Raw genomic sequence first — 57,671 nt, forward strand, 5'->3', positions numbered from 1 at the left:
AATTCATGTGAGTCCTCCTTGGTTATTATTAGGGGTCAAGTAGTCGATGCCTTGACACCCCCGAATCATACCAAGGGGACTTTTCTATTTCAATAGGGCTCCACTAACCAAACAGGAATGCTCCGGGAGGATCAGGGGGACAGGTGAAACACCTAGCGAGCGAAGCGAGGAGTGTGGTTCACCGCCCGACCTCCGGAAAGCGTCCCCTCCGAAGCACCACTCCCTACCCCAACAGCCTCTCTTCACTCAAACCTCTTGCATACGAAACGCTTTCCGAACCACTGTAAAGAAAATCACCAAGGCCCCAGTGCTGCATGTCAATACTATAATACTAAGCGGCCAAGCCGAGCTGTCTCCCGCTAGTCCTACTAGCGGCGAAACCGTTGCACCGCCGATGAATGGCATCAGCCCGAGAAACGCCGCTGCGCTTCCTGCTGACTTGCCCTGACTCTGCATCGCAAGCGAAAACGACGCTGGCGACACCAAACCAACGCTCGACACCATAAAGAACAACGCCGTCGCAATTACGGCAAGTGGCCATTCATTCCAGACAGTCAACAAGAGTAAAATACTCGCCGCGAATGAAAGCAACACGCCTGCGCGCAAGAACTTCACCTCGTGAATTCTACCCGAAAGTCGACCTGTCAGTTGCGCCGCCGTGATAATCCCGACACCGTTCAGCGCGAAGAACAAGGAAAACTGTTGCGCCGTGACACCATAAATATTTTGTAAAACGAACGGAGATCCCGCAATGTACGCAAACATGCTCGACATGATCAAGCCTTGCGTCAACGCGATACCTATGAACCACTTATCTTTCAGTAGACCACTAAACGTCTTGACTACTGCGAGCATTCCACTCTCTGCACGTTCTTCAACCGGCAATGTATCTGGCAAGAAAAATGCCGTGGATAAAAACATCAACAAACCGATGATTCCGAGTAATAAGAACACCGCTGGCCACGAAGCAAAGTTCAGCACGACACCACCTACAATTGGTGAAAGAATCGGTGCTGCTCCACTGACGATCGACAGCATCGCCATGAATTTAGTTAATTCATTTCCTACATATAAGTCACGCGCGCAAGCTCTCGCGATCACAATTCCCGCAGCCCCTGTCATTCCTTGAACGAAACGTAATGCAACGAAAATCCAGATGTTCGGACTAAACGCACATAAGACGGAAGCGATGGCATACACGCTGAGTGTAATGACGAGAGGTGTCCGTCTGCCGTAAATATCACTTAACGGCCCGAAAATGAGCTGGCCTGCGCCTAAACCGATTAAGCAGGCTGTCAGACTTAATTGGACAAGTGATGTTGAAGCGTTTAAGTCATCCGCGACAATGGGCAATCCCGGCAAATACATATCCATTGATAGTGGGCCGAATGCTGACAGCGAGCCGAGTAATATTACAAGCCATACAGTTGGCAACGGTATTCTTTTTTGCAATGAAGTATTCATATATACAAAATCCTTTTCATCTATAGAGTTCATTCAGTATAGCAAAAAAGCAACCGCATTGGGTTGCCTTTTTACCATATGGACAATATAGTTCCGCCTAACGCACCGACTAGCACGACGATCCATGGAGGCATCTTCCAAAAGGTTAGCATGCTGAATAAAATCGCCGCCAATGCGAAGTCTTCTGGCCGCAAAATCGAGCTTGTCCAAATTGGATTATATAACGCCGAGAGTAAAATTCCGATGACCGCGGCATTGACTCCCATGACTGCTCCTTTGATTTTCGGATGATTGCGTAAAACGTCCCAAAAAGGCAGAGCTCCGACGATCAATAGAAAGGCAGGCAAGAAAATTGCAACCGTCGCGAATAACCCGCCTTGCCAACCGTTCATCACGGCTCCTAAATAGGCAGCGAACGTAAACAATGGTCCCGGAACCGCTTGCGTCGCACCGTAACCCGCTAGAAATGACTCATTTCCAATCCACCCCACCGGTACCAATTCCTGTTCCAATAAAGGCAAGACGACGTGTCCTCCACCAAATACGAGTGCGCCTGAACGATAAAAACTATCGAATACTGCAACCCAGTAAGACCCCGTCAGTTCCCGAAGCAACGGCAACATCCCGAGCAAAGTGAAAAACAGTGTTAAACAAATGATTCCCATTTTCTTTGATACGAGGAATTTGGACGAAACAGCATCTGACGTGTCATGAACTTTGAACAGCCATAATCCCACGAGTCCCGCTAGTATAATCACACCGACTTGCGTAAAAGCCGCTTGCCATAAAAGTGTAACGACGAGCGCTAGTAATGCGATGGCTTTTCGCTTAACATCCGGTGTCAAATTCTTCGACATCCCTACTATCGCATGTGCAACAATCGCCACAGCCACGATCTTCAACCCATGCAGCCAACCTGCTTCACTAATATCTGAACCAGCTAGAAGCGTGGCAAACAAGATCAACGCCACTACGGACGGCATCGTGAAACCTAGAAAGGAAACTAGCCCACCGACTACCCCTGCCCGTGCCACGCCGATTCCTATCCCTACCTGACTACTTGCCGGACCTGGAAGGAATTGCGCCAACGCTACTAAATCCGCATACCCTTTTTCATCCATCCACTTACGTTTTCGTACATACTCCTCATGGAAGTAACCTAAATGCGCAGTTGGTCCGCCAAATGAGGTCAGTCCTAGTTTAAGAGATACGATAAATAGTTCTACTAGTCTCTTTACAGAAGAAGCCGTATTATTCTTCATTTTGATCTCCTTTCATCTTATGTAATACTTTACTGCCGATCATCTCATGTCTACATTAATTTTCAATGGATTTAGTAGAATTTAACGATAACTTAACAATAGATGGACAAACAAAGGACTAATTGAAATTCTGATCAAATTCTACACCGTTCGCTATCTTTTTTCGCACAGTTTTTGTATGATGTACTCACTATCGATGTCAACAATAGATGGAGGAATTGAGATGCTAGGTCCACGTAAACCCGATCCGTTTTTCACAGCTTTATTGGACATCGCCAAGCACGTGCAGGAATCTATGCACTATGCGAACGATTTTCAGATCGATTCTGTCTCAGACCTGAAAGGTGTCAGCATTCGAATGAAGGAATATGAAACAGCTGGTGATACGTTAATTCATGAATTAATCACGAAACTGAATACCTCGTTCATGACGCCAATCGAACGGGAAGATATTTTGAATATCGCGATTGCAATGGATGATATCCTCGATGGCATGGAGCATTTTCTGGCTAACTTGGAGATGTTCTCTCTCATTGAAATCGATGAATACATGCAGAAGTTCATGGTCAATATTATGAAAAGTACCGATGAAATCGTTTTGGCGATGGAATTGCTGACGAAGAAAAAGCTAGTGGAAATGCGTACGCATGCTGTGCAGATTAAAGAGTACGAACGGATTTGCGACGAAGTGTTGCGAACTTCCATTAAGCAAATGTTCATTCGCGAAAAAGATCCTATCCGCATCATTCAATTGAAAGATCTGTATGAACTGCTTGAAGATACTGCAGACTTTTGTCAAGACGTGGCAAATAATATTGAAACAATCATTATGCGCAACGCGTAAGGAGTCCTAACCGATGGATACGATTCTCATACTCACCATTCTCGTCGTGGTATTTGCCTTGGCGTTCGACTTCATTAACGGTTTCCACGATACAGCCAACGCGATCGCTACTTCGGTATCGACACGCGCACTGAAACCCCGAACTGCGATTATGCTCGCCGCCACGATGAACTTCGTCGGTGCACTGACATTCACGGGCGTAGCGAAAACCATTACGAAAGATATCGTCGATCCGTTCTTATTAGAAAATGGTTCTCTCGTAATTTTGGCTGCACTCGTTTCCGCGATCATCTGGAACTTGGTCACGTGGTATTTCGGAATCCCTTCCAGCTCCTCGCATGCATTGATCGGATCTATTGCCGGCTCAGCGATTGCGGCGGCTGGATTTGGCATTCTGAATTACAGCGGCTTCATTAAAATCATTCAGGCACTGTTATTATCTCCTATCATTGCATTGGTCGGTGGATTTATTGTCATGACCATATTACGTACAGTATTAAAGAATCGGAATTTATTTAAAGCCAATCGTCGTATCCGCTACATGCAAATCGGCACGGCTGCGATTCAATCGTTCACACATGGTACGAATGACGCGCAAAAGGCTATGGGGATTATTACGATGGCCTTGATAGCAGCAGAATTACAGACAACCGATGATATCCAGCTATGGGTACGGATTGCGGCGGCTACTGCGATGGGAATTGGTACGTCGATCGGCGGTTATAAGATTATCAAGACCGTCGGCGGCAAGATTATGAAGATCCGACCGATTCACGGGATTGCATCAGATTTGAACTCCGCAGTCATTATTTTCGGTGCTACCCTTCTTCATTTACCTGTCAGCACGACACACGTAATCTCATCTTCTATTATGGGTGTTGGTTCAGCGCAGCGCTTGAAAGGTGTGAAATGGGGAGTCGCACAGAAGATTGTTTTGACGTGGATTATCACGATGCCGATCTCCGCTTTAATGGCTGCAGTCGCCTATAAAATATTCGCACTTTTCCTATAACTACCTAAGAATCCAAGCGACCATTCTCTTGAACTAATCTTTCGACTTGCTTTATCTGCCTTTTCTTGTTATGATAAAGAAGAATTATTTTTGTTCGACGTTGGTCTACGAGTTATCTCGACCGTTTTTTAGAAATTGAGCAAGGATAGTAATACAATGTGTACACGAGTGTGCACGAGGAGGAAACAAACATGGAACAAGGTAAAGTAAAATGGTTTAACGCAGAAAAAGGTTATGGCTTCATCGAACGTGAAGATGGCGACGACGTATTCGTACACTTCTCAGCTATCCAAGGTGATGGCTTCAAAACTCTTGAAGAAGGTCAAGACGTGTCTTTCGAAATCGAACAAGGACAACGCGGACTTCAAGCAACTAACGTTACTAAAAACTAATTTGCCTATACAAACCACTTCCTTTTAGGAAGTGGTTTTTTTGTGCATTTCTTTCCATATTTCTGTAACACTTCGCTATAGTTCCTTGTTATGATAAGCATAGACAAGAAAATAATGGATTTTTTGCATAGAGTGAGGAGGAATAAGGTTGCAACGTTTCGGGAAGTGGGTAACTCGATCATATAAATGGATTTTCACGTTTTGGATTTTGCTATTTGGTATGATGACGTATTTCGCCATCCAATTGCCCGGTCTACTGGCAGGAGACGGCTTCCGCGTGGACGGCGAGCATGAACAAGTGATGAAGATCGTCTCGGAAGACTTTGGCTTACCTGCAGAATCTTTGTTTTTAGTGTTTGACGGAAAAACTGACGCAGAAATCGATACTTCACTTGATCAGCTAGAAGAGCTCGGTGTCATGTCGGATATCGTATCCCCTCTAGCTGAAAAAGCGCAATATACGAAAGACTTATCCTATGCTTTGTTGCAATTTGATAAGGCGCCTGACGATATGCCGCAAGTCGTGGAAGATATTCGCGACGAAATTGATGGTCAAACAGGCGTGACACTCACTGGTGGAGGGGCATTTGAACACGATGTCAATCAGGCCAGTCAACGCGACTTGATGACAGCTGAAGCGATCGGTTTACCAATTGCGATTATCGTACTACTGTTTGCGTTTGGTACAATCGTCGCTTCCTTCGTTCCATTGATTGTCGGCATCGGCACAGTCGTCTCTACTCTCGGAATTCTAGCATTGCTCGGCAATACGGTGAACCTTTCCATTTTCGTGCTGAATATCGTACCGATGCTCGGTTTAGCCCTCTCTATCGATTTTGCGTTATTATTCATTAGTCGTTATCGGGAAGAACTGACCAAACGTAGCGTGACAGATTCTCTCGTTATGACGATCCGTACTGCTGGTCGCTCGATTATTTTCTCCGCGGTATGCGTGTTCATTGGACTCGGTGCGATGCTTCTCATCCAAGTAGATATTTTCATGAATATTGCACTCGGAGGTATGATTGTCGTCGGGATGGCGGTCATCTCTTCCCTTACTCTATTGCCTGCCGTTTTGCTAATGCTAGGCGATCGCATCCATACAGGACGTTTGCTGAAAGAGCGTGGCGAAGAGGCGAACGGTTGGAGAAAGTTTGCGCGTTATGTGATCAAGCGCCCCGTTACGATTGCGATCGTGGCGTTTGTGTTACTCGCCATTGCCGTAATTCCAGTGAAAAATATGGAATTGACGATCCCGCAGATTGATTCTTTGCCGGAAAACTTCGATACGCGTGTAGCTTTTGAACAGATGCAAGATACATTTGGTTTAGGCGACGAGAGTACAGTGTTCTTGATCGCAGAGCGTGACGGTAGTTGGAAGACGACGGAAGGTCTTCACGATATGTTAGCGTTACAAGATCAATTGGTGGATGATTCATTGGTCAAAGAAATTTCGACTATCTTTACAATCAGCGGAATCGATAACGTGGCGGAATGGGAGCAAACACTACGTATTCCGCAACTGTACGACCAGCTCAATCCGGTGTTGAAGAATTTCACCGACAGCGGTAACCGTTTATTCATTCCTGTAACATTACAGGCTTCCGGCAGTTCGAATGAAGCACAAGACTGGATCCGCGATTGGTCAGAGAAAGATACTGGCTTTAACATTTTGCTTGGTGGCGAACCGCGCTTCAACCAGGAAATCTTCGATGAAATAGCGGATCACATCGTCCACGTATTGCTCATTATCATTGTCTCTACCTTCTTCATCCTGATGTTCGCGTTCCGTTCATTGATCATTCCGGTGAAGGCGATTCTGATGAATATTCTCGGATTGTCCGCGACATTCGGCATTCTCGTCTACATATTCCAGTATGGCCACTTCGGATTAAATCCAGGTACCGTAGCGCTCATCATTCCAGTCATCGTCTTCAGTCTCGTATTCGGCTTGAGCATGGACTATGAAGTATTCCTCATCTCGCGCATGCAAGAAGAGTTTGCACAGTCATTCGATAATGATAAATCCACAGTCGAAGGATTGGCCACGACGAGTAAAGTTATCACGTCTGCTGCGCTGATTATGATCGTTCTAACAGGCGCCTTCGCGTTTACAGACGTCATGCCCGTGAAGCAAATCGGCGTCGGAATTGCAGTCGCAGTGGCGATCGATGCGACAATCATTAGACTATTGCTCGTTCCAAGCTTAATGAAACTGTTCGGCAAATGGAACTGGTGGCTACCGTTTGGCAAAGGCCTGTACCGTTCAAATAGCCAGAAATATAGTGTGAAAAAATGACATGGTGCGGTTGCGACGCATACAAAAAACTGTCGGGAATAGTACATTCCCGACAGTTTTTCTTATCTTTATTGCCAGCCAAACGTACCGATTTCGGTATACGACTGGGTGTCCATTGATTGATGATTCTTTTGTGTAGGATTGTTTTTGAAGGTAGCCTGAACCATTAACACGATGCCTACTACCGCCACAATCAACACCACGACCAGCCAAATCGCAACTGTTTTACCCTTCATTCGATATCACCTCTGTAGCTGTTATTTCGTTTTGACGGAGAATCCTTCTTCTTTTAAATAACTTGCCGCCTCTTGGTAATCTCCAAAGCCCTCTTCCAAGTTTACTTCATGATAAATATTAAAGAATCCATCTTCTTCAAGAAGTGTCAGCATCTGACCATTGGAATTCTGCCACGTTTCGGCGATTGTTGCAGGTTCCTCGACCTCTGTCGCCAACCCTTCAATTGCCGCACGGATCACTGCACGGAATTCATCCGCAGAGTATTCGCGTACATTGACTAAACCGCGGTCATCCGCTTCATAGCCTTCAACGTCTGCCACGTACACAAATGCATTACCGTTCGGGTGCAAATGCTGCACGACTACCGTTTTATCGTACAAAGACTCTTCATAATGATAGTTCAAGCGCTTCATCGACACTTCTTTCTTCACTAACTCCGGAAACTCTTCTATAATCTGTTGTTTTTCTTCAAATGTTAACATATTTATTCCTTCTTTCTAATGAAATTCGATCCTCATCTTGTCCGCCATTCCGTAATGAGGACAAGCAATATAACGACTGCAAATGCGACTATATAAAACCAGGAAGGTACACTGCTCACACCACCGAACATGCCATCCACTCCTTCCAAACTTTCCATTCTTTTTTTAGTATACCCTTTTTCCCGCTACTATTGAGGATAATTTTCAACATTTCATAGTTCCTGCTGTATTGCCAAGGTACAAACAGAGTATAATGTAATGGAGGAGTGGGTTTCTTATGATAAAACGCCTGTTTCAGTTACTCTTTCTCGCTGTACTACTCTACGCTTTCAAGCCCTTATGGGAAGGTCCTGTATCGCAATATGTGGACTTATCGTTTCTCGACCCGCTTGATGCCAAAGTAGAAACCGTGCTGAACGAGGAAGTAGTTGGATCTGCGCTTGACTATACAAAAGAATCGATTGTCGATTTAATTACATTTGTTTCCGATAAAGCAAACGGAAGCAGTCCCCCAGATGAAGTCGCTCAACCCGTGCTCGATGCACCGGCAACAGGCATTATTTCTATTCACAATATTGAAATTGGTACAACCGAAGCGCAAGTGAAGGAAAAGCTAGGCGACCCTATGCGGAAGTCCGTCAATGAATATGGTACGGAATGGCTGACGTTCCATGACAACTATCAGAACTTTGTCATGCTGTCATACGATATCAAACGTCGTGTCAATGCGATCTATACAAATGATCGTCTGATCGCTTCATCCATCGGCATCGAATACGGTGTGCCAAAATCGGAAGTACGTGAAGAGCTCGGTGAACCGATTTCCGAAATACGTAAAGGTACGAACATTTATAAGTTGCAAAACGATGAAGGCATGGACATCTTTCATTCGGATGGTCTCTATATGTATGTCTTTTATGATTTGCATAAAGAGAATACCGTAACTGCAGTACAATTGATTTCGGATTCGCTAGAGCAAAAAAAATCCGCGCTCTATGCTCCTCAAAACGATGCGATGCGCAAAGGCTTTGAGATGCAACTATTTGATTTGACGAACGCAGCAAGAGTTCGACACGGTCGCTCCATTTTAACATGGGATGAACTCGCATCTGAAACGGCACGTCTGCATAGTACCGATATGGCAGTGCAAGATTACTTCAGTCATGAAAACTTACAAGGCGAGTCCCCTTTCGACCGCATGAAAAAACAAGGCGTCCAATTCGTCAGTGCCGGTGAAAACCTAGCTTACGGTCAGTCTAGCAGTATTTTTGCGCATGAAGGGCTAATGAATTCGAAAGGCCACCGAGAAAACATATTAATCCGTGACTACCAGTTCCTTGGGATCGGTGTAGATTTTAACGACAAAGAACAGCCATTTTATACGGAAAACTTCTTCGCCAAATAAGGGAATTTCCTTTCATTACGGACAGTTATCCAGTAAAATAAAGAGAAGGACTTTGGTAGATCGAAGACCTTCATTACAGCATTAAAGGAGATTATCAATTGAAAAAATTTGCTGCATTTTTCTTGGCCGCGACGTTGATTTTGTCACCACTTGGAAACATCATCTTCCAAGATGAAATTACTGCCGAAGCACGTGGCTATAAGTCTGGTAAGAAGAGCTTCAGTACACCTAATCGTGTGCAACCGAATAAAGCTGAAAAGAAACAAGATACTAATCAAAGTAATGATAAAGCAACAGCAGGTAACACAGCGAAGAAGCCAGGCGGTATGGGTGGCGGCTTGATGAAAGGTCTACTCGTTGGTGGACTGGCAGGTCTATTATTCGGCAGCTTGTTTGCGAATATGGGTATGCTTGGATCCATTATGGGCTTGCTGATTAACGTGTTAGCGATTGTCTTCATCATTTACATGGTTCGGAAGATTTTCGCGATCTTCAAAGAGAAAGAGCGTAAACGCAATGAGGATATGAATCAATGGAACAACAGATAATCTACGAACAAGACGTAGTAAATGCAGTATGTGTATTGATTGCAAAAGAGTCACGTGCAATGCCAGACGACGTGGAAGTCGAACTTGCTTACGATGATGACACTGGGTTTTCAGCAGATGCCGAGCTTCATGGCAAGATGCATCACTTGGATACCTCCCGTCTCGTCGAAGCGCTTCGCCTTTGGATCGAGCAGTATCTCGATCAGGATCCGATGGCAGCAGGCATTCAGCTGAAGCTGGATGATGAAGAAGGGATTATCGCGATCGTTCGATAATCAACAGGACGCCCCTTTCCGGGAGGGCGTTCTTTTTTGTGTTCAATTTATTGAATTGGAGAGGCTAGGGTTGGGGTTGGGATTTGCGCTTCGGAGGGGACGCTTTCTGGAGGGTGGGCGGTGAACCACACCCCTTCGCTTCGCTCGCTGGGTGTTTCACCTGTCCCACTGATCCTCCCAGAGTCGCCCCTCCTACGCTCCAATCCCTTGCAATGCGAGTGGGTTATACTTTTTGTCGTGCATTAAAGTAAGTGTTGTAATCCACTTTTGAACTTCTGCACTTGAATTAAAATAAGTTAAGACAAAACAATAATTCTCACAATACCTACAGTGAGTGATCTAAGTACCCGCACTATCAACGTAGGATGGAAGTGGAAGATGGCGGCGAAGTGCAAAGATGTGCTCCTAACGCTTCGCTTTTACTCGCAAAAGCCGTTCTTCGTTACGGCTCTTCCCGCAGGATCAGCTTGATCAGGTGAGACAACCAAAAAGAGCGCAGCGAACTGGTCGGCTCACCGCGAGCCCATGGGAAAGCGTCCGTCAACTGGAGCTTCCATCCCTTCGCACTTACTAATTAACTTACTCTTCCCAAGCACTTGCTCTAGAACTTGAACAAATTCAAACACTACACAAAAAGGATGCCCCAAAACTCCAGGACATCCTACTTTATTTATTACTTCATTTTCTCAGATGTAATCTCTGCACAAGCAAATGGTGTTCCTGAATCGCCTGCTGGATCTGTGATGTTATCATCCGCACCTTCATGGATAATCAACGCGGATCCGTCTTCATCAAGTAATGAATTATCTTTTCCAGACTCAAGTGTGACCGCATCTGTCGTCACAGTAACTTTTGCGTTTCCATCTTCATCCGCCACAAGATTTTCCAAGTCCCCTGCATGGTGTCCTTCTGGATTTTCTAATCCGTGCTTTTTATCCGTTGGGTTGAAGTGACCGCCAGCAGACTCTTTAAAGTCCGGTGCTGTACAGACGCCCGTTTCATGGAAGTGCATGCCATGTTCACCCGGCTCAAGGCCCGTTACGTCAACGTCCATCGCTACACCAGACGGTCCTTGCGTAAGCGTTACGGAACCGATTTCTTCCCCGTCAACATTCATGACTGGTGCCATTACTTCAGGCTCGGCTGTTCCTTCTTCTTCCACAACCGGATCACCGCTACCGTTCACCGGTTCTTTTTCTTCATCCGCCGTGCCTCCACAAGCCGCCATCAGTAATGCTGATCCCAATACAATACTCGGTAGTTTCCACATAATTAAATTCCTCCTTGTGTAAGTTATGTACATTGTAGTTCATTACCGCTTGGATAATGAACTCATAGTGTGTAGTGTACCCACTTTTATAATTTTCTAACATGCTGCTGAAGTTTTAAGAGCGGATTTCAAGTTGAATAGAGCGGTTGTAGGGTTGCATTGAGCGCTTAACGTCTGACTTTGAGCGGATTCAGCGTTGTATTGAGCGCTTTACGACTGACTTTGAGCGGATTCAGCGTGGCATTGAGCGCTTATCCACTGACTTTGAGCGGATTCAGCGTGGCATTGAGCGCTTACCCACTGACTTTGAGAGGATGCAACGTCACATTGAGCACTTATCCACTGACTTTGAGCGGTGCCAAGGCTTCATTGAGCCCTTAACGCCTAACATAGAGCACTCAACCAGAAACTATGAGCGCACACGCCAAAACATAGAGCACCCGGCCAATTTAACGAGCGTCCACCTTCACCGCCCCCCTCCCAACCATAAAAAACACTCCAAGGAACCACCCTCAGAGCGTTCTCTACCCACATTACATTCCACAACACTCAATCTTCAATCAGCGGGTACACACCATTCTCATCATGCGTCTCCGTCCCGACGACTGGCGGATTAAAGACGCAAATCAAGCGCATGTCATCTTTTCCACCGCGTAAATAGTGCTCGTCGTGTTCATTTAACGCATACATCGTGCCATCTTTGATTGGGTAGACTTTGCCGTCCGCGATCGTTTCGATTTCACCATCGCCCGCCACACAGTATACAGCTTCTAGGTGGTTTTGGTAATGGATATGCGTTTCCGTTCCAGCGTAAATAATCGTTTCGTGGAACGAGAAGCCCATATTGTCTTTCTTCAGTAAGAAACGTCGGCTTGCCCACGTTTCTGCCTTCGTTTCATTTTCGCTACCAATAATTTCATCTACTGTACGTACTATCACTGAACATTCTCTCCCTTAGTTTTTTACGATTTCTTCAATCGCTTCTTCTAGAATATCGAATCCTTGATCAATGCCTTTTTCATCTATAATCAATGAACCGAGGAATTTGACAACTTCGCCTTCAGGTCCAGACGTTTCAATGATCAAGCCTTTTTCGAATGCTTTTGCACAGATTTTATCTGCATAGTCTTCCTTGCCTTCACCACAGACGATTCCTTGCATGAAGCCGCGGCCACGAGTTGTAGCTTTCAACTGTGGATAGTCTTCGACGATTGTTTCCATGCGCTTCGTGATGAGCTTGGATTTTTCTTGTACCGATTTAGCGAATTCATCTGTTTCCCAGTACGATAAAGCTTCAGTCGCTGTTAAGATGGCCATGTTGTTACCGCGAAATGTTCCGTTATGCTCAGCTGGACCGAATGTATCGTATTCTGGTTTGATCAGCGTGAGTGCTAATGGTAATCCGTAGCCACCAATGGATTTTGACATGCAAATGATGTCAGGTTTAATGCCAGCTGGTTCAAAACTAAAGAATGTTCCAGTTCGACCGCAACCTGCTTGAACATCATCGACAATTAGTAAGATATCGTAATTTCTGCAGAGACGTTCTACTTCACGCAACCAGTTAAAGCTTGCGGGATTGATGCCGCCTTCCCCTTGTACCGTTTCGAGAATCATAGCTGCTGGCAAATCTAAACCACTGCTGGCATTAGCTAAATATTTTTTGAGGAAGGTCAAGGATTGATCTTCTTCTAAAAACGTATCGAATGGCATAGACGTCGTATTGTTAAGCGGCACTCCGGCTCCACCGCGGTTGTATGCGTTGCCTGTTACAGACAATGCGCCAAGCGTCATGCCGTGGAAACCGTTCGTAAAGCTTACAATATTTTGTCGTCCCGTTACTTTGCGGGCAATTTTCAGTGCACTTTCGACTGTATTCGTCCCAGTAGGACCAGGAAACATTACTTTATAGTCCATGTTTCTCGGCTGCAAGATCACTTCGTTAAATCGTTCAAGAAATTCTTTACGAACCGTTGTGCCCATATCCAAACTATGTGAAATTCCATCATCTTGAATATATTCAATCAGCTTTTCTTTCATTTTTTCGTTGTTGTGGCCGTAGTTCAAAGCACCTGCGCCGGCGAAGAAATCGATATATTCTTTACCTTCCGTGTCCCACATCTTATAGCCTTTTGCTTTGTTGAAAACTGTTGGGAAACTTCTGCTGTAACTTCTCACTTGCGACTCGCGATTCTCGAATACTTCCATTACTTTCTGACTTTTTGTCAGTACCATGTGTAATTAATTCCTCCGTTAGATTCTGTATTTTTCCAGTGTCAAGTTGCGACAATCGGCCAGTTTCTCAGAATGGTCCAATGCGGAACAGTTTTTCTGATTCGTGCCCGCAACCCGGGAATTGATCTTTCGTATAACCATCTGTGATCGTGCATTCCGTCCCTAAGTCACGTGCTAAGCCTTTAAATAGATTTGTTGACGGAATATTAGATGGCGTAACTGTTGTTTCTAGATACCGAATATTCCGACATGCATCACTTTGCAAAATCGTATGCAACATACGCGAAGCCAAACGCTTACCTCGTACAGATTCATCGACTGCCACTTGCCAGATAAACAAGGTATCTTGCGCTTTTGGTTGAATAAAGCCTGAAATGAAGCCTACAAGCTTTCCGTGATCTTCTACTACGATACTCGTGTCGCTGAATTGATCTGCCCACAGCAAATAACTGTAGGAGGAATTCAAATCGAGTATTTTCGTATCCTTAATGAGCTGCCAGATGAACTTTCCATCTTCTACAGTCGGAATACGAAATGAATACGGATCGTTCGGATCTAGTCCTGCAATCGAAACTTTGTGTTTAATCTGCAAACAGTTTCTCCTCCAAGTTCTCTTACATGTAGTTTTACAAATTTTCATCATCTGAAATTCTCTAAGATGTGTGCTTCTTTATCCGAGAACACGATCTAACTGAAATACGTTCGTCGAATAGTCATCAATGTGAGGTTTTAAGGACCGAGCAAACACGCTCGGCAGATTCTTCTTATGAATCTAGCGGATATAGCAAGGGTACTTACGTAGAAAAGCCAAAATGGAGATTCGTGCTGGCTACTATGGGTGCTATCTTTCTGCCTTGCGGTATGAAGTGCAAAAAAGAGCGCCTTTACAAAAGCGGGGAGCTTTTGTTCATGGAAACAGCAGATATATTAAAGATTCGCTGATATGAAAGACACTTTCAATATCTTGAATTTACTACCATACGCATTCATCCAACCAACGTTCACACACTGTTGAAGAAGCAAACTATGTGTCTCCTCTGACACTGGTTGTAATTATAGGAAACTCTGAAAACGTTGTCAACAGTAAATATATTATTTTATTTATTTGATTAAAAAGTAAAAAGCTGCTAAGTCAGACAGCGTATAGCCTAAGAGCGAATATAAAAAACCGGAAACATTTTTCGTTTCCGGTTGAATTTTATGAAAACAATATCTTTTCTAATTCCATTGGTGCAATATATGTATCCCCTTGATAAACACGCATATTACCACCTGAAATTTCATCGATCAACATGATGTTTCGCTCAGGATCGCGACCAAATTCCAATTTGATATCATATAGCTCTAACCCTTTTTCCGCCATCTCTGATCGAACGACTTCAGAAATTTGTTGAGTTAATTCTTTAAGCGTTGCGTATTCTTCATGCGTTAAAATATGAAGTTGCGCCAAAGCATCTTCTGAAATAGGTGGATCTTGACGTTCATCGTCTTTTAGCGTCACTTCCACGAAAGCATCCAATACTTGCCCTTCTTCAGCATACGCACCGAATCTGCGCAAGAAACTTCCGACCGCACGGTATCGACAAATCACTTCTAATCCTTTACCAAAGACCGTAGCAGGTTTCACCGTCATCGTTACTTCATCCAGATCAGCATCGATATAATGTGTTGGTACGTTTTGCTCCTCCAATTTCTCGAAAAAGTATTTCGTCATGCGAAGTCCAGACTTCCCAGCACCATCAATCGTCAGGCCTACTGTGTTAGCACCTGGATCGAATACACCATCTTCCCCTGTTACATCATCCTTGAATTTCAATAGCACGTGGCCATCTTCCAAGCGGTAGACGTCTTTCGTTTTACCAGAATAGGTTAATTTCATCCGTACGATTCTCCTCTATTCATAAATGTGTACTACCTATTCAGTATAAAGCACTTTGACGAGAAGAAAAAGTATTGTTTGACGAAAGTTGATAGGCATCACGGCAGATTTCACAAAATACTCTTATACTTAGGATCACACATACACTTTAAAGAGGAGGAAATGAATCATATACTTTCATACAGTTACCTTCTATCTTTTATTCGGAGCGCTTTTTGAAATATGTACTAAGTAGCATACGTACTCTTCCATCAAGGCAAGTATGGAACCGACTCTACAAGAAGCAAGCATCCTTTGAAACAACAAAATTATGGAAATCACTGTAAATAGTGTAGAAATCGGTATCGCTAATCAAATCGCTGAATGAGTACATATGTAAAAGAAACTCTTTTCATTCCGCCATACACATGATATGCTAGATATGAAAACTAAATATTTTGACCATTAGGGGAATCCTTCACAAGGACTGAGAAAAGAGTGTGGCTCTGAAACCCTTATCACCTGAACAGATTAGCACCTGCGGAGGGAAGTGGCGAGTCGTTCCGGATATATTTCTGTCGACATTTCTACCACTTTCCGATTCGGGAAGTGGTTTTTTCTATTGGAGGGGAATGAATGAAATTACTTGGCGTGACCGACGACCGCCTTTCAATTGATGAACTGACGCTACACTTGCAGCAGACTGCACCGTTTCTTGACGCCATCATTTTGCGGGAAAAGTCCAAGACAGATGAACAGCTTGTAAATATAGTCACGCGCCTTGCATGTGCTGGATTTCCACTCAACAAGCTCATTCTACATGCCAGACCTCACCTAGCTAGCAGGCTGAACCTATCAAAAGTACAGCTGACCGGTTATGGCATGTCTTTACCAGATGCACATCAAGAATTTCCTGAGCTGGCATTCGGTTGCTCGATTCATTCGTTGGCAGAAGCAAAGGAAGCTGTGAAAGAAGGAGCAGACTGGCTTTTGTACGGGCATGTTTTCGAGACGAAATCGAAGCCCGGACTGCCAGCGCGCGGAACGGAGGAATTGTTTTCTATTGCAGAGTGTAGTTCGATTCCCGTGTATGCAATCGGCGGAATTCAGCCGCATCACTTGCCCAATTTACAGCGAAACAATGTAGCAGGTGCTGCCGTATTATCCCCTATGCATTCACTAAAAGTCTTACAAAGTTATAGAAATGGAGTGTCGTCTGATGGAGAAAATGATTGATTTGAACGGAAAATCGTATTCGGTCGTTCCGGAAGTAGGGACGATTCAGCAGTTACTTGAGCATTTAGGACTTGGCGATCGTATTTTGATTGTGGAGAAAAACAAAGAGATTTTGCAGAAAGATTACTATGACGCACCAATTATGGACCGAGACCAAATTGAAATCATACATTTTGTAGGAGGCGGATGAAAATGTTAAAAATAGCAGATAAAAAATTCTCTTCACGGTTATTACTAGGTACGGGGAAATATCCTTCATTTAAAATACAAAAGCAAGCAGTTGAGGTATCAGAAGCAGAGATCCTGACGTTCGCGGTACGACGCATGGATATTTTTGAGAAGTCACAGCCCAATTTCCTCGAACAACTAGATTTAACACGCTATACATTGCTACCGAATACGGCAGGAGCAAGCACAGCAGAAGAAGCTGTACATATCGCACGTCTCGCAAAAGCATCCGGACTTTGCGACATGGTAAAGGTGGAAATCATCGGGTGTAGCCGTTCATTGCTCCCCGATCCCGTGGAAACATTACGCGCGTCGGAAATGCTGTTAGAGGAAGGCTTCATTGTATTACCCTATACGTCAGACGACGTAGTGCTTGCAAGAAAACTATGTGAATTAGGTGTTCACGCTATCATGCCAGGTGCTGCGCCGATCGGTTCGGGCAGAGGCATTCTGAACCCACTGAATTTATCCTTTATTATTGAGCAATCCAATGTACCTGTCATCATTGACGCAGGCGTCGGCTCGCCAAAAGACGCGGCTTTTGCGATGGAACTCGGAGCAGACGGCGTTTTACTGAATACCGCAGTATCCGAAGCTGCAAATCCTGTCATGATGGCAGAGGCAATGAAGTTGGCGATTGAAGCGGGACGCCTCGGCTATAAGGCAGGACGTATGCCAGTACGCGATTATGGCGTAGCTAGCAGTCCGACTGAAGGGCTCGTGACAAATTGAGCAGTAAATATTCTCGGCAAGAGCTGTTTGCACCTATCGGACTAGTTGGGCAACAACGTATCCGCGAGGCAAAAGTTTTCGTCTTAGGAGCTGGTGCACTCGGCTCTTCCGGAGCGGAGATGCTGGTGCGTGCAGGTGTCGGCGAACTGACGATTGTCGATCGCGATATTTTGGAGTGGACTAATCTTCATAGACAACAATTATACACAGAGCAAGATGTGATCAATCAATTGCCGAAAGCGATCGCAGCGGAAAGTAGATTGCGTGCTATCAATAGCGATGTGAAAGTTCGCGGGATTGTGGCGGATGTAACGCCTGAAAACGTCCTCGAGTTATTCGAAGGACATCAGTTCATTCTCGACGGCACAGATAATATAGAAACTCGGTTATTAGCAAACGACGCTGCATTACAACTCGGCATACCATTCTTCATGGGTGCTTGCGTCGGTAGCTACGGGCTGACGTTTCCTATCGGTGTAAAAGAAGGATCACCTTGCCTCCATTGTCTGCTCGAAGCTTTGCCGCCACAGTCTTTGACTTGCGATACAGTCGGCGTCATCTCGCCAATCGTTGTCACAACTGCCGCCCGTCAAACCGCCGAACTGCTGAAGTGTATAACGGGCGCGACGGTGGAACCCCGCCTCGAATCCGTTGATCTATGGACAGGCGAACGCGCCGCAATGAACGTGCAAAGCATGAAGAAGCCCGGTTGTCCAAGTTGCTCAGACACCCCTGTCTATCCTTACCTGTCTGCCAACGAAGTCATGCGGACCGCTGTACTGTGCGGACGTGATACCGTGCAACTGACATGGCCGAAAAACCGACAAGTAGAACTAATACCATTCGCCGAATCCATCCGCGATATCGTTTCTAATTTAAAACAAAACCCTTATTTAGTTTCCTGTGAATATAACGACCATCGCCTCGTGTTATTCCGCGATGGCCGGATGTTGGTGCATGGAACGAAGGATATCACGGCTGCTCGGAAGATTGTGGCTGGTTTGCTCGGGTGATGGTTGGAGAATAGAGCAGTCGTGCGTGGTTTCATGAGCGGATAACGTGTCTGATAGAGCGGGTAGCTGGCGGCATTGAGCGCTCGTGCAATTTTATGAGCGGTTCACTCGCTGGATTGAGCGGATAGCGTGTCGCATAGAGCGGGTAGCCCGTTACATTGAGCGCTCCCACAGTTTTATGAGCGCTTAACTCGCTGGATTGAGCGGGTAGCCCGCAGCATTGAGCGCTGCCACGATTTTATGAGCGGCTCCACGAGTAAACTCTGGATTGAGCGGGTAACATGTCACATAGAGCGGGTAGCCCGTTACATTGAGCGCTCCCACAGTTTTATGAGCGCTTAACACGCTATATAGAGCAGTTAACACAACGCATAGAGCGCTCCACATCGAACATAGAGCGCGCCCCCACAATCCCACAAATATAAAAACGCTTCAGAAAGCCATAAAACGGCCGTCTGAAGCGTTTATTTCATTACTTATTCAACATCCCACTCACTCAGTCAAACCCAAATCCTTCTCAGCCGTACTCTCCAACTTCAACACACCATCCGTCATTTTGTATACCTTATCCACGTACTTAATCAACCGTACATCATGTGTCACAACAATGGTCGCCGTCTGATTAGACTTCGTTTCATTACGCAACAACTCCATCACTTCAAACGCTCGATCAGAGTCGAGTGAAGCGGTAGGCTCATCTGCTAAAAGAATTGATGGCTTACTGAATAACGCTTTGGCAATCGCCACACGCTGCCGCTCGCCGCCCGATAAATCAGAAGGGTAATTCTTGTGTAACTTAGTAATACCTAAATCCTCGTATAGCTTACGTTGCTCGTCTTTTGACATATTATCTTTCTTCACTTTATTCAGCAATTCCAGCTGCTCATCGACAGTTAAAAACGGCACGAGGTTGGAAGCTTGCAAAATAAAACCAATTTCCTGTAATCGGACTTTAGAACGCTGCTTTTCATTCAGCTGCGATAACTCTTTGTCATTAATGATGACTTGCCCTTCGCTTGGAGATTGTAGACCGCCAGCCACCGTCAGGAACGTACTTTTACCTGAACCCGATGGACCGATGACTGCGACCAATTCGCCACGTTCGACTATGAAATTGGTCTCCTTCATCGCTTCAACGAGCGTATTGCCTTCACCGAACGTCTTTTTCGCGTTTCGTAATTCCAGTACCATCGTCTTACCCCCCTATCGCTTCGAGCGGATCAATTCGGATAATCGTCCAAACCGAAATGACAGCTCCGAGAATCGCCACTACTATTAAAATCAAACCATAAAGTATCATGGTAGGTATATCGAACATGATAGGAACTGCATTCGGCAGAAAGCTTCCCGCAAGTAAGGTCAGACCAAATGCGAGGACAACCCCGATTAGCGCAAGAATGAATGTCTGTGCGACAACCGATCTTGCCAAATAAGCACTGGAAATCCCCTGCGCTTTCATCAGACCAAACATGCTGATTTTCTGTACTGTCAATACGTACAAGAAAATCGCAACGATTGCAGCTGAAATAACAAATAGGAAGTAAATCATATACGTTAACGTCAAATTCTGCTCTGTATAACCTGGCAGATTCTCGATAAACGTTTCTGTTTCAATGATTTCCGTATTGTCGGGCAAGGATAGTGTATCCCAGTCTTTATCTTTGACGACAACCGCATTGACTACGTCTTTATTCATTGCATAGGCGTCACCGAATTTAATTTTTTGCATATCATTTAACTTCATGTAGAGAATAGGCGATGCATTAAAACGCGCTTTTTCCGTGAAGCCGACAATCGTCAGTTCCGTATCAGATGATGACAACTCGAGCGTATCTCCGATCTTAAAGCCTTCATCTTTCAACACGTCGGATGCCACGACGCCGTTTTGAACGTAAAACGTTGGGTCCCCTTCACTAACTTCCGGCTTAATGAACTCTTCCCTATCAATACCGAAGAGCATAACATTTTGCTTGGTATCACCATTGTTCGCTATGGCACCCATTTGGCTAACAACAGCCGTTTCTTTCGCATCCAGCTCATCGGCTGCTTCCTTGTTGAGTGCCGATTCGTATAAACTCTTATCCGATTCCTCTGTCAGTAAAACCGCATCGACTTTCCAAGTGTCAATTGCTTCCCTGTTCATGCTGGCTAATCCATTTGCCAGTCCGGATAGGAAAAACACGAGGAACGACACCAATAGCAAAATCGATGTAATGAGTAAAAACCGTAATTTATTCTTCTTGATTTCGCTCCAGGCTAAAAACATTCATTCTCACTCCTTTTAATCGGACATTTATAGCTACTTCTTTCGATATGCCATGAATCAATATAATTCATAGTCTGATCTTCCGTTTTATTCTACCGACACGAACAAACTGCTATTTTCTTAGTTGTTTACACTTTGTATAATGTTTGTATAAGTTAATTATACATAGTTCTAACTATAAATACTAGAATAATTGACTGCATAGACCTATTTCATACTTTTTGATTTCCTGCTGATCAAAAAACCTACGATGAAACCATATACAGCGTGTCCGGCAATCCACCAGAACAAGGAAACCATGTTCGTGACATTTGGTGTTCTGTCAGAAAATGAAGTCGTCGGATATAGTACTAAACCGATGGCGACATTCACTAAAAAAGGGAACATAATCGCATGATTGCGGATGAAACCACTACTTTTATCGTACAACATCGCCAGTATAATACAGAGCACCACCGAAACAATCAGATGAAAAAACACCTCAATTACTTCTGGAAATGCATACTCTTTTATAATAGGTATGTAATCTACATTCAACAACAACGTATATACTTTGTGCCCTGTAAGCGACTGCACTGATTTTAAAAAAGCAGCGAGAAAAATACCCGTTACGATACCGATCCACGTACCTTGTACAATATATGTAGTTTTCATTTTGACACCTTCCTAGAATGTAAAAATAACAAATTTGACTTGTCTCGTCAAATCTATGTATAATGTTAGACATGAAGAACAGAGCGATAATTGATCGCTAATTCTAGTACACAGAAAGGTTGATTGCTTTGAAGCCGTCGCCTGAAACCCCTACGTATACAATTAAACAGGTTGCAGATCAAACAGGCTTGTCGAGGCAAGTCTTGAGGAAGTGGGAAGAGCGCTATGATATCGTGATTCCACAGCGTCTCGATAATGGCTATCGAATCTATCATGATGAGGACATTCGATTATTTTTGCTAATGAAGCGCTATGCAGAAGATGGCTTTGCGCTATCACAAGCAGCTGAAATGGCAAAGTCCAAGAAAAACTCCACTATTCCATCGAATCCTGAAAATCCCTATTTAGAAGATACACTGAGCGATTTACTGCGTCACGGTACAAATTGTGATGAGCTAGAATTAAACTTCTCCTTACAAGCGGCCTATCATCGATTAGGACTTGAACACCATCTGCAGCAAATCGTTATTCCATTCTTACAGCAAGTAGGCGATCACTGGGCAAGTGGTGATTGGGACGAATATCAGGAAGCCTTGTCGAGTCTCGTCGTACGGGATCAACTCGTCCAGCTACGGCGCAACTTTCACTATCGGGAAGACTCACCCATATTGCTAGGCGCTTGCCTTCCACATGAATCACATGAAATTCCGGTGCATATTTTTTTACTGCAACTCATGCTCAAAGGTTGGCGTACAGCGATGATTGGATCTACACCAGCTCCTGGCGCTATCCAGTCTCTTGTAGAAAAGATCCAGCCTGCCAAAGTGTTGTTGTCGGCATCCACTACGTTTCCGTTTGAGAAGGATCCGCAGATGATAAAGGAGTTGGACGAGTTTGCAGGCCAACATCCTAGTACCGAATTTTATCTGGGCGGATACGGAGCGTTCATTTGGGCGGATCGGCTGCATCTACAACATATTCATCTACTTGAATCGATTGACGAGATTTAAGAGTTTTTACATGTATCATACGCTGCCAATGCACGTGCACGGGCAGCTTGGTGGTCAACAATCGGAGCGGGATAAGTTATACCAATCGTAACTCCTGCTGATTCCAATACATCATTTGGTGCTTTTGCCGGTTGAAATACATACTTTATTGGCATATCCGTTAACTCGGGTAGCCACTTTTTTATATACTGCGCTTCTCCGTCAAATTTCTCCGCCTGAAGAATCGGATTAAACACTCTAAAATATGGTGTGGCATCAAAGCCACTGCCCGCCACCCATTGCCATCCCAACGCATTGTTCGCCAAATCCAAGTCCACGAGCGTCTCTTCAAACCACGCCATGCCCTCCCGCCAATTGATCAATAAATGTTTGATCAAAAAAGAAGCTACGACCATCCGCACACGGTTATGCATATAGCCGGTTTCCCATAATTCCCGCATTCCCGCATCGACTAACGGATAGCCGGTATGCCCAGTTTTCCATGCCTCCAGCTGACCATCATTAGGTTGCCACGGAAACTTTTCAAACTCCGGTCGCACAGGTTTCGTCAACATCTCTGGAAAGTACAGTAGCTGGTACTTATCGAAATCCCGCCACGCCAATTGCCGAATAAAAGCTTCGACTTGCTGATCACCGACGTCCTCCGCCGCAGCTACCGCGCCATGCCATAGTGAACGTACGCTAACATTTCCCCATGCCAAGTAAGGCGACATTCGTGAAACACTAGCTTTTGCAGGAAGGTCCCGTTCCACTAAATAATCGTATAATCCACTATCTCGGAACGTTTCCCAGCATTCTATTGCGGCTTTTTCTCCAGGTTGCCAATGATTGGCGAGCTTGTCATACCAAGGTTTATCCGATAACAGGCCCCATTGATCTGAAGACAATGACTGTAGTGTAGCAGTAGACGGCACGAGTTCAGGCGCCGCAAGCGGTGTCGCGATCGGTTCTTGGCGCAGTCGCCTCCAAAACGGCGTAAATACTTTATATGGCTGATTCGTTTTATTAAAAATCGCATCAGGCGCAACGAGTAGTGTCCCTTGGAATGAACGCACTTGAACACGCCTTTTCTCACAAGCCTCTGCTACTTTACGTTCTGCTACACGGCTTTCCGGATCGTACAATTCATTGAAAACAAGCTGATCAGCCCCGCTTTCATCTATCAACTTCATCAACTGTTCAACAGGTTGTCCTTGCCTGACCACGAACTGGGTCTGCTGCTCCGCAAAACGCTCGATTATTTCCAGCAAACTATGATGCAACCACCAATCGGATGCTGCATACCGCGTTTCTGGCAAAATGAAAACGGGCAACACTTCACCATGTGCCGCCGCCTCCACCAATGCTGGATGATCGTGCAAACGCAGATCGTTTCGGAACCAAACTATTGTTTTACTCACTCTGTTCACTCCTTTTACTTCCCTTAAAACGCACCCGATCCACCGCCTCCACCACCGGTTCCTCCGCCTCCACTGCTACTATCACTACTTGGAGCGTTGTTTGATACATTGGATGACGCTTGGTTGAAAGAACCTGCGAGGAATACCGGATTATAGACCGCGCCTCCGTAATAAGAGTTTTCATACTGCGCGTCTCCTGTACCCTGTCGATATCTATCTTCATTACGCGTACGATTTTGATCAAGTTGCTTCTGGGCACTGACGAAATCCTTATAATACGAATCCAGTTCAGGGTGCTTCACACCTACTCCGTAAATCAGCACACGGAATCGATCATCAAGCGATAGTCCTTCCCATTTCTTCGTATCTAGTTCCTTCATCCATTGACCTACTCGCTCCCACTCGAGCTTGAGCAAAATCCCTTCATAATTATACGGACTGTAAAACAAGGCGAATCCAAATGCAACCAAAGTCAAAATCCCGACTATGACTAGCTGTACATACAATTCATAATTGATAAAGGAGATCGCGAATCCGATCCCAAGCACACCGATTAGACTTAAGATTACACGTTCTTTCGTAGTCTTGACCTTCAGATCATATTCATTCAATTCTGCTTTTAAAAGATCTTTCCACATGACAAATTTCTTATCAAATGCTTCATAATTCTTCTGTTCTTTTGTGTAACTTTTCAACTCGCTTAATGTAAACTTTTGATCATGGCCGATTTGGAAAAATAACAACTGAATCAGTTGCTTCTCGTGTTCTAATCTGACATTCGCATCGACCAACTCAAATTCCTCATCAGATAGTTGTTTCACATTCCCTTTACGGACGAGATCAAGCAGCGCCGCGGACATCAGCTCGACGGAAGCTACTCCATTCTTGAAAAGAAGTACGGCCGGTAAGCTCATATCATTTGCAGGAACGTAGAAACCATTCGATTCCATCTGATAGTGCGCTTCCCTAACGTATCTTTTCCTCCTAGTATTCGCAATGAATCCAATAAAACCGACTCCAAGAATACCCGCCACTGTACTAACACCACCCACAGTGCCGATCATCTTTTGATTCTGTATGAACTTCTGACGTGACATAGCTGCCATTTCTTGATCCTTTTTCAACGTCGGACGGATGTCACTATCTACTGCAGTCATTTCCGGAAATAAAGACGACTCATAAACTACACGAATATCTCCATCATCACCTGCACGGACTTCTCCTAATGAAAATACGACCGTTCCATCCGGTTGTACCTTCCCTGTATTTTCCGCACTATCATAGCCGATGAACATCACATCAGACGCTTGACTAGGAGGCACGATTTTAATCGTCATATTGCCATAATCGGTTTCATTACGACGGTCAAAAAATGGCCAGTAAAACTGCGCACCATCATTATATTTTTCCATTCCGTTCCTAATGGTGTACTGCAAATCGAAGATCACGACTTCACTGTCTCCTTTGCGGTGTACACGATATTCAGTATCGCGCTTCTCGATTTCTAACTCTTTACCCTTTTCAAAGGCAGTAAAGTCTTTAATTGAAGCCCCTCTTTTCGGTTGAATTTCTCGAATGATCCCGTTAAATTCACTGTCAAAATCATACGTATGCTGCTCCTTAACCTGAACAGTGCCATCCGGTTCCAACTGCGCGTTGATTTTTACATCCGAAATGCTGAAATCTACAGCTCCAGCTGTCGTCGGCAGAACAAGGAAAGCGAGTAAAGCGACAAGTAACAGTTTCCATTTCATAAAAAATCACCTCTTATCAGGAGTATACGATAAGAGGTGATCAATAGATTCATTTATTGGCAGAATCTTAGGAATACAATACAGCTATTCTCTACAATTTCATTACTTTATAAAAATAGACACCCATCGAACCAAATAGTAGTACGAGTATCGTGATGAAGATGGGCATGTTTAATGAATCGATTCGAGACAAAGCGATATCGGTCGTCTGCCATATTAAAAAGACAAATAATAGTGTCGAAATGTTTTTAGTGACGTTCATAAATAGTACACCATAGCGGTATTGGATTTCTACGTTATCAGGACGCAAATTCAAGTAATTATACGCATGCGGATACTTCTCCAGCATCCACATCCCTACCCACATGACCACACCTATGATTGGCAACAGCAGTAATTCCATTCTTGAACCATAACGGTCCACTTCCCCACCCGCACCAAAATGCGCAGGAATACGGTCCGGCAATTGATCCCACTGCAGCACTAAATAGACGAGAGCAGCAGCAAATAAAGCGATAACCAACACATCGAACGCTTTTGCAACAACAGGTTTCTCTATGTCCAGCTTCGGTTTTTTCGTCTCCATACCCTCGCCACCTCACTTATGATTCCGTTGCACTCGTCATTTCAAATACATCAAAGACGTTCTCTTTAATATTAAGCGAGATGATCTTGCCTTGTTTCTCATAGAAATGAATGGATCCTCTGCGGTCTTCCATCATTTCCGTCCAGCCCCATTCCTCAATCGTACGCAAATAATGATCTGGCGGATTGCCTTCGGAGTCACCAATTCCCTTCAACTTATACTTCGCCGATTTAGAAATCTCTCCTACGCAATCCTCAGCTTTCACTTCGTACGCTTCTTTCGGAACAGGGAACCCTTGATTGATGATTGCCATGCGGTAGCCGTCTTCTTGACTATATACGTTGGAACAGCCAGTTAGTACTAAGATGGACATCACAGCCAACAGCGCAAGTAGTTGTTTCATATGTCTTCCTCCCGTTTCACGAATTCATTGAATCCATCGTACTAGGAAATATTGACATTGTCACCCACGTTTTTGTGACGAATTAACGTAACTTCTGCACGATAACTACTTTTAAATAATTAAATTCTGGATAGTCCCGTGGCGTACGGAAATCTCTTGGTAATGAGGATTCTTCCAGTACTTTATAACGTATATCTGTCTCTTTAAATGCTTGCTCAATAAAGCCTTTGAACTTCTTCATACTAAAGCTCGCGTTATTCGTAGAAGCTACAATAATACCGTTCTTCTCCGTAACCGCAATCGCTTCTTTCATCAGCATAGGATAATCCTTCGCTGTACTGAATGTGTACTTCTTCGAACGCGCAAAGCTCGGCGGGTCCAGTACAACTAGTCCGAATTTCATGTCATGACGCTTCGCATAACGGAAATAATCAAAGACATCCATTACTTTAATATCCTGTTGCTCGTAATCGATACCATTGACACTGAACTGCTCAATCGTCTTTGCGACACTGCGCTTCGCCAAATCCACACTCGTCGTCTTCACCGCACCACCTAGAGCAGCCGCAACCGAAAACGCCCCTGTATAAGAGAACGTATTCAACACTTCGCGACCTTCCGAGTAGTTGTCTCGAATTGTCTCGCGTACATCACGCTGATCAAGGAAAATCCCAGTCATCGCGCCATCATTCAAATCAATCGCAAAGTTCATGCCATTTTCCTTAACAATGATCGGGAAATCTCCAGGCGTTCCTTTAACAAAATCATCTTGCTCGACATACTGCCCCTTCGAATCAAAACGCTTCTTCTCGTAGACCGCTTTATAATCCCCACGCTTATCCAACACATTATAGACATGGTGACGGAACGCATAAATACCTTCACTGTACCAACTAACCATATAGTAGCCATCGAAATAATCGATCGTCAAACCACCGATTCCATCGCCTTCCCCATTAAACAAACGGTAAGCCGTCGTATCCGGATCATTAGCATACGCCTCACGACGCTCAAAAGCCGTCGCCATTTTCTGATCGAAGAAATCAAAGTCAATCTCTTCTCTTTCATTCGAAGTCAGCACCCAGCCAATTCCTTTATTTTGAATTCCATAATAACCCGTAGCCAAATATTTATGGTACCGATCCGTCAAACGAATCAAACTACCTTCCTTCGCCTGAATCTCACTTGTCATCACAGCATCCTTCAAAATCAAAGGATACCCCTTCTTCAAAGCCACCGTGCCCTGTGCATTTAACTGTATTTCAACTAATTTACTCATATCGTCATCCTCAAAGTGTATTTTCTCCATTATCGCATGGATGACACAAAAGTGGAAGCGGCTCGTTAGGATCGACAGGCTTAAGATGAGCTGGACTTGAGGCGCTTTTTGCCTCACGACCAGCACGACTTATGACCCGAGATCCTAACCGCTGGAACTGGATGACACAAAAGTGAAAGGTGGCGCTTAGAGTCGGCAGGCATAAGACGAAGATGCGAAGCGGCGTTTTTTGCCGCACAGCAGCTTTGACTTATGACCCGAGACTCTGCCACCTGTAACTGGATGACACAAAAGTGGAAGCGGCTCGTTAGGATCGACAGGCTTGAGACAGGCTGGACTTGAGGCGCTTTTTGCCTCACGACCAGCATGACTTATGACCCGAGATCCTAGCCGCTGGAACTGGATGAACCAAAAGTGAAAGGTGGCGCTTAGAGTCGGCATCTCATGAAAACGTACTTTTACGACATTTACTCATCCTTCACTTACAATGAAAGTACAACATTAACCAAACAGGAGGAATGCACATGAACATCATCCCTTTAGGCATCTGGGGCGGCTATCCGAAAGCGAACAGCGCTACCTCTTCATTCCTCATCGAACACGAAGGATTCCATTGCCTGTTCGACTGCGGCAGCGGCGTACTTTCATCCCTGCAAAATTACATCGCACTCAACCAGCTCGATGCAGTTGTCATCAGCCATTATCACGCGGATCATATCGCGGACATCGGTAGCCTACAGTACAGCCGTTTGATCCAGTATTATCTCGGACAACCGTCACCCGTCTTGCCAATTTATAGTCACGCACGAGACAGAGAACAGTTTGAGAAGCTGACGTATAAAGAACAAACACGCGGTATCGAAATTCAAGAAAATCAATCTGTCAAAATCGGTCCATTTACCGTCACATTCTGTTCAACCATCCATCCCGTCTACTGCCTCGCAATGAAGTTCACAGTAGACGGTCAGTCCGTGGTTTTCACAGCCGACACGGAATGGTCCGACAAGCTCGTGACATTCTCGCAACACGCAGATATCATATTCTGCGAGGCCAACCTATATGAAGAACACCTCGGTAAATCACCAGGTCACATGGCAGGTAGCCAAGCAGGAAACCTGGCACAGCAAGCAGACGTGGGCCAACTCGTGCTCACCCATCTGCCACATCATGGTGATATTAATGAGATATTAAATGAAGCAGAAAAGACGTTTAGTGGTTCGGTAGAGATTGCGGAAGTTGGAAAGAAGTATACACTACTTTAAGACCAGGAGAGTAAATTGGTGAGCACTTAGGAGTGGTGAGTAAGTTTGAGAGTACGAGGGGATGGAAGAAGGATTTAGAACACTCACTGGCAGTAGAATGTGAATTATTGTTTTCCTTAAACTTATCTAAGGTCAAAAACAGAAATGATTACAACACTGACTTTATTGAACTTTGATAAATATCACCCACTTATATTGCAGGGATTGGAGCGTAGGAGGGGCGACTCCCGCGGGAATAGCATGAGCCTTGAGACCCCGCAGGTAGCGAAGCGGACGAGGAGGCTCAAGCCATGCCCGCTGGAAAGCGTCCCCTCCGAAGCGCAAATCCCCTCCCCTATCGCCCGCCAGCCTATCTATTTCATCCCACAAAAAAAACGACCTCTGCAAATACCGCAAAGGTCGTCTAACTTCTTATAAAAACACAATCACTGCCAAGATTGCTGCCAGCACAATACGATAAATCGCAAACGGCATCAGCTTGACCTTTGAAATCAACTTCAGGAAGAAACGGATCGAAATCAGCGCGAACACAAACGCACTCAAGAAACCAACCACGTAAAACCCTATGTCATCCATCGACATATACTCCCAGTTCTTCATCACCGACACCAGGCTCGCACCCATCATAATCGGAACCGCCATGATGAACGTGAAATCAGCAGCCGTCCGGTGATTCATACCGAACAATACACCTCCGGAAATCGTCGCGCCCGAACGAGAAAACCCTGGCCACAACGACAAACACTGAACCAATCCAACTGTAAATGCTTGTTTATATGTAATCTGATCTAACGTCTGTACTCGCGGTTTTTTCGGCCCAAACTTATCCGCAGCAATCATCAGCAATGCACCAGCAACTAGCGCATAAATAACCGTTTCCACACCGAATAAATAATCATCGATCAAATCCTTGAACGCAAAGCCTAAAATTACAGCAGGCAACATACCTACGATGACGTGTAGCAAATTAAAGCTTTCACTCATCTTCACTCCGCTATCCACTTTATACAAACCGACTAAACTAAATAGCCGTTTCCAAAATACAACGACTACAGCTAAGATTGAACCGAGCTGAATCACTATCTTAAATGTAATCGCGGGATATTTCCCAAGGAATTCTTCCGTCTTCAACCACATATCGTCGACAATAATCAAATGGCCTGTCGAAGAAACGGGCGCGAATTCCGTCATTCCTTCTACGAATCCTAAAATCAATGCTTTAATTAAATCAAATAATTCCATATGACTCTCTTTCCGCGAAGGCTTCCCTTCTGCTATTCTATTTTCTGTTATCCAGTTTACCATGACGTAACAAGCAGTGGATAAGTTTCAGACAGAATATTTTTATCCACATGTGCATACTTTCTTATTTTTACATATAACTGAATAGTTATGCACATAGTGCGTGGATAGATTGTGGGGAAGTTAGTAATTTCAGACTATTTTCATTATAAATACTTTTTATCCACAGTTTTATCGTCTATCTACTAATATGTCGTAGCTTTTACTTATAGACTAGTAACCCGTTAATTTATTTTGAAACGCATAAATAACCGCCTGTGTGCGGTCTTGGACTTCCAATTTCGATAATAAATTACTGACGTGAGTCTTAACAGTTTTTAACGCAATGAATAGTTCATCTGCTATTTCCTGATTGGATTTACCTTTAGCCAATAATAATAATACTTCTAGCTCACGATCGGTTAAATCTTCATGCAAGGCATGTGTTTGACCACCGCGCATTTTTGTCATCATTTTAGACGTCACTTCCGGCTCGAGCACAGTTTGCCCCTGCATCGTTTCCCTAATTGCATCCGCCACGCGCTTCGCATTGGACGTCTTTAAAATATAGCTGACAGCCCCTGCTTCAAGTGCGGGGTATAATTTATCATCGTCAAGGAAGCTAGTGACGATAATGACTTTCGCTTCCGGCCATTTGTCGATAATCGCAGCCGTCGCCTCAGCGCCATTCATAACTGGCATGACCATGTCCATCAAAATAATATCCGGACGTAAATCCAGTGCTTTTACGACACCGATCTGACCATTTTCTGCCTCTGCAATCACTTCGATATCTGGCTGCATCTGTAAATACGTCGATACGCCAATGCGCACCATTTCATGATCATCTACCAACAGCACTCGAATCATCCGTCAGCTCCCCTTTCAAAATCGGTAATTTCACTTCCACGATCGTTCCTTGAGATGGCACCGAGACAATCTTACAACTGCCGCCTATCTCAATCGCACGTTCCTTCACATTTTGCAAACCGTATGATCCGCCTTTGCCGTCATCTTGCTTAAACCCTACACCATTATCTTGCACGCGCAAAATAGCCAATCCATCACGTTCAATCAATAAAATTTCTACTTCCGTCGCCTGCGCGTGGCGAAGTGTATTCGATAATGTTTCTTGCGCAATTCGGAATAAATGATCTTCCGCACCTTTAGAAAGCACAATATCTTCTAAACGATGTGTAATATCGAACGTCACTTTTTCCTGTAATTCACTCAATAACTCTTCGAGACCTTTCGCAAGCGTTTGGTTATGCAGTGCAGCCGGACGTAAATGAAGAAGCAACGCCCTCATTTCTAACTGCGCCTGCTGAACCATTCGTTCCACTTGCTGTAATGGCTTGCGGATCGGCCCTTCTTCCGCTTGTTCCGCAAGTGCCGACAACAGCATGGACGCCGCGAACAATTGTTGGGACACAGAGTCATGTAGTTCTCTCGCCAATCTTTGGCGTTCTTGAACAATACGTTCCTGAATAATTTTATCTTGTGTCTCGACTCGCTCATCCGTAATCTTACGCAAACTATTTCGCTGTGCTTCGAGTACTTCATATAGCTGTTCAATGGAACGATTCGTTTGTTTTTTCATTTTATTCGAGCTCGTAAATTCCTGTTTAGCATACAAATCTTGTAGTTTTCCAATAATGATATTCTCTCTCGTTCTGCTGTTCAGGCTAATCCAGCTTGCAATTCCTAAGCTGATGATGAAAATCGTTGTGAACAACCAGACTAGCAACGGCATATCTGCAGCTTCTGTATCGAGTAGCAACCTCTGATATTCAGCGATGGATAAAGCAAAGAACAAATAGGAAAAGACCGCGACGATCGTACTAAGCGTCAACGTTAAGAAAATGGTGCGACCAATGATTGCCTTCATTTTCTACGCACCTCCACATCGCCAATCCAAGTAAACACCGATATAATCAACTCGGGATCATTCGACCGCTTCGTTTCATAGCCATCATGTTCTTGTATCGTTTCATTAAATAATTGCTGTGAGGCCTTGCCTAAAATATTCGCTTCACCATACAGCGTGGCATAATGAATTCGCACCGGAATATCATAAGGCAGTTCAATACGCACTTTACCAAAGATTTGCCGAATCGAAATAAATGAAGCGCCTTTAGGCAATACGGTATCCGTCACATCGACATGCACATCACCAAAGAACCCTTGCATATGCATATCTTCCCACTCATACGTCGCAAATGGCGTGGATTGGACCGAGAATAAGCGGTTCCTCCACATACCTTGCGACCGTCTAACTCGGGGCTTTTGCAAATCACCAAATACTTCACTGGCCGGCGTGCCTTTCCATAATTTCATTATAATATATAATACAATTGCTAAAATCAGCAGACGTACACTCCATAACGTCAAAAGCGCGATCACTATGAAGACGATACCTGTGATTGCTGTCCATTTTCCGCGTTTTCGATAACCATAATCAAGAAATCCCCAACCGAGAAGGAGGAAGATGAAATTACCGTTTGAAAACAACATGGATTCGACGAAAGCAATCGCCAAAAGAGCAAGTAAATATACCGAAACTTTAGTAGAATCCCTCTTAGCCATTCCATTCGCTCCCTTCTCGATAGAGGAAGCGCGATGCTTCCTCTTATAGTTTACACAATATCTTGAGATTTTGCGTTAGATTTCTCTAATGAATCTAAACGTTGCTCCATTGACGAGTGCGATTGTGACGTTCTCGTTCCACCACCAAGATTTTCGATGTACGAATGCAAGTCGTCAAGTGTTGAAAATGATTGATCTGGCTTGACGAATCGATTCATCTTTTCCTGCGCACGCGTCACGTTCTCTTTGCCCATCAATTGCAACTGACGAACACGCATATCCTTCACGCGATGCTTCATCTCTTCAAACTTTCGTTCCAATGACAGCAATTCTTGCGTAGCGTCTTGGATGCTCGCAGACAAACGGGCAACTCGTCCTTCATAAGCTTCTACTTCTTCTTGCGCAAATGCGATCAACTCTGCATCTCCTGTCGCTTCAGCGAGTTCTAGCTGACGACGACGTTTCACCGCCATCAAATCCGCATCCTGACATTCGTTTTCCAATTCTTCTTTCAGTCTACCCTGACGTTCAAGCAACTTACCGATTTCCGCTGTTTGCTTTTGTGCATCCAGGAAATACTGATTTAGTAACTCCAGTGGATTTTCTTTCTTCTGTGGCTTATCCATCAAACTATTCAAGTCTTCTTGTACTGTATATTTCAATTTATGCCAAAATGCGTTCATACTGCATCTCTCCTTTTATTTTGTAAGTTCATTCCACTGGCGTTCGAAATTTGTGAACGGGTCATTGGATATGACGTTCGGGTTTACATTGCGATCGTTCCATTTGCGATATATATAATAGATTCCAATCAATGCGATGATCCCGATGAATGCACCGATGTTTGAAATCGAGCTGATTACGCTGATGATCAAGATTGTCATCCAAAATACTTTCGCGAACATCGAGTGGCTCTTTCTCCAGTAGTGGTAGCTGACAAGCGCGATTGCACCTGTAACTGCTAATGCGATGATGGGGCCTACGTTTAACGCTAGGGTTAAACCTGCCACGATTCCTAGTAATAGTAGTCCAAGTTTTTTCATGTTGATGTCCTCCCTTCATTTGTAACCTTAGTTTATAATGAATTCCGGCTTTCTCCGACGGTCCCATAGCGGATTTCTTACTCAGACTTAAGGCTGAGTGAGAGTAGGTACTGAAATTAGAAACCATTTCGCCGGAAAGATTATGCGGCTACAGGTCATGTTCTGGTTGGGGACGTCGCTCGACCGGCTGTTGGACACTAAAGTTAGTAAGTGTTCGCTTTCTGGATTCGCGCAGGCACGTGGGGGATTGCCTACAGCCATAAGCCAGCTGGCGGTGGTGCTGCCAGTTGGCTCCTGGCCACGGCCTACCCCGCAGTTGTGCCTGCGCTACTGAGTGGAAATTATTTAGGTTGTGGTTCTAAGTAGGAAAGCAAAATAATTAGTTGCGTACAGTACCCAACCTATAAACGCGGTTGGCGGAAAGACTAGGCGGCTGCGGGTCTTTGTCACTCTTTGTTGGGGCGTTGCTCGACTGGCTGTTGGGTACTGGAGTTAGCGAGTATTCGTTTTCTGGACCCGCGCAGGCACGTGGGGGATTGCCTACAGCCAGGAGCCAGCTGGCGATGGTGCTGCCAGTTGTCTCCTGACCACGGCCTACCCCGCAGTTGTGCCTGCGCTACTGAGTGGTAGTTATTTTGGTTGTGGTTCTAAGTAGGAAAGCAAAATGATTAGTTGCGTACGGTTCCGAACCTATAAACGCGGTTGACGGAAAGACTAGGCGGCTGCGGGTCTTTGTCGCTCTTTGTTGGGGCGTTGCTCGACCGGCTGTTGGGCATGGAAGTTAGTGAGTATTCGCTTTTTGGACCCGCGCCGGCACGTGGGGGATTGCCTACAGCCAGGAGCCAGCTGGCGGTGGTGCTGCCAGTTGTCTCCTGGCCACGGCCTACCCCGCAGTTGTGCCTGCGCTACTGAGTAGCTTTAATATTGATTGTGGTTCTAACAAGAATAAAATCAGTGACTTAGTGATATTGATCTTTTATTTTTGAAAAAGAAGTATACGAACTGCCCTACACCCGATGCAACGAAGGCGCCTGCTGTGGTAGGCGTAGCGATGAGACAAAGACAGGCGAACTTCCTGTCTATGGCTCCTCGCGAAAGCCATCCACCAGCGCCGGAGTGGGGACAATGAACTCTCCACTTACACCGCCAGCTAAACAACTACCTCCTGATCAAAAAGGAAACAAAAAAAGCACGCGCAAGAACCACAACCCAACGCCGCTTATTACGCACGCTTAACAGAAACGTAATCCGACAGAACTTCAACGAGTAAAAACAACTATCCGGAACCGCCCTATACCACTCCTTACTTACCAACTGAATAAATCCTTATTCCAACACAAAAAAGCTGCTCAAGAAATCGATTATGATTTCCTGAACAGCTATATTTGAATTTATTTATTTACCTTAAGTAGACCATCAATCAAACCGGCATGCATACCTTCATGCCATGTCAGAAACTGTAGAACTTCTTCCGCAGTTTCCATCGTAATGAACTTTCCAATGGAAATGGGTGTACTCAATTGATGTACCAACTGTTGTTCGGTCAGTTGCGAAATGCGCTTGCCTTGGTCTTTCATTGCAGCGAATAACTCCTCTTTCGCTGGAGGTGTGCTTGGCCAAGTAGATGGACTCGTTCCTGGCGCAAAGAATTCTGCCCATTCCAGCTTGTCGACTGGGTAGTCATTCATTGCACGGTTAAGAAGATCTTCAGTCAATGAATAAATATGTCCTACGTTCCATCGTATGGTATTAGAAAAGCCTTCAGGTTGAGCATCCCACACCTGTTCATCTACTCGTTTAACGAGGCCCAATGTATACCCTCTAGCCATGGAGAATTGTTGCAATGCACCCATTCATTCCACCCTTTCTTCTAATCTAAAAACAGCCTTGCACTTAGGCAGGCTGACTTTACGATTTATCTTCTTCGTTCTTTTTGATATTCTTATGCTCATTCCACTGGTCATGCGCTTCGTGGTTGTATTTACGATTATATTCTTCCTGATCTCCATACGGGAACTTTTCACCGGGTGTTAGATCATGATAATTTTGGCTTGGTGATTTATTTTGACTGTAAGCGGAGGGTTTATGTTCTCCCGTTTCATCCTGTGCATTTTCTCTAAATGCTACACTTGAATCAGAATCTGCTGGATCGGCAAGAGGTAGTTCATCTGGTACTACTACACCTTCGACCACACACTGTTCCTCATTAATCTCTTCCACTTTTGGAGTTAGATCTTTTTTGTTTGGATACTTTCCGTCAACGATTGTCATATAACCATTCCTCCCTTTCATGCAATCCATAATTTATAGACCGCACTCTCTATACATACCCATATTCGCCATAAACTAAACTAATTCCTTTTAATAATCAAAAAAAGAGTAAGACAGGAATTTTATCCCATCCTACTCCGTGCTAATTTACCCACTTACGACATCAATCGTCACTTTGAATAAATCTCCATCGACTTCTACTTCCATCCGGCCGCCATGCAGCTCGACAATAGATTGAGCAATAGCCAATCCTAAACCGGAACCTTCCGTCTGTCTAGATGCATCGCCGCGCTTAAAGCGTTCAAATAACTCATCCGTAGTATCGCCAAGTTCGTATCTCGCCACATTTTTCAACACGATACGTGCAGTCGATCCCACTTGCTGAAGATTGACGTATACTCTCGTACCAGGCAATGAATATTTCAAGATATTGATGAACAGGTTATCGAGTACTCTCCACCATTTTTGTCCATCCACCATCGCAAAGACTGGTTTTTCAGGTAAAGTAGTTCGAACATGCAAGTCTTGCTCAGTAAATTGTTCCGCATGTTCTGCCAACGCTTGTTGGATCAACTGATTCAAATCCACACGTTGCTTCACCATTTCTAAATTGCCGCTTGCCATTTTTGAAACTTCGAATAAATCTTCAATGAGCGTTTTCAAGCGCTGTGATTTCTGATCTAGAATGCCAACATATTTCGCACGTTCCTCCGCAGATAACGTCTCATCTTTTAATAAATCCGTATACGTTATAATGGAGGTAAGCGGAGTCCGTAAGTCATGGCTGACATTCGTGATCAACTCTGTTTTCAACCGTTCACTTTTCGCTTGTTCATTGATCGACACGCGAACACCTTCGCGAAGATTATTCAAATTCGCTGCATGTTTCGCAAGCTGCGATTTACCTTTGACCGGTATTGCCTGCGTCAGATGTCCCGCCGCCATATCGTTGGTTGCAGCCAATATCCGATTCAGATAGGCGGTTTTTTTCACGAAAATGAATAATGCAGGTAGCGCGACAAATAATACACAGAAAGCGTACACTACTATGAGCACCGGTTGCATGAATACACCCGCCAAGCCTAAACCGGCAAGGAAAAAGATGATGAGTAACAGCGACAACTGTACACCAACCGTACGATTGCTGAATGTATCTCTACTATCTTGTGCAAATTGTACCGTAAAACTGTCACGCCAATCCTTCATCAGTCGTTCTGGTTCACGGTATAGCCTAAATAAATGAACAGCCTGAAACGCCAACAGCGCGGTAAACAATACACCTATCAGCAAGAAACTGACGGCCATATTACTGATCGTCCCCAAGCTTACATATCTAAACTGATTGAAAATGTTGAAGATCGCCGATTCGATGTAAAGTGTCAGGATAAAAGCAGTCAGTAGTAAAAGAACTACTTTCACATCTAGTTTCCATCGTGAATACGTAGTAGCCAATCTCGACTGGAGTATCCATTCCTTCTGGAACTTCATCACTGTAAACAACGCCACAAGCGCAAGCACACCGAGAGCCCACAATCCATATACCAAATACTTCCCCCGGATGAATTGATCATTTTCCTTGGCCATTGCCCCTGATATCGTAGCGTCCGAGGGAATAATAATTGTTCCTTCAAAATATTGGGGAGGGTTGCTAATGCCTTCCACATCGTCATCTGTGAACATCGATCCTTGTTCCATTGAATAGTCAGAGTACCCATTGTCATACACAGCCGAGTTCGCCTTGAAATATCCTGTTGCTTCAGTAAATTCTTGTTGGAAGAGCGCCGTTACCTCGACATCGCCCCGCGTAAATCGTTCACCCGTTTCAACATTTACGAGATCATAGGCAATCGGAATATTCGTTTGGCGATTATTTTCTGTCTCCTTAATCTGACGCGCTAAAGCTTTTGCCTTTTCCGAACGAATTTTGTCTTCCACATAACTATCGCTTTCAAAATTCTTTTGAATATCTTCTAGTTTCGTATTCCGCTCTTTAACTAAAGCCAATAGTAAAGTTTCATTTTCCTCGCTTTTCGCATCCGCAATTCGTTCTGCATATTGTTGCTGGATATTATCAAGCTGTTCAGACAGCGTACCGTATCGTTGTCGGTATTCTGTAATTTCATCTAGCGAAACCGTTAATTCCTTTTCTGCTTTTTTCAAGTCGACTGGATTCAGTACGGTAGCCGACAGATTATCATATTCTTGTTCCATTCTATAGGTGAAATCTTCTTGGTCGGTAAACGATTTGCCAACAAGCTGTGGTGCATAATGAATGATGGACGGCAACGCGATCAATACAAGTGTCACGAGTGCGGACCAGATGGCCAATTTTATATTTTTGTTCATCACACGGTTCCTCCTCTAATAATTCGACCAAAGTAATGAGTTGCCAAGTTTAATCGTTCCCAGCCGTCTAGGAAGAGATCAACCGTAAAGGAAGCGCAGTACATTAGACTTCCAAGGGCTAATGCAATGGCAATGAGTGAACCAACCAAGCCGTTTCTATTTTTCGATTTTATAGCCAACGCCCCACACCACCTTCACATATCGCGGATTTTTCGGATCCGCTTCGATTTTCTCTCGTATTTTCCGAATATGCACCGCCACAATATTTTCTGCGTTATATGCCTGTTCATTCCACACGCGTTCATATATTTCATTAATTGAGAATACACGTCCTGGATGTTTCATCAGTAGTTCCGTTATTTTAAATTCAATCGGAGTCAGCCGAACCGGTGTCCCATCCACCGTCAACTCCTTCTCTTCTTCATTTAAAACCAAGCCATTGACTTCAATGACTTTTTGACCTTCATACGTTCCAAGCTGCACGTACCGACGGAGTTGCGACTTCACACGGGCCATCAACTCAAGCGGATGGAATGGCTTTGTCACATAGTCGTCTGCCCCAACTGACAAGCCGTGGATTTTATCCGAGTCTTCCACTTTCGCACTCAACATAATAATCGGGATATTTTGCACTTCCCGTATCTTGAATGTTGCCGTGATTCCATCCATATTCGGCATCATAATATCTAAAATTAATAAATGGATTTCATTCAATGCAAGCAACTCTAGCGCTTCTTGACCATCTTTCGCTTTCAGTACACGATATCCTTCATTTTTTAAATAAATCTCAATTCCCTCGCGAATTTCCTTATCGTCATCCGCTACAAGCACTGTAAACTCTGCCATGTACGTCACCCCGTCTCACTAATAACTTCATTCTACCACCCCACTCTTAACAAAGACTGAGGATAAATATGAAGAAATTCTTAAGATGTTTTCGAATGAATTCTTTTGCGCTCATTAAACTGCCTTAACCGCTCTTAAAAATCCACAAGCGCTCATAGAACACATCCAACCGCTCTATGCACCGTCACAACCGCTCAATAACTGATGTATAATCTTCAATAAGAATGCCACACTCTTATCATGGAGGTGGCGAATATGCCTAATAAAAAGAATAATAAGAAGAATACTGAGAACATGCGTGAGGAGTATGGCTTCGGATATGATTTGAGTCCTGATGATTTTGATGTGGTTGGACAGAACGGAGCAGCTAAGAAGAATAAAACGAATTCGAAAAAGAATAAGCAGACGGAAGGTAATCAACCGTTTAATCCTTCGTGATTTTTGAAGGAGAAGGCATGGTTATCGAATACAATCATTCGCTTTTCATTCATCACATAAAAAAGAGCAGCCAATTCTGGCTACTCTTTTTTTGTGTAGTATGTACATCCGTTAACTGGACTGCTCATACAGCAATCCATACTTCCGCTGAATACGTTGTAAGACCTTCATCCAACTAGCTCCAAATACGATAATGAAAAACACATTGGATAAGGCATGCGCGAGGTCGAAATAAATACTCGACGCAAAGATCCCAGCAACATATTTCCAAGACAACGCTTCGATATTCCCAACGATGACCCACGTATTCATGAACCATCCGAATAGATAACCCCAGACGAAACCAAATGTACATTTTCCCCACAATGTCTTCATAAACGCGGTATTACGCAATAGGCCGGCAGTCATTCCCATCATGCCCCACGCATACATTTGCCATGGTGTCCAAGGCCCTTGACCGAGAAAGAAGTTTGAGACGATCGCCGCGACCGCTCCAACGATGAAGCCTGACTCCGCACCAAATACTAACCCTGCCATAATGATAATGAACGAAGTCGGCTGAATGCTTGGAAGTCCAGCGAATGGAACACGTCCAACTGCCGCAATCGCCGCAAGCATTGCCAGCAAGACGACCTCTCTTCCCCCTACATCCCGCCACTCAAAGCGGGCGAAAAATGGAATCATAATAGCCGCAATCATGATCATACTGAGTAATAAATATGCTCTATAATGAAAGAATACGATGGAAACGACAAGTAACAATAATAATATTAATGAAACAATTACTAAATACTTTCGCGAACGGCCCATGTCGACACAGCCTCCTCATACGTCAAAACTTCAGGCTGTTTTGTTTCCCGCGTCGCACGATTGATCGCCGTCGTGTAGAAATAATTGCCTTTGAATAATTCATCCGGTGTCCCGTCCGCTGCGATTTCTCCGTCGAACATCATCGCACACCGTTCTGCATAACTCGCCGCAAAGCCGATGTCATGCGTCACCATGAATATGGTCAGTCCGTCTTGCTGCAAACTATACAATAACTCGCCTAAATGCTGCTTGGAAACCGGATCCATCCCCTTCGTCGGTTCATCGATAAACAACATTTCGGGTTCACCTAGCAAAATACAGGCAAGTGCCGCTTTCTGGACTTCCCCACCCGAGCAGTCATATGGATGACGCGTACGTAAATGAGAAATACCAAACGCTTCAAGCAAATGATGCATTCGTTCAGTTACATTGGATAGTTTTAAGCGCTCACCGATATGTTGCATTTCATCTTCAATCGTTTGCTGGACAAAGTACGTTCGTGGATTTTGTGGTAAGTACGCAATTTTTCCGAGCCACTCAGAATCCTTCATTTTCTTCATATCCTGCCCATTCAAACGGACCTTACCACGTTGCGGTTTTATACTGCCGAGACTTGCGCGCAAAGCAGTCGTCTTTCCACTGCCGTTTCCACCAACCATTGCAAAAAACTGACCTTTTGGGATGCGTAACGTAAAACCTTTCAAGACAAATGGTGCATTCTTTTGATACTGAAAAAACACATCGTCCATTTCGAGTATCCATTGCTCTTTCAATTGATTTGATTGCGCTTCAACAGGCATCGTTTCACGCTCTTCCCGACCGATCCACTGCTTACATTCTTTCACTGTCAGAGGAATTGTCGCAATGATAGGTTTCTGTTCAAATTCCATATAGACTCGTGCGAATGTAGGTAAGTACGGAAAGAACTGTGTCGCATGATCCGCATATAACTCTCCAATGACTTGACGACTGTCCCCTTCGTACCGAACTTCACCTGATTCCATCAGTACGATCCGGTCCGCCACTGCATACAATTCTTCCAAACGGTGTTCGACCAATACAATCGTCATGCCTGTTTCTTTATTTAGACGCTCAAGCATCAGCACCAACTCTTTTGCCGCTACCGGATCGAGTTGTGATGTTGGTTCATCAAGCAATAGCACACGCGGTTTCATAAGTAGTACCGACAATAGATTCAATAACTGCTTTTGACCGCCTGACAATTCGGAAGGCTTGGCATTGAGCAAGTCCTCCACTCCGAAAAAGTGAACCATTTCCGCTACCCGTTTACGCATTTCAAAAGTAGAGTACCCTAAGTTCTCCAGTCCAAAGACAATCTCTTGCATCACTTCATCCATGATGATTTGATTGTCTGGATCCTGGAACACATAGCCAACTTGCTCAACCATCTGCCTCTCTTCCCACTCACTGATCGACTTACCTTTATAAAGAATTTCTCCTTCAAGTTTTCCTGTCGGCGTCAATTCCCTCTTCAATAGTTTCAATAAAGTCGTTTTACCACTGCCACTTGCGCCTCCAATGACAAGGAATTCGCCTTCATTGACGGAAAGTGAAATGTCTTTCAGCACGTGCTGATCTATATTCGGAAAAGAAAACGAGACGTGGTTCAAATTGAATAATTCCATTTCAGTTGTTCTCTCCCTTCTACAAATAGTGGAAACAGCGCGACGGCCATGCCGCAAGCGAATACGAACCAATCAAGCGACGACAGATGTAATAGACCAAGTTCCGGATAAATGACAATCTTTCCATAGCCCATAAATCCACCCGTGCCGCACATGACGAAAGCTACGAGTAAATAACTCAACCAACGTCTATCGGACTTCGTCATGCGATACGGAATATACGGACGTCTTGTACCAGACCCATACCCCCGTGCTTTCATAGAATCCGCCGTCTCCACAGCTTCTTCCAATGACCAAGATAGCAGAATTTGTAACATCGACATCCCGCTCTTCGCACGCTCACGCAATGTTCCCTGTGTCATCGTCATGCCCTTCAGATGCTGAACATCCTGGATTTCGGTCAACCGCCTTTTCAATAACGGCACAAAACGGATGGACATCATAATGAGAAATGCAGTCCTCGGGAGGATTCTTGCGAAGATATATAATAGTTTATTGCCGTTCAGGACACTATTTAATGAAACGAATAGGAGGAGAATCATCAATAACGACATCGCCGTCACGACACCATAGAGCATCGCTTCGAACGTCACTTGTTTTCCAAAGTAATCAAACCATACATGCGTCCCTCTTGAGTTAATCAAGGGATTGATCACAATAATTAGCGCAGTCATAGTCACCATCAACGGCGCCCACTGCTTCATTGCCTGCCCGCCGTCATGTGATAGATTGACCGCAATTAATGCGAGGCAACCCGCTAGCAAAAAGATCGGATGATTAAAAAACATCGCAAAAAAGCCAAGGCAAATATAATAAAAAAACATCACGAAAGGGTGAATTGCCTGTATTCCATTGCCCATAACCCTTCCCCTCTCCACTCTCTAAAAATACTCCACGTTAAAGACAGACAATCTTGCACCGCGCGGGTGCAAGATTGTGTGATCATTTTGTATTCAAAAACTCTATTAACATTTTCATAGCATGTGCACGAGACGTAGAGTTACTCGGCATAAAGTTGCCATTTTCCCCTTTTGCCATCTTCAGATCATATAGCATGCTCATCGCTTTTACAGCTTCCATATTATATGAACGGATATCACGGAAAGGCGCCATTTTGTCGAACTTATACACTTCGCCATTCTTCACTTCATACGCACGGTATAACATAAGCGCCATCTGTGCACGCGTTACTTCTTGTGCAGGCATGAATTTGCCGTCTTTCCCCTTAACTAAACCATGATGGTATGCAGCTGCAATTTCTTCTTGTGTACTTGATGCATACTTTTGTGTATCAGGGAATGGGGCTTTCTTGTCCGTTTTCAAATCCAATGCACGAACTAAAATAGAGACCGCTTGCGCACGAGTCAATGATTGATTCGGCTTGAACGTATTGTCTTTATAGCCGTTCGCGATTCCTTGCTCTACTGCTTGATTAATGTAATCCTTTGCCCAGTGTTTATGAATATCCGTAAACTGTGGAGTCGGAGTCGGTTCTGGCTCTGGTTTTGGCTCTGGTTTCGGGTCTGGTGTTGGTTCAGGATCTGGCTTTGGCACCGGAACAACAGGTATCTCTTTAAAGTTGTACAATACCCCTTTGCCTTTTGTGAATAAATCAAATGCTACCAAAGCTTGCAACGCTTGCTCCGTGGCCATTGCATTCGAGCGGCTATCTCCTGCTGTATGCTGGAAGCCACCATCAGCTGTTTGGAAACTCAAAAGGTGATCGATCAAGTTGATGCCGTTCTTCGTGAACATCGGTATACGCGGATCGATTTGATTTGCAGTCAGACCGATGATCACTTGTGACGTCGCTTCACTGGAAATACCGCCAACGAACGCTTCGTCGTATCCACCTGTTGGACCTTGTTCATTCGCGAGGAACTTCACTGCACGATCCATCGCTTTACGAACTTCCGGCTTATCTGTATAAGGTGCAATGCCTATCAAAGCCATTGCGGTAATGTCATAGCTTGTCGAGCCTTCTTTACTCGTCGACAAGCTCCACGACCCGTCATCTTTCTGGTATTTCAATAACTCTGCAACTAGGCTCTCACGTGTCCACTTCGAGTTGCTCGGCACTTGGTAGCCTTTTGTATCGAGTGCAATCAACGCGAAAATGATTCCGTTATTACCTTGGTATGTCAGGCTATCAGCACCTGTCATATGCTTTTCACTATTTACAATTTTATCGATTAAGTTAAAGCCCTTGCCATCTGCATTCATTGGATCAATGCCAATTGCTGCAGCTGCCATTGTTAAACGTTGTACATCTGTAATCTTCATACGACCTTTGCCGGATCTGCTAATCACCTGGTCTTGTAAATGTTCGTAGAATTCCTTTGTATAAGATGCAGGTACTTTCTTGCCCGCTTTCACAAGTCCGATTGCCTGCCACTCACTGTCGATCGGCCCTGCAAGCATTTGCGCACTTGCCTCGTTAATGGCTGAAGTGACAAGCTTTGAGTAATCTTTAGTAGACGGCGTTTCCGGTGTTGGACCTGGTTTCACTACCGGAGGCTCCGGTGATGGGTTCGGATTTGGAACTGGGTTTGGGTTTGGATTTGGTAACGGGTTTGGTTCAGGTGTAGCAGTTGGTGCATACGTCACCTTCACTGTTTTTGTAACCGAATCGTTCTTCGCATCCGTTGCCTGTAAGACGATATTATTCTCACCACTCTGCAATTCCGCATGTACTGTGTTCCCTGTAACGACTGCTTGCTTACCGTTTACAGTGACTGTCGGTTGAAGTGCTGTTCCGAAATAACTCGCTGCGTTTACTTGGAATGAAAGGGTAGACTTCGTAACTGTTGCTCCCGAAGTAACTCCTGACACGGAAATTTTCGGTTCCAAGTCTTCACGGAAAGGAAACAGATCGGCATTTAGGTCCTTACCTAAGTCCGTCGTATATTTCCACTCCACTTTATCACCAGGGATGAGCTTGATCACACCCGCTCCACGATTCGGGAAGATACCGTTGACGCTGTACATCCAACCGCTGCCTTGTCCGCGGTCGAATTCATATACGCCTTGGATTCCTTCGACATATGCACTTTCATGCTCTCCACCACGATAAGACATCGCAATATTGTTAGCTTCGACACTGCGTTTTAATACACTTAAAACTGTATCGCCTTCCCGTACCGCCACAGAAGACAACGGCATCGGAACTTCAGTAGAAGAAATCGTGATGGAATGCTGCAGTGTCTGCGTTGCTTGATTTTCATAAATCGGGGTCGGTTGCTCCGCGAATGAAGGTGCAATCGGCACAAGGATAGCCGCACTCGCTAATGCGAATGCTGCTGTTATTTTCGTGAAATTTTTGACAATAGAAATAACGCATACCTCCTAATTTCTCTTAGTAGCAATGTGTGTATTATTGGATGATGAATAGTTTACGTGTTGCTTGTTTAAGTGTTGTACCTTTATCTGATACGGGTTCAACAATAAATAATGAATAAAGTTGTCCACTTTTATAGTTGGATTGCGGTGTAATAGTCACTTTATTTCCATCTGCCGTTACGTTTACCGGAATTTTATTTCCTTGGATATCTTCAACATAGATTTTTGCAAGGTTATCCACTGAATCCTTTACTGTCTGATTAAATGTGATCGTCCATGGTTTGTTCGGCGCGACTACTGCAACATCGAAATCCTTATATGAACGGTCGTTATCGACTAAAAATACTTTCTTCGTTCTATTCGGTACTTTCACTTCTTTTTTAGTACCCTTTTCTCCAGCCTGAACGATGAAGTATCCTTCTTTTGCTTGTGCATTTTCAATAGCTATAGGAGACCAAACATTATCTTTGTTCTTCTGGATGTTTAATAGACTACCATTCAATAAACCTTTTAAAATAGCCGTATCTTGTTCAATTTCAGGGTCGATCTGTGAAAGCTCTTTCGAAAAGTCATATAGACGCCCTTCACCTTTTGTAAATAAGTCATACGCAACTAAACCTTGTAGTGCCTGCTCAGTTGCCATACCATTTGAACCTGTTTCACCAATTGTATGTTTGAAACCACCATCCTCGGCTTGGAAGCTTAAAAGATGATCGATCAAGTTGATACCATTCTTAGTGAACTTTTCACTTTGTGGGTTAATGTTATTTGCTGTTAATCCAATAATTACTTGTGAAGTAGCCTCACTCGAAATACCACCTACAAACTCCTCATTAAATCCGCCAGTTGAACCTTGGCTCTTTGATAAGAAGTTCACTGCCTGTTCCACTGCATCTTTTACAGCCGGTTGATCCGTATAAGGTGCCAACCCTATTAGCGCCATGGCAGTAATGTCAAAGCTTGTACTTCCTGGAGGATTATTAGACAAACTCCATGACCCATCCACTAACTGAGTCCTTAACAGTTCCGCAACAATCTTTTCACGGTTCCAACGTGCATTCTCTGGTACGGAATAGTTTTTTGTATCCAGTGCAATTAGCGCAAAGATTGGACCATTATTACCTTGATACGTCATGCTATCTGAGTCAAGGTAAGTCCAGTTTTCACTGTTATAAATTTTCTCGATTAAGTCAAAGCCTTTTACATTCTTTGGATCTTTTCCAATAGCAACCGCAGCCATTGATATTCTTTCAACATCCGTTATTTTCAAACGGCCTGTTCCTGTTTTCTTTAGAATCTGATCCTCAAAGTTGCTATAAAATGCTTTTTCATAATCAGCATGAATATCAAAACCTGCTTTTGTTAATCCAATTGCTTCCCATTCACTTTGGATTGGACCTTGCATCATGTGTTTTGCCGCTTTTTGAATCGCATCTTGAGTTCTCGTTAATTCTTCAGTAATTTCAACCGTAAATGAATTCGCGTCTCCCCCTACTGTCACCTTGTCTATCGGGGTAAGTTGAAAGAATCCTTGGTCTAATGTACCTTTAAATTGAATGACTACTTGTTGATTTGAATTTTTCGTAATTGAAATGATTTCGACATTCGATTGATTGCTAATCCAATTTGTTGGATTCGTTGCATAATCAGTAAATGTATCACCTTTTAAATTTACTGTGACTGATGAATCTACACCCTTCTGAATACTTCCAGATGCAGACACACTTGCTGAACGTCCATAATAAAAGCGTAACTTGTCTTGCGGCTCAAGAACGTAAGCATCCGCACCAATTTCTGGTGTAATACTGTTAACAGAGTACATCCAGCCATCCCAGTGGCCTAGCGAACCCCCTTCTTCATTATTAATTGAAGATACATAAGCTCCCCATTCACTTTCTGTAATTGTATAGTCAATGCTCTTACTATCTAGGGCCTTCTTCAACGCATCTAACGCATTTTGCCCTTCTGTAACTTGAATCGCTTCTTTTAAAATTACTCCCGATAAACCTTCTACTTCCACATCCACCATGTAGTTAGCGGCTTGCGTGCTTATTTCACTTTGCTGTACATCCGAATTCGCCAAAGCAACTGAACTGGTCGTCGGCAACAGCATCGTTACGGCTAGTAAAACACTGGCGATGATCGATACATAACGCTTAAACAAATGACTTCCCCCTTGTACTAATTTGGTAAATTGAACGTAAAAAAGCCCTTGCCTCCAGAAAGAGACAAGGGCACTATGTATACACGGACTCCTGCAATGACTTAATAGTATCCAATACACTATGCATACCTCTTCCTGGGAGGCGTAACGCATGTTATTTTGGCAAGTCTCCTGACTTATGGATCATCACATCTTCAACCTTCCCAGTATTTCACCAGTGGTATTCTGAAGATATTTCCCATTTACAGTGGCCGGACCGTACAGGATTTTCACCTGTTTCCTTTTTCATCTTTACAGTAATGTAAAGAACCAAAATATTCTATTCAATTTTACCATAGTATACCACATTGCCATTCGCTAATTTTGATTATTTCAAAAGAACAGTAGAAAAGACTGACGAAAGGAATCTTCCATCAGTCTTTTAGTGAATACTATTTATTACACTACGTGCTTTTATAAGTGAGTGTAGGTTTACAACTCCTGATAATCTCGCTGATAGACTCCGCCGTCTTTCACTTCTGCATGATAAAGTGCTTTCAATGCAAAGCTTTTCTCTAGCTCATGCTCTTTCATAATCTCTTTCAATCGTCTGTTTAACTCTGGGCTATGCTTTACGAGCTGAAGCATCTTAGGTTGTGAATATTGCATGAAAATCCCCTCCTCATTTCATTTGTTTCTATAGTATAACATGGCTACGGTTCTAGTTGTATGAAAGGAAATCATTCCTCTGGCTGGAAATCACCCCTAACTTTCATGTATACTGGCACAAGTACAGACTGATGGTTCTGGGCGAGCAGATGAATTGCACTACGGTACCAACTTACATATTGGACGAGAAGGTATTTTTCTCGTCTTTTTTATTTTCACTTGTGATGACATTGTAAACAAACTGTCATATACTTAGCGTTTACACGAACGACTAGATGGGTATTGTAAAGTGTATGTGTGTGATTTTATTCTACAATCTTAATTAGTTACTTCGATTATTTCACAAACTACATTTTAAAAAGGAGGACCTATGAGAAAAGTTTCATCAACGTTTTATATTACATTGGTGGCTGTCATATTGGCAGTCGGTTATGGTGTAATCGCTCCTGAACACTTTGAGTCGATCACGCTTAATATAAGGAATATGATTTCAGATTCATTCGGCTGGTATTACTTACTGACAGTTTCTATGTTATTCTTCGTTTCAGTCTATTTGATATTCAGTCCGCTCGGCAGGATTCGATTGGGGAAAGACAGTGACAGACCACAGTTTTCCATGTTTTCTTGGCTCGCCATGCTGTTTTCTGCGGGTATGGGTATTGGACTGGTGTTCTACGGAGCTGCGGAACCTCTTTCGCACTATGCGGTAAGTTCAGCTACTGCACCTATCGAAACAAAAGAAGCGTATAAAGAAGCGATGCGTTCAACATTCTTCCATTGGGGATTCCACGCATGGGCTATATATGGTATGACAGCTTTAGCGCTAGCATACTTCCAGTTCCGCAAAAGCCAGCCTGGTTTAATCTCCTCCACACTTCGCCCGATTTTCGGTGATCGCGTAGACGGCAAACTCGGAACCGTAATTGACGTCTTCGCAGTTTTCGCTACAGTTTTCGGCGTCGCCACATCACTCGGCTTCGGAGCGGTTCAGATTAACGCTGGATTGAATTACTTATTCGGTGTTCCAATCGGTTTCTGGTCTCAGTTTATTATCATTGCGATCGTTACGGTATTATTCTTACTATCCGCTTGGAGCGGCCTCGGAAAAGGGATTCGAATTTTATCGAATACGAATATGGTATTAGCTCTAACCTTGTTGGTCTTTATCATTGCACTCGGTCCAACATTGCTGATTTTCAATATGTTCACTGATTCTATTGGTGGTTATTTAGAAAACCTCATTCGTATGAGTTTCCGAACAGCACCACTTACACCTGAAAATCGTTCATGGTTGAATGACTGGACACTATTCTACTGGTCTTGGTGGATAGCTTGGTCACCATTTGTCGGCATGTTCATCGCCCGCGTTTCAAAAGGAAGAACGATTCGCGAATTCATGATCGGAGTTCTCGTTGTGCCAACTGTATTGAGTGCAATTTGGTTCTCAGCGTTTGGTACGACAGCTATTGAAACACAAAAAGCCGGCATTATCGATTTAGCATCCACTGCAACAGAGTTGACGATTTTTGAGATGTTCAGCGGATTGCCTTGGTCATTCGTCATTTCAGTGGTCGCTATTTTACTGATTACATCATTCTTCATTACATCAGCGGATTCGGCTACATTCGTATTAGGTATGCAGTCGTCATATGGTTCATTGACTCCACCTAATAACTTGAAAGTCGTCTGGGGTGTCATTCAGTCTTCCATCGCGATTATTCTGTTATACGTTGGTGGTTTGGATGCTCTTCAAAACGTCATCATCATAGCCGCCTTACCATTCTCCATCATACTGATCATGATGGTCACTTCGCTATTTAAATCTTTGAAGGAAGAGCGAAGAAAAATCAAACGAAAATAAAAAATGAACACTGCGCACATGCGTAGTGTTCATTTTTTTGTATTAGTTTGCGGCTTTTTCGATTGCTTGTTTCAAATCTGCGATAATATCGTCTACTGACTCCAACCCCACAGACAAGCGGATTAGCTCTTCGCTGACACCGGAATTTTTCAAATCTTCCGCAGACAACTGCTGATGAGTAGTAGATGCCGGATGAATGATTAATGACTTTGCATCCCCCACATTCGCTACGTGAGACCAAATTTCTACATTATCGATTACTTGTCTTCCTGCATCGCGTCCACCTTTAATACCAAATACGATAATTGAGCCGTAACCATTTTTCAAATGTTTGTTGGCCAATTCCGCTGTTGGATGATCTTCTAGACCCGTATAGGTTACCCATTCAACTGCTGGATGATCTTGCAGGAATGCCGCAACCTTTTGCGCGTTTTCATTATGGCGCGGTACACGTAAATGAAGTGTTTCTAAGCCCTGCAACAAGTTGAATGCACTGTCCGGTGACAGGCATGGGCCGAAGTCTCTCAGCAATTGCACGCGCAGTTTCGTTGCGAATGCTGCCGCAGCCGTGTCGATTCCGTAACGCAAGCCATTATACGTTTCATCCGGCTCTGTAAAGCCTGGGAACTTACCTTGTGTCCAGTCGAATTTCCCTGCATCAACGGCTACCCCACCGATGGTCGTACCGTGTCCGCCGATCCATTTTGTTGCTGAGTGGATGACTACGTCCGCCCCGTACTCGATTGGATTTGATCCATATGGAGATGGGAATGTATTGTCTACTAGCAATGGGATGCCATTTTCATGTGCAATATTCGCGACAGCTTCCACGTCCAGCACTTGCAAGCTTGGGTTACCGATTGTTTCTGCAAACAATGCTTTCGTTTTATCCGTAATAGCTGCTTCAAAGTTCTTTGGATCAGATGCGTCAACAAATTTCACTGTGATGCCGTAGCGCGGTAATGTAACAGCGAATAAATTGTATGTACCACCGTAAAGATTGCTCGCTGCGACGATTTCATCGCCTGCTTCAGCAATATTCATAACAGAAAATGCAATCGCCGCCATTCCAGAAGACAACGCAACTGCTGCTGTTCCTCCTTCTAGCTGTGCGACACGCTCTTCAAAGACAGCTACTGTCGGATTCGTAATTCTTGTATAGATATTGCCTGCTTCTTTTAAGCCAAATAAGTTTTGTGCGTGTTCTGTGTCTCTGAATACATAAGAAGTCGTACGATGAATCGGTAAAGCCCGTGAACCTGTTGCTGGATCCGGTTTTTGCCCTCCGTGTAATAGTATCGTTTCTGCCTGTAAATTCGTCATAACCATTCCCCTTTTCCATGTATTGATGGAACACCGAAACGCCCCGAATATCTTCTCTCTGGGACTAGACAAGGAAAACATAGAGCGTGATTCACTATATATAGAGAAAAAGCCCATCTTCCATAATAAGAAGAGGGCTCTGCTTTCGCTCATTCCCCCTTATCTTCCAAACTGCTGAGAGTTTGTAGGAAGTAGCACCTTTGCTTTCGCCGGTTGCTGGGCATCACAGGGCCTAATCCCTCCGCCTCTCTTGATAAGAGTGTGTCTATTCGTTTTCCATCGTTGAAAAATAGTATACGGCTATTCCTAGTCTATTGCAAGAATTTAATAGAATGTTTCGAAATTAGCATTACTTTCAATATGATGAATTGAAAGTAAGAGGGAAGAAGGCACCGTTAATCGACGTTGCGGGAGCCATCCACAAGCACCGTAGTGAGTTTAATGATGTTTCTACTTGCGACAACAATCGAAAAATCGCCAGAGACATGTTCAGTGAACAATGTGCTGGCGATTGTGCTTATTTAGAATATGTCCCACCATATTTTTACGGCGGAGGCCATGATTAGCGCGGCTAGGATGCTTTGTAATACTTTGGTATTTACTTTTCGGCTAACTTTTACACCGATTGGAGCTGCGATGATGCTTGCGGCGATCATGACGAGAGCCGGTCCATAGGGTACTTGCCCTGTTAAGAGCTTGCCTGATGCTGAGCCCACTGATGACAATAACGTAATCGCGAGTGATGTAGCGATCGTAACACGTGTCGGGATTTTTAGTATCACGAGCATAATCGGTACCATAATGAATGCACCACCAGCTCCGACAATCCCAGCTGCCAAGCCGACGATAAAGGCTGCACTAGAAGCAACGAAGCGATTGAATGTAATTTCATCGATTGGCTGATCGTCGAGACCTTTTTTCGGAATAAACATCATAATTGCCGCCATAACAGCTAGAAAGCCATAGACGACGTTGACAGTAGCTTCTGTTAGCATACTAGAACCGGCACCACCGATCACACTACCGACTAATACACTGATTCCCATGTAGAGAACGAGTGGTTTCAAGATCAGATTACTCTTTCTATACGCTAAAACTCCTGAAAGTGATGCAAAGAACACTTCAACTGCAGTAATCCCAGAAACTTCATGTGGTGTAAACGCAGCAAAACCCAGTAGTGCAGGGATAAATAGCAACATTGGATATTTAACAATTGCGCCGCCAATTCCCATCATTCCAGAAAGGAACGAGCCGACGAATCCAATGAGGAAGATCGTGATAATAAATGGAATGGTCATGATGTTCTCCCTTCTTCCTGATGAAAGAGGGAGACAGCAATTCCCTCTATCCGTAGTTTACCCTTTTTGGATCCAGAATTTAAAGACATCGGACTCTTGTTGCTGATCTTTGATTTCATGATTGCCCGAAGCTGCCCATGCTGTCAGGTCAGACACTGATCCTTTGTCTGTCGTATGAATTTCAAGAATATCTCCTGCTTGCAAATCCTTCATTGCTTTCTTTGCACGTACGATCGGCATTGGACATGCCAGGCCTTTTGCGTCTAAAAATGTTGTTGTACTCATATATATCTTCTCCTTTAAATTTGGTTTTTTGTTTTCACTACAAATTCAACTACATAGTTACCGTACCGCACAGCGATTTGGGCCAATTTCCATCTCGCGTTGCGTTTCTTCATCAGGCTCGATTTTCCCCATATTCATCTGGCGAATTTCCTGATATGCATTTGGCTGTGGGGGCAAGTTATCAGTAACTAATTCTCTGAATTCTTTTTCATCCTGAATATTCAAGCCATGATTTTTTTCATACAATACGCCAAGCTTCTCCGCCACGCTACCATCTTCATTCAACTCATCTATAATCATGAAGTGTGCAGGTAAGACTATTAAGTCCTCAGATAATTTTTTATAGCGACTATACAAAGACTCACGTAAATCACCTACCCAATCTTCCGCTAAACCAGCTAAATCTGGACGTCCAATCGAATCAATGAACAGAATATCGCCTGTCATCAAATAGCTGTCATCGACGATAAATGAAGTCGAACCAATTGTGTGTCCTGGCGAATAAAGTGCTTGAATATCAATTTTCGTTTCACCTATCTGAATGAATGTATCACCTTCTAACGCTGCATATTCAAATACTGCCTCTTCTGCATCTTTCGGAGGCAGCCAATACGTTGCACCCGTGGCTTTTGCAATCTGACGACCACCCGAAATATGATCAGCGTGCAAGTGCGTATCAAGTACGTTTGTGATCTTGACACCGCGCTGCGCAGCAAAATCCAAGTACACATCCGTCATACGTGTTGCGTCAATGATTGCCGCTTCCCCACCAGACATGACCATGTAGGAAAGACATCCTTTACCAAGACGGACAAATTGATAGAGCTCGCCACCCGATTTCAAATCGGCAATTTTCACCGGCTCAAGATACTCGCTCCAAGCTTTCATTCCACCTGAAAGGTAACCTACTGGGAAGCCTGCTTCTTCCAGGATTTCCGCCACCATGATGGACGAACCTTCTTTTGCACAGACAACTAGGATTTCTTCATCTTTTGGCAATTGATCTTCAATTTCTTCAATGCCATCCAATAAATCAAAGTACGGTACATTCAAATGGCGCACTTGCTCCCCTTCGATTTTCCAATCTTCAAATGCACCTTCATTTCGCACATCCAAAATGAATAATGATTCCTTCGCAATAACGCGCTTTGCTACTTCACTTGATTGAATGGTTCTCATTTATTCATACCTCCTGTTGTATTTTCTGTCTCGCTATTCCATTCCGACATGCCAGGAATTACATTCGTGACACGTTCAAATCCATTTGCGACTAGTTTTCGGCACGCCATATCACTGCGGTTACCTGTTCGGCATACTACAAAGTACTTGTTGTCCTTACTCAAGTGCGCCATACGTTCATCCAATTGACCAAGAGGTATAGATAGGGCCCCAGGTATATGAGCAAATGCATATTCAGCTTCTTCACGAACATCTACTAACACAGCGTTAGGGTGTTGCAGCCGTTCCAGCAACTGATCATTGTGGACTGTAACCGGATATTCTTTTTGTGACTGATCTTCCTGACCTGCTCTTCGTACAAAGTGGCGCCATACATCTGCTTCCTTCACATTCCCTACGTATTGATGACCTGCACTTTCCGTCCACGCCTGTAAATCTGCAGTGGTGCCTGAATCTGTAGACTGGACTTCAAGCACTTGGCCGTCTTGCATATCTTTCATCATCTTTCTTGTCTTCACAATCGGCATTGGACAAGCAAGACCTTTTGCATCTAAAACCTTATCTGACTGAATCATTTTATTCCTCCTATACACCCCGGGGTATCTATTTTTATAAAAAAATTAAATAAACAAATTCACTTGACCGTCTTGCGCTTCTCCTAAGTATGCCGCTACACCGCCATACTCGACTTCTTTAAGAAGTTCATCCTCACCAAGTCCTAGTAAATCCATTGTCATCGTACAGGCGATCAATCTTACATCTTGCTCTATTGCCATATCGATCAGTTGAGGTAATGTCAACGCGTTATGCTTTTTTATCACTTGCTTGATCATCTTAGGACCCATTCCTGCAAAGTTCATTTGGGATAACCCCATTTGATCTGCTCCACGTGGCATCATTTTCCCAAAAGCCTTTTCAATGAAGCTTTTATTACTCTTAATAGGTTCGTCTTTTCGCAATGCGTTCAATCCCCAGAATGTATGAAAAATCGTTACTTCATGATCATACGCCGCTGCGCCATTCGCGATTATATAAGCCGCCATGGCCTTATCATAATCTCCACTGAATAATACAATCGTTGTTTTCTTTTGCTCTGTCATGTTCTCGTCCCTTTCGTTTTGAAAATTATTATATTAAATACCTACGGGGGTATATTATATGTTATAAAAAAAAGAGTCAAGTGATGTTGCTCATCGACTCTTTACTAGAAGATCCACCGCTTCATTAATGATGGATTCATGCGTACGATCATCTGCGTCGTCTAGATTTTCCATGCAAGCGATCAAATTCGAGCTCACGATTACACCAATTGTACGGTCAATAGCAGAACGACTGGCCGATAATTGCGTGATTACTTCTTTACAGTCCTTGCCTTCTTCCATCATACGCAAGACACCTTTGATTTGCCCCTCTAGACGCTTTAACCGATTTTTGACTTTATCATCGTATTCCATATCACTCAACCTCCTAACTATTAACTTTATAATATACCCCTACAGGTATACTGTCAACCAATTGATTTGCCTAACATCCGTACTATGCTAGTTCTGGGGATGGAAACAGGCAACTCCCATAAATGATTCTTCGCAAAACTTGCTCATTCGACATAACTCTAGTATGATGATTAATTTCCCGAAATGTGTTATACTAGTTCTAGTAAGCTATTGTACGTACTTTCCGTCTGATTTTATTGACAAATTACGACAAACTAGATTCCATACTACTGAAGGAGTTGATTCGATTGGCATTCCCACGAAAAGATCGTCCAGTTTCTGATTTTGTAGCATCACGGTATGTAGACGAAGTCATATCTTTCAACCGTAATGAACATGAAGTTTCCGGAACTATACACAAGATTCTCGAAAACTCCGTCATTGTGAAAATTTCTGAAGAAGACGCAGAAAACATTGGTGCAGCTTCCAACATGACTGTCGTCGCACACAAAAATTACACAGTTCTATAATTGTATGTTCGATGCCTTGCAGATTAATGCAAGGCTATTTTTTTAACACAAAAACAAGTCATACCCGCAGAACGTTCACTATAAAAACATACTTTGGAGATGATTGATTTGACCGATCGTACAAAGGTAAATTTAACGCAAACGACGGCACTAAAAGGAACTTTACGCATTGCCGCTTCACCGGTTATTTCGCAAGCTATTTTACCCGACGTCCTCACTAGGCTTCACGCGAAGTATCCCGACATGCGACTGGAACTGACAACCGCTCCATCTTCTAAGATTATGCTATTACTAAAAAGCAATAAGGCCGATGTCGGTTGCAGTGAACTGGATAACTTATCATCGTCAAAAGCATTTATGCAAGACGAACTGTTACTCTTTGCTTCTGCCACGCATCCGCTCGCACATAAGAGAAGCTCGTCCATCCTAGATTTGCAAAATACGCATTGGATCTTGCCCGACACGGAAGATCCTAGCCGTCCGTTGATTGATCAAGCTCTTCAACAATATGGAGTACAAGTAAATCCTACTATAATAGGCTCGCCAGAAAGTATCAAACAAGCTGTTCTTAGCGGACTAGGCATCGCTATTTTATCGCGCCATAGTTGCAAACATGAACTGGCAACAGGTGAACTAACCGTACTCGATTATAACGTTACGCCTATCCAACGTACATTTTATACGGTAGCCCATTCTAACACGAAAGAAGCACAAGCATTCCTCAGCGAACTTGAAGCCTATTGTCGTCTATGGCAAGTCAACTAGTCCTCTGTTCAACACTCGTTTGCTGCGCCAGTTCACAAATAATATTCCCAAACTGATGAGCGTTCCTCCTAAAATGAATGACATTGATAACGTTTCCTCCAACAGAACCCATCCCGACAATGTCCCGAAGAATGGTGCCAGAAACAGAAATGCACTCGTTCTTTCGGGATTTC

The 57,671-nt window shown here is 43.9% G+C and carries 60 protein-coding genes and 3 riboswitches (1 of these 63 running past the window's edge); of the genes, 17 read left to right on the forward strand and 43 right to left on the reverse strand.

The window, feature by feature from the left end; all coding sequences use genetic code 11:
• Positions 1 to 246 precede the first annotated feature (246 nt).
• Positions 247 to 1,464 (reverse strand): multidrug effflux MFS transporter, encoded by a 1,218-nt coding sequence (locus CSV74_RS09760; protein WP_099691501.1) that lies wholly within the window; start codon positions 1,462 to 1,464, stop codon positions 247 to 249.
• 71 nt (positions 1,465 to 1,535) lie between these two features.
• Complete coding sequence (locus CSV74_RS09765; protein ID WP_099691502.1) at positions 1,536 to 2,726, reverse strand: chromate transporter; 1,191 nt, start codon at positions 2,724 to 2,726, stop codon at positions 1,536 to 1,538.
• A 223-nt stretch (positions 2,727 to 2,949) separates the two neighbouring features.
• On the opposite strand from CSV74_RS09765, the gene CSV74_RS09770 reads away from it, so the two are divergent.
• The 4 genes from CSV74_RS09770 to CSV74_RS09785 all read left to right on the forward strand — a co-directional run bounded on the left by CSV74_RS09770 (position 2,950) and on the right by CSV74_RS09785 (position 7,273).
• Positions 2,950 to 3,570 carry a DUF47 domain-containing protein gene (locus tag CSV74_RS09770; protein WP_029053907.1) on the forward strand — a complete coding sequence of 207 codons (621 nt, stop codon included), beginning with the start codon at positions 2,950 to 2,952 and terminating at the stop codon, positions 3,568 to 3,570.
• A 13-nt stretch (positions 3,571 to 3,583) separates the two neighbouring features.
• The gene (locus CSV74_RS09775) at positions 3,584 to 4,582 is read left to right on the forward strand and encodes an inorganic phosphate transporter (RefSeq protein WP_099691503.1); all 999 of its coding nucleotides are present in this window, start codon (positions 3,584 to 3,586) and stop codon (positions 4,580 to 4,582) included.
• A 191-nt stretch (positions 4,583 to 4,773) separates the two neighbouring features.
• The gene (locus CSV74_RS09780; protein ID WP_009766462.1) at positions 4,774 to 4,974 is read left to right on the forward strand and encodes a cold-shock protein; all 201 of its coding nucleotides are present in this window, start codon (positions 4,774 to 4,776) and stop codon (positions 4,972 to 4,974) included.
• 148 nt (positions 4,975 to 5,122) lie between these two features.
• Entirely contained in the window at positions 5,123 to 7,273 is a 2,151-nt protein-coding gene (locus CSV74_RS09785) for an MMPL family transporter (RefSeq protein ID WP_099691504.1), read from the forward strand.
• A gap of 68 nt (positions 7,274 to 7,341) precedes the next feature.
• Here the strand turns inward: CSV74_RS09785 and CSV74_RS16645 are convergent, their stop codons facing one another.
• Genes CSV74_RS16645 through CSV74_RS17015 form a run of 3 tightly spaced genes read right to left on the reverse strand, consistent with a single transcriptional unit; the run spans position 7,342 to position 8,150 of the window.
• Entirely contained in the window at positions 7,342 to 7,509 is a 168-nt protein-coding gene (locus CSV74_RS16645; protein WP_155979505.1) for a hypothetical protein, read from the reverse strand.
• A 21-nt stretch (positions 7,510 to 7,530) separates the two neighbouring features.
• Positions 7,531 to 7,992 carry a hypothetical protein gene (locus CSV74_RS09790; protein WP_099670469.1) on the reverse strand — a complete coding sequence of 154 codons (462 nt, stop codon included), beginning with the start codon at positions 7,990 to 7,992 and terminating at the stop codon, positions 7,531 to 7,533.
• Between the two features lie 32 nt (positions 7,993 to 8,024).
• Complete coding sequence (locus CSV74_RS17015; protein ID WP_255407643.1) at positions 8,025 to 8,150, reverse strand: hypothetical protein; 126 nt, start codon at positions 8,148 to 8,150, stop codon at positions 8,025 to 8,027.
• 119 nt (positions 8,151 to 8,269) lie between these two features.
• Between CSV74_RS17015 and CSV74_RS09795 the strand changes: the two genes are divergently transcribed.
• The 3 genes from CSV74_RS09795 (at position 8,270) to CSV74_RS09805 (ending at position 10,220) form a co-directional block, all read left to right on the forward strand.
• Positions 8,270 to 9,397: a CAP domain-containing protein gene (locus CSV74_RS09795; RefSeq protein ID WP_099691505.1), complete on the forward strand. Its 1,128-nt coding sequence runs from the start codon at positions 8,270 to 8,272 to the stop codon at positions 9,395 to 9,397.
• Between the two features lie 98 nt (positions 9,398 to 9,495).
• The gene (locus tag CSV74_RS09800; RefSeq protein ID WP_029053911.1) at positions 9,496 to 9,945 is read left to right on the forward strand and encodes a hypothetical protein; all 450 of its coding nucleotides are present in this window, start codon (positions 9,496 to 9,498) and stop codon (positions 9,943 to 9,945) included.
• On the forward strand, positions 9,930 to 10,220 hold the full coding sequence (locus CSV74_RS09805) for a DUF2653 family protein (RefSeq protein WP_029053912.1): 291 nt from the start codon (positions 9,930 to 9,932) through the stop codon (positions 10,218 to 10,220). Before CSV74_RS09800 ends, CSV74_RS09805 begins: the two co-directional genes overlap by 16 nt.
• Before the next feature lie 673 nt (positions 10,221 to 10,893).
• Here CSV74_RS09805 and CSV74_RS09810 read toward each other — a convergent pair.
• From CSV74_RS09810 to CSV74_RS09830, 5 genes are all read right to left on the reverse strand, one after another.
• Positions 10,894 to 11,490, reverse strand: coding sequence for a superoxide dismutase family protein (locus tag CSV74_RS09810; protein WP_099691506.1), 597 nt, complete (start codon positions 11,488 to 11,490; stop codon positions 10,894 to 10,896).
• Between the two features lie 549 nt (positions 11,491 to 12,039).
• Positions 12,040 to 12,429: an ectoine synthase gene (locus CSV74_RS09815; RefSeq protein ID WP_099670465.1), complete on the reverse strand. Its 390-nt coding sequence runs from the start codon at positions 12,427 to 12,429 to the stop codon at positions 12,040 to 12,042.
• Between the two features lie 15 nt (positions 12,430 to 12,444).
• Entirely contained in the window at positions 12,445 to 13,725 is a 1,281-nt protein-coding gene (gene ectB, locus CSV74_RS09820) for a diaminobutyrate--2-oxoglutarate transaminase (RefSeq protein WP_099691507.1), read from the reverse strand.
• 67 nt (positions 13,726 to 13,792) lie between these two features.
• Positions 13,793 to 14,317, reverse strand: a complete 525-nt coding sequence (gene ectA / locus CSV74_RS09825; RefSeq protein WP_233190872.1) for a diaminobutyrate acetyltransferase — start codon at positions 14,315 to 14,317, stop codon at positions 13,793 to 13,795.
• A gap of 606 nt (positions 14,318 to 14,923) precedes the next feature.
• Positions 14,924 to 15,604, reverse strand: coding sequence for a phosphoribosylaminoimidazolesuccinocarboxamide synthase (locus CSV74_RS09830; RefSeq protein ID WP_029053917.1), 681 nt, complete (start codon positions 15,602 to 15,604; stop codon positions 14,924 to 14,926).
• Between the two features lie 436 nt (positions 15,605 to 16,040).
• Positions 16,041 to 16,149: riboswitch (TPP riboswitch) on the forward strand.
• A gap of 70 nt (positions 16,150 to 16,219) precedes the next feature.
• On the opposite strand from CSV74_RS09830, the gene CSV74_RS09835 reads away from it, so the two are divergent.
• Genes CSV74_RS09835 through CSV74_RS09850 form a run of 4 tightly spaced genes read left to right on the forward strand, consistent with a single transcriptional unit; the run spans position 16,220 to position 18,792 of the window.
• Positions 16,220 to 16,819, forward strand: a complete 600-nt coding sequence (locus CSV74_RS09835; protein WP_099691508.1) for a thiamine phosphate synthase — start codon at positions 16,220 to 16,222, stop codon at positions 16,817 to 16,819.
• A complete protein-coding gene (thiS, locus tag CSV74_RS09840) occupies positions 16,803 to 17,009 on the forward strand; it encodes a sulfur carrier protein ThiS (protein ID WP_081657899.1) in 207 nt (68 codons plus the stop codon). The genes CSV74_RS09835 and thiS overlap by 17 nt, the downstream gene beginning before the upstream one ends.
• Positions 17,006 to 17,779 (forward strand): thiazole synthase, encoded by a 774-nt coding sequence (locus CSV74_RS09845; protein ID WP_099691509.1) that lies wholly within the window; start codon positions 17,006 to 17,008, stop codon positions 17,777 to 17,779. Before thiS ends, CSV74_RS09845 begins: the two co-directional genes overlap by 4 nt.
• A complete protein-coding gene (locus CSV74_RS09850; RefSeq protein WP_099691510.1) occupies positions 17,776 to 18,792 on the forward strand; it encodes a ThiF family adenylyltransferase in 1,017 nt (338 codons plus the stop codon). The genes CSV74_RS09845 and CSV74_RS09850 overlap by 4 nt, the downstream gene beginning before the upstream one ends.
• 492 nt (positions 18,793 to 19,284) lie before the next feature.
• On the opposite strand, the gene CSV74_RS09855 is transcribed toward CSV74_RS09850, so the two are convergent.
• The 3 genes from CSV74_RS09855 to CSV74_RS09865 all read right to left on the reverse strand — a co-directional run bounded on the left by CSV74_RS09855 (position 19,285) and on the right by CSV74_RS09865 (position 21,712).
• Positions 19,285 to 19,983, reverse strand: coding sequence for an ABC transporter ATP-binding protein (locus CSV74_RS09855; RefSeq protein WP_099691511.1), 699 nt, complete (start codon positions 19,981 to 19,983; stop codon positions 19,285 to 19,287).
• Between the two features lie 4 nt (positions 19,984 to 19,987).
• Entirely contained in the window at positions 19,988 to 21,058 is a 1,071-nt protein-coding gene (locus CSV74_RS09860; protein WP_099691512.1) for an ABC transporter permease, read from the reverse strand.
• A gap of 207 nt (positions 21,059 to 21,265) precedes the next feature.
• Complete coding sequence (locus tag CSV74_RS09865) at positions 21,266 to 21,712, reverse strand: hypothetical protein (RefSeq protein WP_099691513.1); 447 nt, start codon at positions 21,710 to 21,712, stop codon at positions 21,266 to 21,268.
• A 128-nt stretch (positions 21,713 to 21,840) separates the two neighbouring features.
• Here CSV74_RS09865 and CSV74_RS09870 point away from each other — a divergent pair, with 128 nt between their 5' ends.
• Complete coding sequence (locus tag CSV74_RS09870; RefSeq protein ID WP_158231783.1) at positions 21,841 to 22,722, forward strand: MerR family transcriptional regulator; 882 nt, start codon at positions 21,841 to 21,843, stop codon at positions 22,720 to 22,722.
• Here CSV74_RS09870 and CSV74_RS09875 read toward each other — a convergent pair.
• From CSV74_RS09875 to CSV74_RS09895, 5 genes are all read right to left on the reverse strand, one after another.
• Positions 22,719 to 24,122: a cryptochrome/photolyase family protein gene (locus CSV74_RS09875; RefSeq protein WP_143560761.1), complete on the reverse strand. Its 1,404-nt coding sequence runs from the start codon at positions 24,120 to 24,122 to the stop codon at positions 22,719 to 22,721. The two genes, CSV74_RS09870 and CSV74_RS09875, sit on opposite strands and share 4 nt — an antisense overlap.
• 23 nt (positions 24,123 to 24,145) lie before the next feature.
• A complete protein-coding gene (locus CSV74_RS09880) occupies positions 24,146 to 25,876 on the reverse strand; it encodes a DUF2207 domain-containing protein (protein ID WP_099691516.1) in 1,731 nt (576 codons plus the stop codon).
• A gap of 91 nt (positions 25,877 to 25,967) precedes the next feature.
• The gene (locus CSV74_RS09885; protein ID WP_029053927.1) at positions 25,968 to 26,462 is read right to left on the reverse strand and encodes a DUF1648 domain-containing protein; all 495 of its coding nucleotides are present in this window, start codon (positions 26,460 to 26,462) and stop codon (positions 25,968 to 25,970) included.
• Between the two features lie 16 nt (positions 26,463 to 26,478).
• A complete protein-coding gene (locus CSV74_RS09890) occupies positions 26,479 to 26,865 on the reverse strand; it encodes a hypothetical protein (RefSeq protein ID WP_029053928.1) in 387 nt (128 codons plus the stop codon).
• A gap of 82 nt (positions 26,866 to 26,947) precedes the next feature.
• Positions 26,948 to 28,144: a class I SAM-dependent rRNA methyltransferase gene (locus CSV74_RS09895; protein WP_029053929.1), complete on the reverse strand. Its 1,197-nt coding sequence runs from the start codon at positions 28,142 to 28,144 to the stop codon at positions 26,948 to 26,950.
• Positions 28,145 to 28,668: 524 nt separating this feature from the next.
• On the opposite strand from CSV74_RS09895, the gene CSV74_RS09900 reads away from it, so the two are divergent.
• A complete protein-coding gene (locus CSV74_RS09900) occupies positions 28,669 to 29,406 on the forward strand; it encodes an MBL fold metallo-hydrolase (protein ID WP_099691517.1) in 738 nt (245 codons plus the stop codon).
• Positions 29,407 to 29,817: 411 nt separating this feature from the next.
• Here the strand turns inward: CSV74_RS09900 and CSV74_RS09910 are convergent, their stop codons facing one another.
• The 11 genes from CSV74_RS09910 to CSV74_RS09960 form a co-directional block, all read right to left on the reverse strand.
• Positions 29,818 to 30,648, reverse strand: a complete 831-nt coding sequence (locus tag CSV74_RS09910) for an undecaprenyl-diphosphate phosphatase (RefSeq protein ID WP_099691519.1) — start codon at positions 30,646 to 30,648, stop codon at positions 29,818 to 29,820.
• A gap of 273 nt (positions 30,649 to 30,921) precedes the next feature.
• Entirely contained in the window at positions 30,922 to 31,557 is a 636-nt protein-coding gene (locus tag CSV74_RS09915; RefSeq protein WP_099691520.1) for a response regulator, read from the reverse strand.
• Entirely contained in the window at positions 31,532 to 32,575 is a 1,044-nt protein-coding gene (locus CSV74_RS09920) for a sensor histidine kinase (RefSeq protein WP_099691521.1), read from the reverse strand. Before CSV74_RS09920 ends, CSV74_RS09915 begins: the two co-directional genes overlap by 26 nt.
• Positions 32,572 to 33,273: a cell wall-active antibiotics response protein LiaF gene (gene liaF, locus CSV74_RS09925; RefSeq protein ID WP_099677552.1), complete on the reverse strand. Its 702-nt coding sequence runs from the start codon at positions 33,271 to 33,273 to the stop codon at positions 32,572 to 32,574. Before liaF ends, CSV74_RS09920 begins: the two co-directional genes overlap by 4 nt.
• A gap of 50 nt (positions 33,274 to 33,323) precedes the next feature.
• Positions 33,324 to 33,956, reverse strand: a complete 633-nt coding sequence (locus CSV74_RS09930) for a PspA/IM30 family protein (protein ID WP_099691522.1) — start codon at positions 33,954 to 33,956, stop codon at positions 33,324 to 33,326.
• Positions 33,957 to 33,971: 15 nt separating this feature from the next.
• Complete coding sequence (locus CSV74_RS09935) at positions 33,972 to 34,316, reverse strand: lmo0954 family membrane protein (RefSeq protein WP_029053936.1); 345 nt, start codon at positions 34,314 to 34,316, stop codon at positions 33,972 to 33,974.
• 1,391 nt (positions 34,317 to 35,707) lie between these two features.
• Positions 35,708 to 36,169: a DinB family protein gene (locus CSV74_RS09940; RefSeq protein ID WP_099691523.1), complete on the reverse strand. Its 462-nt coding sequence runs from the start codon at positions 36,167 to 36,169 to the stop codon at positions 35,708 to 35,710.
• A 55-nt stretch (positions 36,170 to 36,224) separates the two neighbouring features.
• Positions 36,225 to 36,587: a hypothetical protein gene (locus CSV74_RS09945; protein WP_099670445.1), complete on the reverse strand. Its 363-nt coding sequence runs from the start codon at positions 36,585 to 36,587 to the stop codon at positions 36,225 to 36,227.
• Positions 36,588 to 36,734: 147 nt separating this feature from the next.
• The gene (locus tag CSV74_RS09950) at positions 36,735 to 38,933 is read right to left on the reverse strand and encodes a sensor histidine kinase (protein ID WP_099691524.1); all 2,199 of its coding nucleotides are present in this window, start codon (positions 38,931 to 38,933) and stop codon (positions 36,735 to 36,737) included.
• Positions 38,933 to 39,112, reverse strand: a complete 180-nt coding sequence (locus CSV74_RS09955) for a hypothetical protein (protein ID WP_029053940.1) — start codon at positions 39,110 to 39,112, stop codon at positions 38,933 to 38,935. Before CSV74_RS09955 ends, CSV74_RS09950 begins: the two co-directional genes overlap by 1 nt.
• Positions 39,090 to 39,779 (reverse strand): response regulator transcription factor, encoded by a 690-nt coding sequence (locus CSV74_RS09960; protein WP_029053941.1) that lies wholly within the window; start codon positions 39,777 to 39,779, stop codon positions 39,090 to 39,092. Before CSV74_RS09960 ends, CSV74_RS09955 begins: the two co-directional genes overlap by 23 nt.
• Before the next feature lie 255 nt (positions 39,780 to 40,034).
• On the opposite strand from CSV74_RS09960, the gene CSV74_RS09965 reads away from it, so the two are divergent.
• Positions 40,035 to 40,217: a hypothetical protein gene (locus tag CSV74_RS09965; protein ID WP_099691525.1), complete on the forward strand. Its 183-nt coding sequence runs from the start codon at positions 40,035 to 40,037 to the stop codon at positions 40,215 to 40,217.
• A gap of 111 nt (positions 40,218 to 40,328) precedes the next feature.
• Here CSV74_RS09965 and CSV74_RS09970 read toward each other — a convergent pair whose 3' ends face one another.
• The 6 genes from CSV74_RS09970 to CSV74_RS16760 all read right to left on the reverse strand — a co-directional run bounded on the left by CSV74_RS09970 (position 40,329) and on the right by CSV74_RS16760 (position 48,824).
• A complete protein-coding gene (locus CSV74_RS09970) occupies positions 40,329 to 41,027 on the reverse strand; it encodes an ECF transporter S component (protein WP_099691526.1) in 699 nt (232 codons plus the stop codon).
• Positions 41,003 to 42,673: an ABC transporter ATP-binding protein gene (locus CSV74_RS09975; RefSeq protein WP_099691527.1), complete on the reverse strand. Its 1,671-nt coding sequence runs from the start codon at positions 42,671 to 42,673 to the stop codon at positions 41,003 to 41,005. The genes CSV74_RS09970 and CSV74_RS09975 overlap by 25 nt, the downstream gene beginning before the upstream one ends.
• Positions 42,655 to 43,533, reverse strand: coding sequence for an energy-coupling factor transporter transmembrane component T (locus CSV74_RS09980; protein WP_099691528.1), 879 nt, complete (start codon positions 43,531 to 43,533; stop codon positions 42,655 to 42,657). The genes CSV74_RS09975 and CSV74_RS09980 overlap by 19 nt, the downstream gene beginning before the upstream one ends.
• Before the next feature lie 82 nt (positions 43,534 to 43,615).
• A complete protein-coding gene (locus CSV74_RS09985; RefSeq protein WP_099691529.1) occupies positions 43,616 to 45,940 on the reverse strand; it encodes an S-layer homology domain-containing protein in 2,325 nt (774 codons plus the stop codon).
• A 106-nt stretch (positions 45,941 to 46,046) separates the two neighbouring features.
• Positions 46,047 to 48,176, reverse strand: a complete 2,130-nt coding sequence (locus CSV74_RS09990) for a DUF4430 domain-containing protein (protein ID WP_158231784.1) — start codon at positions 48,174 to 48,176, stop codon at positions 46,047 to 46,049.
• Positions 48,177 to 48,320: 144 nt separating this feature from the next.
• A riboswitch (cobalamin riboswitch) is annotated at positions 48,321 to 48,505 on the reverse strand.
• Positions 48,506 to 48,647: 142 nt separating this feature from the next.
• Entirely contained in the window at positions 48,648 to 48,824 is a 177-nt protein-coding gene (locus tag CSV74_RS16760) for a hypothetical protein (RefSeq protein WP_099625366.1), read from the reverse strand.
• A gap of 370 nt (positions 48,825 to 49,194) precedes the next feature.
• Between CSV74_RS16760 and CSV74_RS10000 the strand changes: the two genes are divergently transcribed.
• Positions 49,195 to 50,685 carry a glycine betaine uptake BCCT transporter gene (locus CSV74_RS10000; protein WP_099691530.1) on the forward strand — a complete coding sequence of 497 codons (1,491 nt, stop codon included), beginning with the start codon at positions 49,195 to 49,197 and terminating at the stop codon, positions 50,683 to 50,685.
• A gap of 42 nt (positions 50,686 to 50,727) precedes the next feature.
• Here CSV74_RS10000 and CSV74_RS10005 read toward each other — a convergent pair whose 3' ends face one another.
• The 7 genes from CSV74_RS10005 to CSV74_RS10035 form a co-directional block, all read right to left on the reverse strand.
• Positions 50,728 to 52,008 (reverse strand): O-acetylhomoserine aminocarboxypropyltransferase/cysteine synthase family protein, encoded by a 1,281-nt coding sequence (locus CSV74_RS10005; RefSeq protein ID WP_099691531.1) that lies wholly within the window; start codon positions 52,006 to 52,008, stop codon positions 50,728 to 50,730.
• A 156-nt stretch (positions 52,009 to 52,164) separates the two neighbouring features.
• Positions 52,165 to 52,268, reverse strand: a riboswitch (SAM riboswitch).
• Positions 52,269 to 52,529: 261 nt separating this feature from the next.
• A complete protein-coding gene (locus CSV74_RS10010) occupies positions 52,530 to 53,306 on the reverse strand; it encodes a sulfite exporter TauE/SafE family protein (protein ID WP_099691532.1) in 777 nt (258 codons plus the stop codon).
• Between the two features lie 57 nt (positions 53,307 to 53,363).
• Positions 53,364 to 53,591 (reverse strand): sulfurtransferase TusA family protein, encoded by a 228-nt coding sequence (locus CSV74_RS10015; protein ID WP_029053950.1) that lies wholly within the window; start codon positions 53,589 to 53,591, stop codon positions 53,364 to 53,366.
• Positions 53,592 to 53,648: 57 nt separating this feature from the next.
• A complete protein-coding gene (locus CSV74_RS10020) occupies positions 53,649 to 54,770 on the reverse strand; it encodes an MBL fold metallo-hydrolase (RefSeq protein WP_099691533.1) in 1,122 nt (373 codons plus the stop codon).
• Positions 54,767 to 55,345 carry a sulfurtransferase TusA family protein gene (locus CSV74_RS10025; RefSeq protein WP_099691534.1) on the reverse strand — a complete coding sequence of 193 codons (579 nt, stop codon included), beginning with the start codon at positions 55,343 to 55,345 and terminating at the stop codon, positions 54,767 to 54,769. The genes CSV74_RS10020 and CSV74_RS10025 overlap by 4 nt, the downstream gene beginning before the upstream one ends.
• A gap of 45 nt (positions 55,346 to 55,390) precedes the next feature.
• Complete coding sequence (locus CSV74_RS10030; RefSeq protein ID WP_099691535.1) at positions 55,391 to 55,870, reverse strand: DsrE/DsrF/DrsH-like family protein; 480 nt, start codon at positions 55,868 to 55,870, stop codon at positions 55,391 to 55,393.
• 90 nt (positions 55,871 to 55,960) lie between these two features.
• Complete coding sequence (locus CSV74_RS10035) at positions 55,961 to 56,224, reverse strand: metal-sensitive transcriptional regulator (protein ID WP_029053954.1); 264 nt, start codon at positions 56,222 to 56,224, stop codon at positions 55,961 to 55,963.
• Between the two features lie 287 nt (positions 56,225 to 56,511).
• On the opposite strand from CSV74_RS10035, the gene CSV74_RS10040 reads away from it, so the two are divergent.
• A complete protein-coding gene (locus CSV74_RS10040; RefSeq protein WP_029053955.1) occupies positions 56,512 to 56,733 on the forward strand; it encodes a DUF2187 family protein in 222 nt (73 codons plus the stop codon).
• Between the two features lie 108 nt (positions 56,734 to 56,841).
• Positions 56,842 to 57,498: a LysR substrate-binding domain-containing protein gene (locus CSV74_RS10045; RefSeq protein WP_158231785.1), complete on the forward strand. Its 657-nt coding sequence runs from the start codon at positions 56,842 to 56,844 to the stop codon at positions 57,496 to 57,498.
• On the opposite strand, the gene CSV74_RS16930 is transcribed toward CSV74_RS10045, so the two are convergent.
• Positions 57,481 to 57,671 carry the 3' portion of a DMT family transporter gene (locus tag CSV74_RS16930; protein ID WP_233190874.1) on the reverse strand. The gene runs 52 nt beyond the window's last position, so only the last 191 of its 243 coding nucleotides appear in the window; its start codon lies off the right edge, out of view; it ends in the stop codon at positions 57,481 to 57,483. The two genes, CSV74_RS10045 and CSV74_RS16930, sit on opposite strands and share 18 nt — an antisense overlap.

The sequence above is a fragment of the Sporosarcina sp. P19 genome (assembly GCF_002743165.1).
Lineage (GTDB): Bacteria > Bacillota > Bacilli > Bacillales_A > Planococcaceae > Sporosarcina > Sporosarcina ureae.

Excerpts from the sequence above, each read along its gene's own strand:
- CSV74_RS09835 (WP_099691508.1), top strand. The coding sequence starts at position 16,220 with ATGAAATTACTTGGCGTGACCGACGACCGCCTTTCAATTGATGAACTG.
- CSV74_RS09860 (WP_099691512.1), bottom strand. The coding sequence starts at position 21,058 with ATGTTTTTAGCCTGGAGCGAAATCAAGAAGAATAAATTACGGTTTTTA.
- CSV74_RS09895 (WP_029053929.1), bottom strand. The coding sequence starts at position 28,144 with ATGAGTAAATTAGTTGAAATACAGTTAAATGCACAGGGCACGGTGGCT.
- CSV74_RS10035 (WP_029053954.1), bottom strand. The coding sequence starts at position 56,224 with ATGGAATACGATGATAAAGTCAAAAATCGGTTAAAGCGTCTAGAGGGG.
- CSV74_RS09910 (WP_099691519.1), bottom strand. The coding sequence starts at position 30,648 with ATGGAATTATTTGATTTAATTAAAGCATTGATTTTAGGATTCGTAGAA.
- CSV74_RS09940 (WP_099691523.1), bottom strand. The coding sequence starts at position 36,169 with ATGGGTGCATTGCAACAATTCTCCATGGCTAGAGGGTATACATTGGGC.
- CSV74_RS10020 (WP_099691533.1), bottom strand. The coding sequence starts at position 54,770 with ATGAGAACCATTCAATCAAGTGAAGTAGCAAAGCGCGTTATTGCGAAG.
- CSV74_RS09805 (WP_029053912.1), top strand. The coding sequence starts at position 9,930 with ATGGAACAACAGATAATCTACGAACAAGACGTAGTAAATGCAGTATGT.
- liaF (WP_099677552.1), bottom strand. The coding sequence starts at position 33,273 with ATGGCTAAGAGGGATTCTACTAAAGTTTCGGTATATTTACTTGCTCTT.
- CSV74_RS09900 (WP_099691517.1), top strand. The coding sequence starts at position 28,669 with ATGAACATCATCCCTTTAGGCATCTGGGGCGGCTATCCGAAAGCGAAC.
- CSV74_RS09765 (WP_099691502.1), bottom strand. The coding sequence starts at position 2,726 with ATGAAGAATAATACGGCTTCTTCTGTAAAGAGACTAGTAGAACTATTT.
- CSV74_RS09965 (WP_099691525.1), top strand. The coding sequence starts at position 40,035 with ATGCCTAATAAAAAGAATAATAAGAAGAATACTGAGAACATGCGTGAG.
- CSV74_RS09780 (WP_009766462.1), top strand. The coding sequence starts at position 4,774 with ATGGAACAAGGTAAAGTAAAATGGTTTAACGCAGAAAAAGGTTATGGC.
- CSV74_RS10000 (WP_099691530.1), top strand. The coding sequence starts at position 49,195 with ATGAGAAAAGTTTCATCAACGTTTTATATTACATTGGTGGCTGTCATA.
- CSV74_RS10025 (WP_099691534.1), bottom strand. The coding sequence starts at position 55,345 with ATGATTCAGTCAGATAAGGTTTTAGATGCAAAAGGTCTTGCTTGTCCA.
- CSV74_RS09980 (WP_099691528.1), bottom strand. The coding sequence starts at position 43,533 with ATGGGCAATGGAATACAGGCAATTCACCCTTTCGTGATGTTTTTTTAT.
- CSV74_RS10030 (WP_099691535.1), bottom strand. The coding sequence starts at position 55,870 with ATGACAGAGCAAAAGAAAACAACGATTGTATTATTCAGTGGAGATTAT.
- CSV74_RS09975 (WP_099691527.1), bottom strand. The coding sequence starts at position 42,673 with ATGGAATTATTCAATTTGAACCACGTCTCGTTTTCTTTTCCGAATATA.
- CSV74_RS10010 (WP_099691532.1), bottom strand. The coding sequence starts at position 53,306 with ATGACCATTCCATTTATTATCACGATCTTCCTCATTGGATTCGTCGGC.
- CSV74_RS09790 (WP_099670469.1), bottom strand. The coding sequence starts at position 7,992 with ATGTTAACATTTGAAGAAAAACAACAGATTATAGAAGAGTTTCCGGAG.
- CSV74_RS09885 (WP_029053927.1), bottom strand. The coding sequence starts at position 26,462 with ATGGAGACGAAAAAACCGAAGCTGGACATAGAGAAACCTGTTGTTGCA.
- CSV74_RS09970 (WP_099691526.1), bottom strand. The coding sequence starts at position 41,027 with ATGGGCCGTTCGCGAAAGTATTTAGTAATTGTTTCATTAATATTATTA.
- CSV74_RS09855 (WP_099691511.1), bottom strand. The coding sequence starts at position 19,983 with ATGGTACTGGAATTACGAAACGCGAAAAAGACGTTCGGTGAAGGCAAT.
- CSV74_RS09890 (WP_029053928.1), bottom strand. The coding sequence starts at position 26,865 with ATGAAACAACTACTTGCGCTGTTGGCTGTGATGTCCATCTTAGTACTA.
- CSV74_RS09810 (WP_099691506.1), bottom strand. The coding sequence starts at position 11,490 with ATGTGGAAACTACCGAGTATTGTATTGGGATCAGCATTACTGATGGCG.
- CSV74_RS10015 (WP_029053950.1), bottom strand. The coding sequence starts at position 53,591 with ATGAGTACAACAACATTTTTAGACGCAAAAGGCCTGGCATGTCCAATG.
- CSV74_RS09880 (WP_099691516.1), bottom strand. The coding sequence starts at position 25,876 with ATGAAATGGAAACTGTTACTTGTCGCTTTACTCGCTTTCCTTGTTCTG.
- CSV74_RS16760 (WP_099625366.1), bottom strand. The coding sequence starts at position 48,824 with ATGCAATATTCACAACCTAAGATGCTTCAGCTCGTAAAGCATAGCCCA.
- CSV74_RS09915 (WP_099691520.1), bottom strand. The coding sequence starts at position 31,557 with ATGATTCGAGTGCTGTTGGTAGATGATCATGAAATGGTGCGCATTGGC.
- CSV74_RS09770 (WP_029053907.1), top strand. The coding sequence starts at position 2,950 with ATGCTAGGTCCACGTAAACCCGATCCGTTTTTCACAGCTTTATTGGAC.
- CSV74_RS09760 (WP_099691501.1), bottom strand. The coding sequence starts at position 1,464 with ATGAATACTTCATTGCAAAAAAGAATACCGTTGCCAACTGTATGGCTT.
- CSV74_RS09935 (WP_029053936.1), bottom strand. The coding sequence starts at position 34,316 with ATGAAAAAACTTGGACTACTATTACTAGGAATCGTGGCAGGTTTAACC.
- thiS (WP_081657899.1), top strand. The coding sequence starts at position 16,803 with ATGGAGAAAATGATTGATTTGAACGGAAAATCGTATTCGGTCGTTCCG.
- ectB (WP_099691507.1), bottom strand. The coding sequence starts at position 13,725 with ATGGTACTGACAAAAAGTCAGAAAGTAATGGAAGTATTCGAGAATCGC.
- CSV74_RS09960 (WP_029053941.1), bottom strand. The coding sequence starts at position 39,779 with ATGGCAGAGTTTACAGTGCTTGTAGCGGATGACGATAAGGAAATTCGC.
- CSV74_RS09845 (WP_099691509.1), top strand. The coding sequence starts at position 17,006 with ATGAAAATGTTAAAAATAGCAGATAAAAAATTCTCTTCACGGTTATTA.
- CSV74_RS09945 (WP_099670445.1), bottom strand. The coding sequence starts at position 36,587 with ATGACAATCGTTGACGGAAAGTATCCAAACAAAAAAGATCTAACTCCA.
- CSV74_RS09795 (WP_099691505.1), top strand. The coding sequence starts at position 8,270 with ATGATAAAACGCCTGTTTCAGTTACTCTTTCTCGCTGTACTACTCTAC.
- CSV74_RS09775 (WP_099691503.1), top strand. The coding sequence starts at position 3,584 with ATGGATACGATTCTCATACTCACCATTCTCGTCGTGGTATTTGCCTTG.
- CSV74_RS10005 (WP_099691531.1), bottom strand. The coding sequence starts at position 52,008 with ATGACGAATTTACAGGCAGAAACGATACTATTACACGGAGGGCAAAAA.
- CSV74_RS09830 (WP_029053917.1), bottom strand. The coding sequence starts at position 15,604 with ATGAAATTAACCTATTCTGGTAAAACGAAAGACGTCTACCGCTTGGAA.
- CSV74_RS09930 (WP_099691522.1), bottom strand. The coding sequence starts at position 33,956 with ATGAACGCATTTTGGCATAAATTGAAATATACAGTACAAGAAGACTTG.
- CSV74_RS09865 (WP_099691513.1), bottom strand. The coding sequence starts at position 21,712 with ATGAAAACTACATATATTGTACAAGGTACGTGGATCGGTATCGTAACG.
- CSV74_RS16645 (WP_155979505.1), bottom strand. The coding sequence starts at position 7,509 with ATGAAGGGTAAAACAGTTGCGATTTGGCTGGTCGTGGTGTTGATTGTG.
- CSV74_RS09920 (WP_099691521.1), bottom strand. The coding sequence starts at position 32,575 with ATGAAGGCAATCATTGGTCGCACCATTTTCTTAACGTTGACGCTTAGT.
- CSV74_RS17015 (WP_255407643.1), bottom strand. The coding sequence starts at position 8,150 with ATGGAAAGTTTGGAAGGAGTGGATGGCATGTTCGGTGGTGTGAGCAGT.
- CSV74_RS09950 (WP_099691524.1), bottom strand. The coding sequence starts at position 38,933 with ATGAACAAAAATATAAAATTGGCCATCTGGTCCGCACTCGTGACACTT.